The 57,671-nt window shown below is 38.2% G+C and carries 47 protein-coding genes, 2 tRNA genes and 3 rRNA genes (1 of these 52 running past the window's edge); 23 read left to right on the plus strand and 29 right to left on the minus strand.

Features of this window, described 5'->3' with window-relative positions; translation table 11 throughout:
- Positions 1-45: 45 nt before the first annotated feature.
- From rrf to LC418_RS00110, 22 genes are all read right to left on the minus strand, one after another.
- A 5S ribosomal RNA gene (rrf, locus tag LC418_RS00005) occupies positions 46-153 on the minus strand.
- Between the two features lie 169 nt (positions 154-322).
- Positions 323-3,086: ribosomal RNA gene (locus tag LC418_RS00010) — 23S ribosomal RNA — on the minus strand.
- Positions 3,087-3,243: 157 nt separating this feature from the next.
- Positions 3,244-3,317, minus strand: a tRNA-Ala gene (locus LC418_RS00015).
- Positions 3,318-3,414: 97 nt separating this feature from the next.
- Positions 3,415-3,488 (minus strand) — tRNA-Ile (locus tag LC418_RS00020).
- A 222-nt stretch (positions 3,489-3,710) separates the two neighbouring features.
- Positions 3,711-5,227 (minus strand): 16S ribosomal RNA (locus LC418_RS00025).
- Together the 16S, 23S and 5S rRNA genes with 2 tRNA genes alongside form the textbook arrangement of a ribosomal RNA operon.
- A 566-nt stretch (positions 5,228-5,793) precedes the next feature.
- On the minus strand, positions 5,794-6,477 hold the full coding sequence (locus LC418_RS00030) for a hypothetical protein (RefSeq protein WP_223557652.1): 684 nt from the start codon (positions 6,475-6,477) through the stop codon (positions 5,794-5,796).
- 1 nt (position 6,478) lies between these two features.
- Positions 6,479-7,342 (minus strand): dTDP-4-dehydrorhamnose reductase, encoded by an 864-nt coding sequence (gene rfbD / locus LC418_RS00035; RefSeq protein WP_223557653.1) that lies wholly within the window; start codon positions 7,340-7,342, stop codon positions 6,479-6,481.
- Between the two features lie 75 nt (positions 7,343-7,417).
- Positions 7,418-7,903, minus strand: a complete 486-nt coding sequence (locus LC418_RS00040) for an acyl-CoA thioesterase (RefSeq protein ID WP_111958713.1) — start codon at positions 7,901-7,903, stop codon at positions 7,418-7,420.
- 63 nt (positions 7,904-7,966) lie between these two features.
- The gene (locus LC418_RS00045; protein WP_111958711.1) at positions 7,967-8,470 is read right to left on the minus strand and encodes an OmpH/Skp family outer membrane protein; all 504 of its coding nucleotides are present in this window, start codon (positions 8,468-8,470) and stop codon (positions 7,967-7,969) included.
- Between the two features lie 67 nt (positions 8,471-8,537).
- Positions 8,538-9,098, minus strand: a complete 561-nt coding sequence (locus LC418_RS00050) for an OmpH/Skp family outer membrane protein (protein ID WP_111958729.1) — start codon at positions 9,096-9,098, stop codon at positions 8,538-8,540.
- Positions 9,099-9,106: 8 nt separating this feature from the next.
- Complete coding sequence (bamA, locus tag LC418_RS00055) at positions 9,107-11,644, minus strand: outer membrane protein assembly factor BamA (protein WP_223557654.1); 2,538 nt, start codon at positions 11,642-11,644, stop codon at positions 9,107-9,109.
- 26 nt (positions 11,645-11,670) lie between these two features.
- Positions 11,671-12,420 (minus strand): isoprenyl transferase, encoded by a 750-nt coding sequence (locus LC418_RS00060; RefSeq protein ID WP_111958707.1) that lies wholly within the window; start codon positions 12,418-12,420, stop codon positions 11,671-11,673.
- A gap of 5 nt (positions 12,421-12,425) precedes the next feature.
- Positions 12,426-13,316, minus strand: coding sequence for a type IX secretion system protein PorG (gene porG, locus LC418_RS00065; RefSeq protein WP_111958705.1), 891 nt, complete (start codon positions 13,314-13,316; stop codon positions 12,426-12,428).
- Positions 13,317-13,529: 213 nt separating this feature from the next.
- A complete protein-coding gene (locus tag LC418_RS00070; protein ID WP_223557655.1) occupies positions 13,530-16,028 on the minus strand; it encodes an exopolysaccharide transport family protein in 2,499 nt (832 codons plus the stop codon).
- Between the two features lie 2 nt (positions 16,029-16,030).
- Complete coding sequence (locus LC418_RS00075; RefSeq protein WP_223557656.1) at positions 16,031-16,888, minus strand: polysaccharide biosynthesis/export family protein; 858 nt, start codon at positions 16,886-16,888, stop codon at positions 16,031-16,033.
- A gap of 28 nt (positions 16,889-16,916) precedes the next feature.
- Positions 16,917-18,044 (minus strand): glycosyltransferase family 4 protein, encoded by a 1,128-nt coding sequence (locus LC418_RS00080; protein WP_111958699.1) that lies wholly within the window; start codon positions 18,042-18,044, stop codon positions 16,917-16,919.
- 115 nt (positions 18,045-18,159) lie between these two features.
- Positions 18,160-19,146 (minus strand): glycosyltransferase family 2 protein, encoded by a 987-nt coding sequence (locus LC418_RS00085; RefSeq protein ID WP_223557657.1) that lies wholly within the window; start codon positions 19,144-19,146, stop codon positions 18,160-18,162.
- Positions 19,143-19,919: an SGNH/GDSL hydrolase family protein gene (locus tag LC418_RS00090; protein WP_223557658.1), complete on the minus strand. Its 777-nt coding sequence runs from the start codon at positions 19,917-19,919 to the stop codon at positions 19,143-19,145. Before LC418_RS00090 ends, LC418_RS00085 begins: the two co-directional genes overlap by 4 nt.
- Before the next feature lie 11 nt (positions 19,920-19,930).
- Positions 19,931-20,998 (minus strand): formimidoylglutamase, encoded by a 1,068-nt coding sequence (locus LC418_RS00095; RefSeq protein WP_223557659.1) that lies wholly within the window; start codon positions 20,996-20,998, stop codon positions 19,931-19,933.
- Between the two features lie 159 nt (positions 20,999-21,157).
- Positions 21,158-23,716, minus strand: coding sequence for a type I DNA topoisomerase (topA, locus tag LC418_RS00100; protein ID WP_223557660.1), 2,559 nt, complete (start codon positions 23,714-23,716; stop codon positions 21,158-21,160).
- A 272-nt stretch (positions 23,717-23,988) separates the two neighbouring features.
- Positions 23,989-27,339 carry a T9SS type A sorting domain-containing protein gene (locus LC418_RS00105; protein WP_223557661.1) on the minus strand — a complete coding sequence of 1,117 codons (3,351 nt, stop codon included), beginning with the start codon at positions 27,337-27,339 and terminating at the stop codon, positions 23,989-23,991.
- 362 nt (positions 27,340-27,701) lie between these two features.
- The gene (locus tag LC418_RS00110; RefSeq protein WP_223557662.1) at positions 27,702-28,841 is read right to left on the minus strand and encodes an EpsG family protein; all 1,140 of its coding nucleotides are present in this window, start codon (positions 28,839-28,841) and stop codon (positions 27,702-27,704) included.
- A 327-nt stretch (positions 28,842-29,168) separates the two neighbouring features.
- Between LC418_RS00110 and LC418_RS00115 the strand changes: the two genes are divergently transcribed.
- From LC418_RS00115 to LC418_RS00140, 6 genes are all read left to right on the plus strand, one after another.
- Entirely contained in the window at positions 29,169-32,822 is a 3,654-nt protein-coding gene (locus LC418_RS00115) for an MMPL family transporter (protein WP_223557663.1), read from the plus strand.
- Between the two features lie 43 nt (positions 32,823-32,865).
- Positions 32,866-33,780, plus strand: coding sequence for an EVE domain-containing protein (locus LC418_RS00120; protein WP_223557664.1), 915 nt, complete (start codon positions 32,866-32,868; stop codon positions 33,778-33,780).
- A 1-nt stretch (position 33,781) separates the two neighbouring features.
- On the plus strand, positions 33,782-34,921 hold the full coding sequence (darB, locus tag LC418_RS00125; protein WP_223557665.1) for a dialkylresorcinol biosynthesis protein DarB: 1,140 nt from the start codon (positions 33,782-33,784) through the stop codon (positions 34,919-34,921).
- The gene (locus LC418_RS00130; RefSeq protein WP_223557666.1) at positions 34,921-35,352 is read left to right on the plus strand and encodes a hotdog family protein; all 432 of its coding nucleotides are present in this window, start codon (positions 34,921-34,923) and stop codon (positions 35,350-35,352) included. Before darB ends, LC418_RS00130 begins: the two co-directional genes overlap by 1 nt.
- 5 nt (positions 35,353-35,357) lie before the next feature.
- On the plus strand, positions 35,358-35,801 hold the full coding sequence (locus LC418_RS00135) for a hotdog family protein (RefSeq protein WP_223557667.1): 444 nt from the start codon (positions 35,358-35,360) through the stop codon (positions 35,799-35,801).
- Between the two features lie 341 nt (positions 35,802-36,142).
- Positions 36,143-36,412, plus strand: a complete 270-nt coding sequence (locus LC418_RS00140; RefSeq protein ID WP_223557668.1) for a hypothetical protein — start codon at positions 36,143-36,145, stop codon at positions 36,410-36,412.
- Positions 36,413-36,486: 74 nt separating this feature from the next.
- Here LC418_RS00140 and LC418_RS00145 read toward each other — a convergent pair whose 3' ends face one another.
- On the minus strand, positions 36,487-39,399 hold the full coding sequence (locus LC418_RS00145) for a M16 family metallopeptidase (RefSeq protein WP_223557669.1): 2,913 nt from the start codon (positions 39,397-39,399) through the stop codon (positions 36,487-36,489).
- 213 nt (positions 39,400-39,612) lie between these two features.
- Here LC418_RS00145 and DarG point away from each other — a divergent pair, with 213 nt between their 5' ends.
- The 17 genes from DarG (at position 39,613) to LC418_RS00230 (ending at position 52,590) form a co-directional block, all read left to right on the plus strand.
- Complete coding sequence (gene DarG, locus LC418_RS00150; protein WP_111958727.1) at positions 39,613-40,017, plus strand: flexirubin biosynthesis protein DarG; 405 nt, start codon at positions 39,613-39,615, stop codon at positions 40,015-40,017.
- 65 nt (positions 40,018-40,082) lie between these two features.
- The gene (gene darH / locus LC418_RS00155) at positions 40,083-41,078 is read left to right on the plus strand and encodes a BtrH-related acyltransferase DarH (RefSeq protein ID WP_223557670.1); all 996 of its coding nucleotides are present in this window, start codon (positions 40,083-40,085) and stop codon (positions 41,076-41,078) included.
- Between the two features lies 1 nt (position 41,079).
- Positions 41,080-41,838: an ABC transporter ATP-binding protein gene (locus LC418_RS00160; RefSeq protein WP_111958669.1), complete on the plus strand. Its 759-nt coding sequence runs from the start codon at positions 41,080-41,082 to the stop codon at positions 41,836-41,838.
- Positions 41,825-43,093, plus strand: coding sequence for an ABC transporter permease (locus LC418_RS00165; RefSeq protein WP_223557671.1), 1,269 nt, complete (start codon positions 41,825-41,827; stop codon positions 43,091-43,093). Before LC418_RS00160 ends, LC418_RS00165 begins: the two co-directional genes overlap by 14 nt.
- On the plus strand, positions 43,083-43,508 hold the full coding sequence (locus tag LC418_RS00170; protein WP_111958665.1) for an acyl-CoA thioesterase: 426 nt from the start codon (positions 43,083-43,085) through the stop codon (positions 43,506-43,508). Before LC418_RS00165 ends, LC418_RS00170 begins: the two co-directional genes overlap by 11 nt.
- Positions 43,508-44,641, plus strand: a complete 1,134-nt coding sequence (locus tag LC418_RS00175) for a beta-ketoacyl synthase N-terminal-like domain-containing protein (protein ID WP_223557672.1) — start codon at positions 43,508-43,510, stop codon at positions 44,639-44,641. Before LC418_RS00170 ends, LC418_RS00175 begins: the two co-directional genes overlap by 1 nt.
- 10 nt (positions 44,642-44,651) lie before the next feature.
- Entirely contained in the window at positions 44,652-45,191 is a 540-nt protein-coding gene (locus LC418_RS00180; protein WP_111958725.1) for a 3-oxoacyl-ACP synthase, read from the plus strand.
- Between the two features lie 114 nt (positions 45,192-45,305).
- Complete coding sequence (locus LC418_RS00185) at positions 45,306-45,563, plus strand: phosphopantetheine-binding protein (protein WP_111958661.1); 258 nt, start codon at positions 45,306-45,308, stop codon at positions 45,561-45,563.
- 87 nt (positions 45,564-45,650) lie between these two features.
- Positions 45,651-46,850, plus strand: a complete 1,200-nt coding sequence (locus tag LC418_RS00190) for a beta-ketoacyl-[acyl-carrier-protein] synthase family protein (RefSeq protein WP_223557673.1) — start codon at positions 45,651-45,653, stop codon at positions 46,848-46,850.
- A complete protein-coding gene (locus tag LC418_RS00195) occupies positions 46,847-47,908 on the plus strand; it encodes a beta-ketoacyl synthase N-terminal-like domain-containing protein (RefSeq protein ID WP_223557674.1) in 1,062 nt (353 codons plus the stop codon). Before LC418_RS00190 ends, LC418_RS00195 begins: the two co-directional genes overlap by 4 nt.
- A 61-nt stretch (positions 47,909-47,969) precedes the next feature.
- Complete coding sequence (locus LC418_RS00200) at positions 47,970-48,725, plus strand: polysaccharide deacetylase family protein (RefSeq protein WP_223557675.1); 756 nt, start codon at positions 47,970-47,972, stop codon at positions 48,723-48,725.
- Complete coding sequence (lolA2, locus tag LC418_RS00205; RefSeq protein ID WP_223557676.1) at positions 48,718-49,344, plus strand: flexirubin biosynthesis/transport protein LolA2; 627 nt, start codon at positions 48,718-48,720, stop codon at positions 49,342-49,344. The genes LC418_RS00200 and lolA2 overlap by 8 nt, the downstream gene beginning before the upstream one ends.
- Positions 49,310-49,951 carry a flexirubin biosynthesis protein LolB2 gene (gene lolB2, locus LC418_RS00210; RefSeq protein WP_223557677.1) on the plus strand — a complete coding sequence of 214 codons (642 nt, stop codon included), beginning with the start codon at positions 49,310-49,312 and terminating at the stop codon, positions 49,949-49,951. Before lolA2 ends, lolB2 begins: the two co-directional genes overlap by 35 nt.
- Before the next feature lies 1 nt (position 49,952).
- On the plus strand, positions 49,953-50,555 hold the full coding sequence (locus LC418_RS00215; protein ID WP_223557678.1) for a porin family protein: 603 nt from the start codon (positions 49,953-49,955) through the stop codon (positions 50,553-50,555).
- A 4-nt stretch (positions 50,556-50,559) separates the two neighbouring features.
- Positions 50,560-50,940 (plus strand): ApeI family dehydratase, encoded by a 381-nt coding sequence (locus LC418_RS00220; RefSeq protein ID WP_223557679.1) that lies wholly within the window; start codon positions 50,560-50,562, stop codon positions 50,938-50,940.
- The gene (locus LC418_RS00225; RefSeq protein WP_223557680.1) at positions 50,937-51,413 is read left to right on the plus strand and encodes a restriction endonuclease subunit S domain-containing protein; all 477 of its coding nucleotides are present in this window, start codon (positions 50,937-50,939) and stop codon (positions 51,411-51,413) included. Before LC418_RS00220 ends, LC418_RS00225 begins: the two co-directional genes overlap by 4 nt.
- A gap of 4 nt (positions 51,414-51,417) precedes the next feature.
- Complete coding sequence (locus LC418_RS00230) at positions 51,418-52,590, plus strand: DUF2062 domain-containing protein (RefSeq protein ID WP_223557681.1); 1,173 nt, start codon at positions 51,418-51,420, stop codon at positions 52,588-52,590.
- Between the two features lie 26 nt (positions 52,591-52,616).
- Here the strand turns inward: LC418_RS00230 and LC418_RS00235 are convergent, their stop codons facing one another.
- From LC418_RS00235 to LC418_RS00260, 6 genes are all read right to left on the minus strand, one after another.
- Positions 52,617-52,982: a DUF1648 domain-containing protein gene (locus tag LC418_RS00235; RefSeq protein ID WP_223557682.1), complete on the minus strand. Its 366-nt coding sequence runs from the start codon at positions 52,980-52,982 to the stop codon at positions 52,617-52,619.
- Complete coding sequence (locus LC418_RS00240; RefSeq protein WP_223557683.1) at positions 52,979-54,661, minus strand: C45 family autoproteolytic acyltransferase/hydrolase; 1,683 nt, start codon at positions 54,659-54,661, stop codon at positions 52,979-52,981. Before LC418_RS00240 ends, LC418_RS00235 begins: the two co-directional genes overlap by 4 nt.
- Positions 54,648-56,183 (minus strand): phytoene desaturase family protein, encoded by a 1,536-nt coding sequence (locus LC418_RS00245; RefSeq protein WP_223557684.1) that lies wholly within the window; start codon positions 56,181-56,183, stop codon positions 54,648-54,650. Before LC418_RS00245 ends, LC418_RS00240 begins: the two co-directional genes overlap by 14 nt.
- Positions 56,184-56,337: 154 nt before the next feature.
- On the minus strand, positions 56,338-57,222 hold the full coding sequence (locus tag LC418_RS00250; RefSeq protein WP_223557685.1) for an LpxL/LpxP family acyltransferase: 885 nt from the start codon (positions 57,220-57,222) through the stop codon (positions 56,338-56,340).
- A gap of 124 nt (positions 57,223-57,346) precedes the next feature.
- A complete protein-coding gene (locus LC418_RS00255; protein ID WP_034727052.1) occupies positions 57,347-57,601 on the minus strand; it encodes an acyl carrier protein in 255 nt (84 codons plus the stop codon).
- Positions 57,602-57,605: 4 nt separating this feature from the next.
- On the minus strand, positions 57,606-57,671 hold the 3' end of the coding sequence (locus LC418_RS00260; RefSeq protein ID WP_223557686.1) for a beta-ketoacyl-[acyl-carrier-protein] synthase family protein. Its footprint extends 1,155 nt past the window's final position; the window shows 66 of its 1,221 coding nt (coding positions 1,156-1,221); its start codon lies off the right edge, out of view — the gene reads right to left on this strand; the stop codon is at positions 57,606-57,608.

Raw genomic sequence — 57,671 nt, forward strand, 5'->3', positions numbered from 1 at the left:
AAAAAAAGTCTCATACAAACTGTGTTGTATGAGACTTTTAATAAAAACTGGCGGCGGCCTACTCTCCCGCTTTCGCAGTACCATCGGCGCTGGTGGGCTTAACTTCTGTGTTCGGAATGGGAACAGGTGAGCCCCACCGCTAAAACCACCCTAAAGGCTTTATATAAGAGGTTAGGGGTTAGAAGATTAGAGATTAGTAAAAACTAACTTCTAATATCTAGTATCTAACTTCTATTTTATCGATAAAAACGTTCACAAAGACAAAACCTTGACTGCGCATAAAAGGCTTGTATAATTTTATTATATTGATATAGCAACCATAGGCTATAAATCTACGGGTAATTAGTACTACTCGGCTATGACATTACTGCCTTTACACCTGTAGCCTATCAACGTCGTCATCTCCAACGACCCTTAAAAGATGTCTCATCTTGAGGCGAGTTTCGCACTTATATGCTTTCAGTGCTTATCTCTTCCAAACGTAGCTACTCAGCGGTGCACCTGGCGGTACAACTGATACACCAGAGGTTTGTTCAATTCGGTCCTCTCGTACTAGAATCAAGCCCTCTCAAACATCTAACGCCCGCAATAGATAGAGACCGAACTGTCTCACGACGTTCTGAACCCAGCTCGCGTGCCACTTTAATGGGCGAACAGCCCAACCCTTGGGACCTTCTCCAGCCCCAGGATGTGACGAGCCGACATCGAGGTGCCGAACCTCCCCGTCGATGTGAGCTCTTGGGGGAGACTAGCCTGTTATCCCCGGAGTACCTTTTATCCTATGAGCGATGGCCCTTCCATACGGAACCACCGGATCACTATGTCCTGCTTTCGCACCTGATCGACTTGTTGGTCTCACAGTCAAGCACCCTTATGCCATTACACTCTACGCACGGTTACCAAGCGTGCTGAGGGTACCTTTGAAAGCCTCCGTTACTCTTTTGGAGGCGACCACCCCAGTCAAACTACCCACCACGCAATGTCCTTCTAAAAGAAGTTAGGCTCCAAGTAAGTAAAGGGTGGTATTTCAACGTTGGCTCCACCAACACTAGCGTGCCGGCTTCAAAGCCTCCCACCTATCCTACACATTACTTACTCAAAGTCAATACGAAGTTATAGTAAAGGTTCACAGGGTCTTTTCGTCCCATTGCGGGTAATCGGCATCTTCACCGATACTACAATTTCACCGAGCTCGTGGCTGAGACAGTGCCCAGATCGTTACACCATTCGTGCAGGTCGGAACTTACCCGACAAGGAATTTCGCTACCTTAGGACCGTTATAGTTACGGCCGCCGTTTACTGGGGCTTCAGTCAAACGCTTCGCTTACGCTAACGCCCTTCCTTAACCTTCCAGCACCGGGCAGGTGTCAGACCCTATACAGCATCTTTCGATTTAGCAGAGTCCTGTGTTTTTGATAAACAGTCGCCTGGGCCTCTTCACTGCGGCCACCATTGCTGATGGCGTCTCTTCTTCCGAAGTTACGAGACTATTTTGCCTAGTTCCTTAGCCACGACTCACTCGAGCACCTTAGGATTCTCTCCTCGACTACCTGTGTCGGTTTTGGTACGGGTTGCTTCACTTCGGCTTTTCTTGGAAGCACTTTCCCTGCAGCAGCTTCGCCCGAAGGCTAGGCCTTGACTATTCCGTCAGTCTCCAGCAGGTACGGCACTCCGTCCCCTTTTTAGTGTGAGCAAGTATGGGAATATTAACCCATTGTCCATCCACTACCCCTTTCGGGTTCGCGTTAGGTCCCGACTAACCCTCAGCTGATTAGCATGGCTGAGGAAACCTTAGTCTTTCGGTGAGGGGGTTTCTCGCCCCCTTTATCGTTACTTATGCCTACATTTTCTTTTCTGTCCGCTCCACAATACCTCACGATACTGCTTCGGCGCAAACAGAATGCTCTCCTACCAGATATACCCAGAAGGTATAAATCCATAGCTTCGGTAATATGTTTATGCCCGATTATTATCCATGCCGGACCGCTCGACTAGTGAGCTGTTACGCACTCTTTAAATGAATGGCTGCTTCCAAGCCAACATCCTAGCTGTCAATGCAGTCCAACCGCGTTGCTTCAACTTAACATATATTTGGGGACCTTAGCTGTTGGTCTGGGTTCTTTCCCTCTCGGACATGGACCTTAGCACCCATGCCCTCACTGCCGACGAACATTTATTAGCATTCGGAGTTTGTCAGGAATTGGTAGGTGGTGAAACCCCCGCATCCAATCAGTAGCTCTACCTCTAATAAACTTAACATCGACGCTGCACCTAAATGCATTTCGGAGAGTACGAGCTATCTCCCAGTTTGATTGGCCTTTCACCCCTACCCACAGGTCATCCGAAGACTTTTCAACGTCAACCGGTTCGGTCCTCCACTCTGTGTTACCAGAGCTTCAACCTGCCCATGGGTAGATCACAAGGTTTCGCGTCTAATCCTACTAACTAAGCGCCCTATTCAGACTCGCTTTCGCTCCGGCTCCGGACCTGAAGTCCTTAACCTCGCTAGTAAAATTAACTCGTAGGCTCATTATGCAAAAGGCACGCCGTCACCCAACTTGTGGGCTCCGACCGCTTGTAGGCGTACGGTTTCAGGTTCTATTTCACCCTTCTATTCGAAGTGCTTTTCACCTTTCCTTCACAGTACTTGTTCACTATCGGTCTTTCAGGAGTATTTAGCCTTGGAGGATGGTCCCCCCATATTCAGACAGGATTTCACGTGTCCCGCCCTACTCATTTATCATCAAAATATGCCTTTCAAATACGGGGCTATCACCCTCTATGGCTGTTCTTTCCAGAACATTCTTTTAAACATATAAAGACTTTTGGGCTAATCCGCTTTCGCTCGCCGCTACTTACGGAATCTCTTCGATTTCTTTTCCTCCGGGTACTTAGATGTTTCAGTTCTCCGGGTTTGCTCTCTAAATAAATTTAGAGTAATACATCTTCAATGTATTGGGTTGCCCCATTCGGACATCTGCGGATCAATTCGTGTGTGCCGATCCCCGCAGCTTTTCGCAGCTTACCGCGTCCTTCTTCGCCTCTGAAAGCCTAGGCATCCGCCATACGCCCTTAACGATTTCTTTCCTATTTTTGGTTACTCAAGCGCTTTTATGCGCTCGGTTTTCTCTTTGTGATGTCTTTACCGTTAATGTCAATGATCTTAATGTCTTTCTTTCAGCTTGATGAACAGATGTTGTTTTTGGCTCCATCCGTAACTTTTAAATCAAGCTTCCAAAACTGTGGAGAATAAGGGAGTCGAACCCTTGACCTCCTGCGTGCAAGGCAGGCGCTCTAGCCAGCTGAGCTAATTCCCCCTCTAGTTAGACTAAGAGACTCAAGATGCTAGATTCAAGACTTTTTATTGATTAGTCTTGGCTCTTGGCTCTCTCATCTTCCCGTCTTTTTAATTAGTAGTCTCGGGCAGGCTCGAACTGCCGACCTCTACATTATCAGTGTAGCGCTCTAACCAGCTGAGCTACGAGACTTCATTAGACTTAAAGATAAAAGAACCAAGAACCAAGACGCTAACGTCTTTATCTTTCTTCTTTTCTCTATCCTCTTGTCTCTCTCTCCCTCTGATACTAATTTCTAGTGGGTTTTGTATTTTTATATTATATAGCAACCAAATAAAAAACTAAAGCTTTACTTTAAGCAGAATCAATGGTACCGAAGTACCTAATTTTGTTTATCGTCTAAAAGACGCTCTAAAATGAGATGTTCCAGCCGCACCTTCCGGTACGGCTACCTTGTTACGACTTAGCCCTAGTTACCTGTTTTACCCTAGGCAGCTCCTGTTACGGTCACCGACTTCAGGTACCCCAGACTTCCATGGCTTGACGGGCGGTGTGTACAAGGCCCGGGAACGTATTCACCGCGCCATGGCTGATGCGCGATTACTAGCGATTCCAGCTTCATAGAGTCGAGTTGCAGACTCCAATCCGAACTGAGACCGGCTTTCGAGATTTGCATCACATCGCTGTGTAGCTGCCCTCTGTACCGGCCATTGTATTACGTGTGTGGCCCAAGGCGTAAGGGCCGTGATGATTTGACGTCATCCCCACCTTCCTCTCTACTTGCGTAGGCAGTCTCACTAGAGTCCCCAACTGAATGATGGCAACTAGTGACAGGGGTTGCGCTCGTTGCAGGACTTAACCTAACACCTCACGGCACGAGCTGACGACAACCATGCAGCACCTTGAAAATTGCCCGAAGGACGGTCTATTTCTAAACCAATCAATTCCCATTTAAGCCTTGGTAAGGTTCCTCGCGTATCATCGAATTAAACCACATAATCCACCGCTTGTGCGGGCCCCCGTCAATTCCTTTGAGTTTCATTCTTGCGAACGTACTCCCCAGGTGGCTAACTTATCACTTTCGCTTAGTCTCTGATTCCGAAAAACCAAAAACGAGTTAGCATCGTTTACGGCGTGGACTACCAGGGTATCTAATCCTGTTCGCTCCCCACGCTTTCGTCCATCAGCGTCAGTTGTTGCTTAGTAACCTGCCTTCGCAATTGGTGTTCTAAGTAATATCTATGCATTTCACCGCTACACTACTTATTCCAGCTACTTCAACAACACTCAAGACCCGCAGTATCAATGGCAGTTTCACAGTTAAGCTGTGAGATTTCACCACTGACTTACGAGTCCGCCTACGGACCCTTTAAACCCAATAAATCCGGATAACGCTTGCACCCTCCGTATTACCGCGGCTGCTGGCACGGAGTTAGCCGGTGCTTATTCGTACAGTACCTTCAGCTTCCCACACGTGGAAAGGTTTATCCCTGTACAAAAGAAGTTTACAACCCATAGGGCCGTCGTCCTTCACGCGGGATGGCTGGATCAGGCTCTCACCCATTGTCCAATATTCCTCACTGCTGCCTCCCGTAGGAGTCTGGTCCGTGTCTCAGTACCAGTGTGGGGGATCACCCTCTCAGGCCCCCTAAGGATCGTTGACTTGGTAGGCCGTTACCCTACCAACTATCTAATCCTGCGCGTGCCCATCTTTATCCACCGGAGTTTTCAATATCAAATGATGCCATTTAATATATTATGGGGCATTAATCTTCCTTTCGAAAGGCTATTCCCCTGATAAAGGCAGGTTGCACACGTGTTCCGCACCCGTGCGCCGCTCTCAAGATTCCGAAGAATCTCTACCGCTCGGCTTGCATGTGTTAGGCCTCCCGCTAGCGTTCATCCTGAGCCAGGATCAAACTCTCCATTGTATGTTTTTCCTGACCCACTCAAAGTTTTTTTACGCTTTAGTTTTTTTCTTACTTGGTTGTATATTGTATGTCAATGATCTTTTTTCTTTCCGCAATATATAAAGAAGCTTTTCTGTCGTTCTGTTCCTTATTTGCGGTTGCAAAAGTAATTATTTATTTCTAACCGACCAAATGTTTCAAAGGAAAATTTTAAAGTTTTTTAAGTAACCTTAACCCCTTCTAACACTCCAATCTGTACTCACTCCTGCGCCCCGTTTAACCGGACTGCAAAGATACAAAAAAAATTAAAACCCACAACTTTTATTTATTAAAATATTGCTAAGCTTTTTCTCCTGATTCCTGTAAGCTTTTTTAAATACCTATCGCTTATCTAAAAGCTCTTCTGCGCTACTGACACACTCTCGTTTTTCAGTGCGGCAAAGATAACAACTTATTCAAACGCAAAACAAACTTATTTAACATAAAATTTATAATTATGTAATATAAATTCATAAGCTACTGGTAAGCAGGTAGAAAAAATTTAAACTTATGTTTAATTTTCACTTACTTTGATTATCAATATTATCTTATTGCTTATTTTGAACGTATATAACGCTTAAAAATTCTGCATAGGATTTTTCTAAACCTATAATATCGCCGGACTTCAAATTTAAACCGCCTGTTCCGGAAGTATCTGATTTTACTTTTAACGAGGAAGCCTGAAAGTATAGATTTTCATCACTTCCTTTGGGCTGAACTTTAATAGTAGAGCCTAAAAGCTTCTTTGTTGATATGGTATACACTTCTCCTGGTATGATATCCAGAGTAATATAAGATCTGGGGGTAAGCAGGTAATCTTTCTTATTGATATTAATCTTCTGATCTTTATCTGAGGAAGCAAAGACATAAAGCTTTCCATTCTGATCTCTCAATTTTTCTTTGGGAGTATAATATAGAGTCATCCTATAGTTAGCTGGATTGAGGAGCTGAAGAGTGCCATCTATATTTTCAAATGGTTTCAACGAAAAGGTATTGGCACCTATTTCTTTTGCTTTTTTATATATTAAGGAAAAAACAGCTGCATCATCTCTTGAGAATCCCTGGACTTCAATTTCTCCCAAATATTCAGCGTCAACTGTAGTTTCCGCTTTTTTATACAGGAATTTATCTGTATTGTCGTTGGTTTTCTCAACTTTTGAAAGATATACACTTTGGGCATGACACAAATGGACACAGAATATGGAAATGGCAACTGCCAGGTTTTTGATCATACTATTGTTGTGTTAATATTTTGACAGATTCTTCAAGGCTGTTTTCCCAATGCTTGAGTTCTATTTTATATATTTCTTCTATCTTATCTAATGACATTGTACTTCTTGCCGGTCTTTTGGCAGGAGTAGGATACTGTTCTGTTGTAAGAGGATTCAGTTTTACTGAAGAGTTTGAAAATTCAGCAATTTTTTTAGCGAAATCAAACCAAGTGGTTTCAGGATAGTTTGAAAAATGAAAAATACCAAAGGTTTTGTTTGGAGTTTCTATAATCCTCATGATTGCTTCTGCGAGATCATTTGCATTGGTAGGCTGTCCAAACTGATCCGCTACAATCCCAAGTTCTTCTTTCTGAGAAAAGAGATTCAACATTGTTTTAACGAAATTCTTATTGAACTCCGAATACAGCCAAGAAGTTCTCAGAATAATAGTTTTTGGATTGATTTCGAGAGCTAACTCTTCACCCTTTCTTTTTGACTCACCATATATTCCGGTTGGATTGGTAAAATCATCTTCTGAGTAGGAAAGGTTTGTATCTCCGTCAAACACATAATCTGTAGAAACATGGATCAGGATACACTTATAATCTGCACAGGCCTGAGCAAGATAGGCTACTCCATCAGCATTTACAGCAAATGCTTTATCTTTTTCCTTTTCGGCTAAGTCCACTGCGGTATATGCCGAAGCGTTAATACAGTAGTCTGGTTTATTATCGTAGAAGAAATCATTAACCTGATCTTCGTTCGTGATATTCAGAGTCTGGGAATCTGTAAATAGGAACTCGTAGGTATTTTCAAAATCAGGGGCAATTTTTCTGATACAGTTCCCCAACTGCCCATTGCTTCCTATTACTGCTATTTTTTTCATCTGTAATTTATTATTTTATTAAGGTGTACTATAATATCTGGCTTACAAAACAGGATATTATCCAGCACCAACTGATTACGAATTTTTTGCGTTCTGGGATCTTAAGAATTTTACTCTAGGCTGGAAATCTTTCTGTTCAAGATCTACAAAGAACTTTCCAAAGGTTTCTCTTATGTCCTGGGGATGAATTTCTGATCTTCTTGTTTTAAGATTGAAATAGATCACCGTAACCCATAGTACAGCATGAACTGTTTTTTCATCCAGGCTTTTCATGAGTATTTCCACTTTAGCCGTTCTGTCCTGCACTTCTATGGTTTTGCTGCTGATCACAACCTGGGTATTATATCTCACTTCTTTTAAATAAGCAATCTCATTTTGAATAGCAATCCATGTACAGCCGGTCTTTTTGGTATATTCTTCGTATGTGAATCCATAAAATGTTTCTACATGATCTTCTCTGGCATTGAACATATAGTCTAAATATTTTACATTATTCAAATGTCCTATCGGATCACAATCGCTGAACCTTACTTTTACGGTCGTTGATACTTCTTTTTCCATAGCGCAAAAATAAAAAAACCGCCTTTAAAAGAGGCGGTTAATTTATAAAACTTTGTTAATTTATTAGTTGATTCCTAATTCTTTCTTAACAGCAGCTGTAGCATCTGCACCAGATTTGTATACTAATGCTGAAGAGTTTGCATCCATGATAAATTCATATCCACCAGCTTTAGCCACTTTCTCGATTGCATCATTCAGTTTTTTCTCGATTGGTCCGAAAGCAACATCCTGTTTAGCCTGAAGATCTTTTTGAGCCTTCTCTTGCATTTGAGCAATTTCTTCCTGAATCTTTTGTAATTCTGTTTCTCTAGCTTTGTTTTCTTCAGCAGTTTTCTTAGGAGCTTCCTCACTGTACTGCTTTAATTTAGCCTGTCCAGCATCTGCTTTTTTCTTGATTTCAGCTTGTTTTGCATCTAAGAAAGCTTTTATGTCGGTATCTGCTTTTTTCTTTTCAGGCATTGCATTAAGAACTCCCATTAAATCTACAGTAGCTAATTTCTGAGCTTTTGCCATACTTACCGATACAACCATTATTACCGCGGCAAATAATACACTTAATTTTTTCATAATTGGTAAAATAAATAATTTAATTTGTTTTTAGATTTTAAATTTAAGTAAAAGTTAATTTAAAAATTTACTTTTTACTTTTGCTGCTTGTTTTTTCTTTCTTATCAGATGCAGCGGATCCTTTTAATAAGATGTTTAATACTTTTTCTGTGTAATCATATCTTGGCAGAAGAAAAAGGACATTGTTATCCGATTTATCAAGAACCGTGCCCAATCCATTTTTCTCAGCCATTGTTTTGACAGCTGTCCAGATCTGATCCTGAAACGGTACTACCAAGTTTGTTCTCAGCTTTGTAATTTCACCATTGGCTCCAAAACGTAAGCTGGTAGTTGTTTTGATATTTTTCTCGAGATCCATTACTTCTTTTTCTCTAAGCTTCAGCTGATCCCCGATCAACAATACTTTTTCACTTTCAAATGCTGATTTTTTTCTTTCGTACTCCGACTGCAGATTTTGAAGTTCAGACTGCCATGTATCGATCTGTGAATTCAATCTTGCTTCTGCTTCTTTGTATTGAGGTAGTTTATCTAAAATATAGCCTGTATCTACAATTCCAACTTTCTGGGCGTTTGAAAGTCCGAAAAGCAGGAACAATACAGATGTGAAAATGATTTTAAAGTTTTTCATATGTGTGATTATAATGATTGGTTCATCAGGAAGTGTGTTTTCCATCCAGATGGCTCTGTTCCGGAAACAGTTTTATCAAATCCGTAAGCAAAGTCAAATCCGATCAAACCAAAAGCTCCCATATAAACTCTCACACCAACTCCCACAGATCTTTTCAGCTGGAATGGGTTGTATGTACTCCAGGAGTTCCATACGTTACCCCCTTCTGCAAAGGTAAGTGCATAGATTTTGGCCGTCTGGTTCATTGAGATCGGGTATCTTAATTCTAATGTAAATCTATTATAGATTGTACCTCCCCCTCTTTGGGTAATATCATCTACTTCTCCTCCGTATGTTGAAGCATTTTCATAACCTCTCAATGGAATCAATTCACGTCCGTCATATCTACCTCCAAATAAACCTGTACCTCCTACATAGAATCTTTCAAATGGCGGAGCACCAAGTTTTTTATTATAACCATCCATGAATCCCATTTCAGCGGAAGATCTCAATACAAGTTTACCTGCAACCTCATTATATACATCAGCCTTGAACTTGATCTTGTAGAATTCCATCCACTTGTATTTGTCAACCGGTGACATGGTAGAGTAATCTTTATTGCTGAACAATGAGTAAGGTGCAGTCAGTTTCGCGGAAACTTCAATATTTGAACCCATTGTCGGGAAAATAGGATCAATACCTGCAGAGTTTCTGCTTAAACCTAAGTTAAGGCTTAAGTTATTGGCATCACCGTAGTATTCTGTAGCATCTCCGAACTGGAAAGGATAGTTATTGAAGGTATATTTTTGGAACTGAAGCCCAGTGTATAACGAGAAATAGTCATCCGGCCAGTTCAGCAATCTGTTCAGACCTACTGAAGCGGAGAAGATATTAAGCTTTTGATCAAGCCCATTACTGTCATTATATTTTACTCTGGAAGTGTTCAAACTTACTGAAAGGGCAGTTGGTCTTGTTCCGAATAACCATGGCTCTGTAAATGAAATACCATAGTTTTGGAAATACTGTCCTGCCTGAGCCTGAATAGACAAAGTCTGTCCGTCTCCCTGAGGTACCGGTTTAAAATCTTTGAATTTAAGGAAGTTCTTTAAAGAGAAGTTATTGAACGTAAGTCCTAATGTCCCGATAAAGCTGTTACCTCCATATCCTGCCTGTAACTGTACCTGAGAAGAACCCTTCTCTACCAGTTTCCAGTTGATATCTACAGTATTATCCTGCTGATTTGGCTGAATATCCTGCCCCACCTGCTGTGGATCGAAGAAGGACATCCCGGCTAAATCGAAGTAGGTTCTTTTAATCTCTGTCTTTTTGAAAAGCTCCCCCGGTTTTGTTCTTAGAGCTCTAAGCACAACATGGTCATGGGTAGTTGTATTCCCCTGCCATGTTACTTTATTCCACGTAGCCTGTTCTCCTTCATTAATTCTGATCTCCAGGTTTACAGTGTCTCCTGATACGGATTTTTCTACCGGTGTTACGCTAGAGAAAAGGTAACCGTTATTCATGTACACAGATTTGATATCCGAGTCGTCCTCTTTACCTCCGTCTTCTCCTACTTTTTTATTGAAACCTACGGCATCGTAGATATCTCCTTTTTTGTATCCTAATAATCTCTGTAAATATTCTGTAGAGTAAACGGTATTTCCGGTGAATGTAACATCCCCGATATAATACTTTTTACCTTCGTTAAGCTTTACATTGATTTCGTAATTATTTCTCTTGTTTCTCCATACGGAATCTGAAACAATCTTAGCATCTCTATATCCTAAAGAGTTATAATAGCTAATAAGGCTTTGTTTATCTTCCTGATATTTTTCTTCAATAAATTTTGAAGATTTCAGGATTCCTCCGATACCAAATCTTCTCTGTTTAGTTTCTTTGAATGCCTTTTTTCTAAGTTTTGCATCTGTAACGCTTGGGTTGCCTTCAAATTCGATATGGTCAATTTTTATTCTTTTGCCCTTCTCTACATTGATGGTCCAGTCTACCATAGACGGATCGTTTGCATTCACTTTATCCTGGATGGTAATTTTAGCATCAGCAAAGCCTTTTTTCACGTAATCCTTAGGAACCTTAGTCTTAAGACTGGAAATCAGGTTTTGTGTGATTTTTGTTCCAGGCTTTAGATTATTGTCCTTTATTAGTTTTTCGTTTTTAGATTTACCTATCCCTTTACCTGTGAATTTTACTTCTCCAAGTTCTTTAAGATCTTCAAGGTAGAATCTCAAAATTACGGTCTGCCCTTCAATACTCTGAACATAAACTTCAACTTCTGAAAAAGACTGGGTATCCCAAAGTTTTTTAACAGCGTTGCTGATTTTTTGTCCCGGAATATCTACAGCTTCTCCTTTAGTTAAGCCAGTAAATCTTAAGATTTGTGCCGGCGTATATTTTTTTACCCCATCTACAACAATGTCTTTAAGAGTGTAAGTTCCTGCTTCATTTTCTGCGTGTACAGCATTATTAACTTTAGTGCTGTCCTGAGGAGTTACTTGTCCATAAAAATGCGCCGAAGCAGCAAACATTATGATGGGTAATAGTCTAAACTTCATTTTATCGAGTCTTTCTTTTCTTTAATTTATTGGGCATTTATCTGATCGCCGGTTAAGCCGTATCTTCTTTCTTTATTCTGGTAATCAACAATACACTGGAAGAAGATATCTTTTGTAAAATCCGGCCATAGAACATCTAAAAACTGTAGTTCCGCATAAGCGATCTGCCAAAGAAGGAAGTTGCTTATTCTTATTTCTCCGCTGGTTCTGATCAGCAGGTCTACAGGAGGAAAGTCTTTTGTATAAAGGTAATTTTCGAATAGTTTTTCATCAATATTCTCAATATCAACTTTTCCTTCTTTCACATCGGAACTGATGTTTTTTACGGCATCTAATATTTCGTTCTGTGAGCCGTAGCTTATTGCCAGTACTAAATTGCCTTTTGTGTTTTCTTTTGTGAGTTCTACCACACGTTCAAGCTGTTCTCTCACGAGAGAAGGAAGCTTTTGCAGGTTTCCTATAACATGCATTCTGAGTCCTTTACTAAAGATCTCTTCGGCCTCCAGCAATAAGGTTTCTACCAGCAGATTCATCAGTGTACTTACTTCATCTGCAGGACGGCTCCAGTTTTCAGAAGAAAATGTATACAGTGTTAAATAAGGTATATCAATCTCATTACAGGCATTAATGGCATTCCTTACTGCATTAATGGCATTCTTGTGGCCGAAAGTTCTTTCTTCGCCACGCGTTTTTGCCCATCTTCCATTGCCATCCATTATGATGGCGACGTGTTTCGGTAAATTCTGAGAATTTATTTTATCTTTAATCAACGACATATTAATTAATCACAATAGCATGGAGGTCTTCCGAATGAATAGGTAAGCCCTAAACTAAAAGTATTCATCCAGTCCTTAGACCTTTCATCCCCTATATTTCTTTTATTAAGAAGTTCTTGTTCTCTTTCTTTAGAGACCGCATAATAGTTTCCTGACTGTAGCAGCGAACCGCCGGTAGCAGGATCTAAAATATCTGCATTAAAGCTGGACGTTAGATCTTTTGAAAGCAAACGGCTATGATCAAGCTGATCCGTCAGTGTATATCTAAACGTGGCTTCTGCAAATATAGCCCAATTATGGTTAAACTTATATTTTAAACCTACCCCGAAAGGGATATGCATTGTTACTTTTTTTCCTAATGTATATTCCGGAGTACTTTTAAAATCTTGTTCATTAAGAGGAGCCTGTGCTACTCCATCTGCATCTCTTCTAAAATCGTTTACAAGATTGGCTTTAGGGGCATCAAACATCAAAGCACCAATACCTCCAAAGATATAAGGGCTCACCATACTTACCTGTTCATTATTGACAGGGAAAAGGTTGTATTCGAACATTAAGCTTGCTTCGTATACGTTATTTTTTCCGTATGAATTTCTATTCACTCTATATTCTTCTTTCGCAGCTTTATCACTAAACTGGATCTGGTTGTATCCTAAATCCAATCTAACGGTCTGGTGCGGGTTAAAATTAAATCTATATAATAAACCACCATAGAAAGGGAAACCCCAATCTGACATTCTGTCTAAATCCAACGGCTTTTGTAAAATATAATTGGTCCTTCCTATGTCCCCAACTAGGTTACTCATACCCAGACGAACTCCCAATTCGTTTCTTTGTGCTTTAACACTTACCACTCCAAGGAAGGCAAGAAAGCTAAACAATAATTTTTTATTCATAAAAGAATATGGATTTATGGTTATTTTAAAATTTAATTTTTGCAAATATAAAACATTTTTATATTAATGATATTCTTAATGTATAGTTAAAAATAAACAAAAAAACATAATTTGTTATAAAGTAAACGGCAAAGTGCCAAAAATATTCTTTTTTCCTTAGATTACCAATACTGAACATATAAAAAAACCCCCATTTGCTGAGGGTTTAAAACGCTATTTTTTATTAAATATTGTTTGGACCTTATTTCGGATTTTTATTAATAACGGTTCCTTATAATTTTTATCTTCATCAAAATAGCCGTAGCCATATCCGTAACCATATCCATAACCATATCCGTAACCTTGTTTCTTATTGTAATCATTATATATAAGTCCTAAATGACTAATTTCTCCGTTATGGTACTTTTCAGTGATCATCTTCAGCATATATTTCTCGGTGTATTCGTGACGGACTATATAAATGTTAGCATCGGAATATTTCATCAGCTCATAAGAGTCAGCTACTAAACCTACCGGTGGAGAATCGATGATAATGAAATCATATTTCTCCTTCAGCTGTTCTAAGAATTTGATATTTCTGCTGCTCATTAAGAGCTCTGACGGATTTGGAGGAATTGGTCCGGAAGTTACTACATCCAGGTTCGGAATCTTAGTTTTATTGATGACCTGCTCCATTTCTACTTCTCCTGTTAGGTAATTTGAGATTCCATATTTATTATCAATTTTAAAATCTCCAAATATCTTAGGTTTTCTAAGGTCCATCCCAAGCAGGATTGTTTTTTTATCACTTAGCCCTACTACTGAAGCCAGATTGATGGAAATATATGTTTTTCCTTCTCCACCAATAGAAGAAGTAATTAAAATAATTTTTCCTTTACCATCTTCGTTATTGTTCTCCATTAAGAATCTCATGCTTGCCCTGATTCCTCTGAACGCCTCTGATACCGATGATTTAGGCTGCTCCAAAACGGTAAGCATATTTTCGTTGCTGTTGTTGCCGATAACGCCAAGAAGCGGAATCTTTGTTGCGCTTAACAGTTCTTTAATGTTTCGGATCTTGTTGTCCAGTACCGCACCGATTAGAATGAGCAGTAATGGAATCAGCAATAAACCAAATATGATTGCTGATTTTATTGCTTTTACATTGGGGCCAATTGGAGCCTGTCCTAAGTTTTTCGCAGGGTCTATTACTGTAATATCAGACTGGTTGGTAGCCACTTTCATCTGCGCCTCGTTCTGTCTGTTCAAAAGACTGTTATAGGTAGCTTCGATCATATTGTATCCTCTTTCCGCATCCAGATATTTTCTTTCTTTTTCAGGATATGAAGTGAGATCTGAATTGGCTTCTGCTACCTGACGGTCTATCTTATTGATTTCATCATAATATTTCGTATAATAATTTCGTAAAGAACCAGATGAACCCATTCTTGCTTCATTAATCAGCCTGTCTATTTCTTTCATAGGCTCAGAGTTTGGCTTATAGATGGTCGCCATTTCTCTTTTCTTCATATATAAAGCCTTGAGTTCTGTTACAGACGCCGAAAAGAAGCCATCTTCAAAACCTGCAGCATTGGTGCTGATCATTTTATCAAAATCACGGGCCTGCAATGTATTTTTAATATTATTCAGTGAGCTGATTTTACTTACAATATCTGCTTTCTTGGCTTCAAGATTTTTTATTTCCTCTAAGGATTTTTCGTCTCTGTCTTTGATATTATAAAGCTTTTCAGAAGTTTTCAGATAATTCAGCACTGCTGCACTTGAATCCAGTTTTTTGCGGATATCATCTATATTATTCTGAAGATAAACGTCTGTATTCTTATTGACGATATTTTTGTCTGCCAGTCTTTTCTTCTGAAGTTCGGCTACAGATTTGTTTAAGAAATTTACAGTACTGTTAAGATTAAACCCTTTTTTGGTGATAATCATAATGGTTCCGATTTCTTTGTCAAATTCCACTCCTATTGTAGACACAATACCATTAACACTCTGATTGACAGAACTAAGCTTTATGATAATGTTTTCAACTTTTATTTTAGGAGTCTCTGTATTCTTAAGCAGCCTGAATCTTAGATTCGGGGAGTTGTACCATTCGTTGATCTTTACAATCTTGTTGGCAGGCCTGCTATATCCATTTACGGATTGAAATCCTTCTAATTCGTAATTATATAAATTGGTAGACTGTCCCTCTTCCGGAAGAACCACTTCATAAGAATCTCCACCTTTTGGAATAAGCGTAATAGGATAATCAATCTGCTGAAGATGCTTTTTGTCAATCTGCAGAAACACCGGAGAGTCTGTTTTGTCAATGTAGGTTGATTTGATCAATCCTTTGGTGGAATAATTCACAAAAAGATCTAATTCCTTTACCAGAAACTCATTATGAGATCTGGATAACAACATTTTTTTCAGATAAACTCCGTCCTGATTCCCGCTCTGTCCCCAGATAAAGTTGATGGACTGGCTTGGGGTAAAGTAACTGGAGGTATTATTGGATATGCTCAGAGAGAGGTCTGATGCATAAATGTTCTGTGCATAATATTTACTGTATACCCATGAGACTAAGTAGCCGATAAACAGCATAAATACAAACCAGTACCAGTTTTTCACTATTCTTCTCAGAAAGTGCTCGATATCAAATAACGCAAACGATCCGTACTTTTCCTTCTGGGGTTCGTTCTTCCCTATTTTGGTGTCTTTGTCTGGAATCATGGTTAAAGGTTTTTAAGAAGCAGATAAATTGATAATGCTGTAGTAATCACCGATACCCCAGTTGTTAAAGTCTGTACAGGATCTTTACCAAATCCGTTCAAGCTTTTTCCTCTTGTATTCAGATAGATCTCATCACCGTTCTGTACGTAATAGTACGGGGAATTCATAATATCTTCACGGGTAAGGTCTATTTTTGCCACTTTTATTCCTTCCGGCAATTTTCTGTGAATAACAATATTTGTACGGTCAATCGTTCTGTTCAAGCCTCCATTAATAGCTAAAGCTTCTGTAATAGTCAGCGTATTTTTGTGTGCTACTTTTTCTCCGGAAAGACCTGTCGTTTCTACGTCTCCCAAAATATAATACGTGATTCCGTTTGTGTTCAGTCTTACTTCAGATTTTCCTTCCTGAAAGTTTTCATTTACTTTTTCCTGAAGCTCCTGGGTAATATCTTCCAATGTTCTTCCTTCTGCTTTCACATATCCTATTCCAAAAACATTGATATCTCCTTTAGAATCCACTTTCAGACCGTTAAAGTAAAAGTTCACATTTCCGCCAACACCAGAGCCCCCAACGCCTCCAACACCTGCTATTGCAGAATTATTGGCACCTCCTGTTCCTCCGGAAGAATTCAGGGATGAATAAAATTGTGCAGCATCTCCCTTGGGAGTGGTTACAATATTGAGATTAAGAATGTCATTCTTTGTAATTCTGTAAGTAGGAATATTGTAGGGAATAAGTCCTTCTTCATTGATTACAAGACTCTCGCTGGGCTGCATATACCTTACATCTTTTTTGGTGATGCAGGATGTAATCAAAAAGGGTAATAATAAAAATAAATATTTCAAGTTCTTCATCATATTGGGATGTTATTTGCAAAAGTAAAAATTAAATTCTTATTTTCTTATTATTTCGTAAATGATAGATAAGATCTGGAAGATAAGCTCCAAAAAAGCCTAATAAAATAATGATAAGTAAAAGGAAATTTATATTGATGTGTCTTAAGTAATAAGCTACAGCTACAATCATCAAATAGTAAACAATAATATAAAATGTGGAACGTCTATGGGTAAGGTCTAATTTAAGCAGTTTGTGATGAATGTGGTTTTTATCTGCATCGAAAGGAGATTTTTTATTGCAGAGTCTTACAATAATTACATTTAGGGTATCCACAATCGGCAGAATAAGAATAGCAACCGCCACTGCCGGTGCAGACTGCAGATGATATCTTGGCACATTGGGAAGTTCTCTGTCTATGAAAATATCAATAAAACAGATCGAAGTAAATGCCAGAAGGAAACCCAGAAGCATGGATCCCGTATCTCCCATAAATATTTTATTGGTCCTGTAATTAGATAAATTATAATATAAAAATGCCAGTACGGTACCTATAATTATAACTGATAAAACCACCAAAGGAAAATTATATTCTCCTAACCTGTAGTAGCTTATTCCGAAAAGAGCACTGCAGATCACAGAATATCCTCCGGCAAGCCCGTCTATTCCGTCAATAAGATTGAAAGCATTGATGAGAATAATAAAAGTAACAATACTGAACAATACACTTATGAAATAGCTCAATTCATAGATTCCAAATATTCCGAACAGGCTTCTGATTCTGATATCGGATCCTATTACAGCTAATGCAGACACCATAATCTGGGCAACAAGCTTCTTATAGGCTCTCATTACAACAATATCATCCATTACTCCTATATACAGAAGGATAATTAATGAGGCAAACAAAAATTTGTACAGATCAAAAAGCTCATACGCAAAGATGGATGCGCAGATTCCTATTGAATAAAAAATAGCTATCCCGCCAAGATTGGGAATTTTTCTGAGATGGGAACTTCTTATCCCTGGCTCATCCATAAGATTCTTTCTTCTGGAAATCTTAATGATGGTGGGAATAGAGAAAAAGGTAATTAAAAAAGAGAATAGAAAACCTAACCCTATTTTCACGTAAAAAATAGAAATTCCTGATTCGCTTAAGAACAATTCAAAATTCTTCATTTTTTTTTATCAAGCACATCATCAATATCTTAATAAAACTTACTAAAAAACTCCATAAAGAGCTACCTTTCAATGTTTTATGTAATGATCAAAATAATTGTACTTATCATTTGTGTTATAACAATTTTCTTATCAGCTTCTTTTGTCCTGCAAAAAACAACAGATAAAATATCTTTTTTTTCAACGGCAAAGATAAAAGATAATTCTTACCAAAACGATTATAGTTTAATATATCTCGAATTTTTATTTTCCTTTCATTCATAAAAATCGCCAGTTCAGCATCCATTTTATAAAATGTTTCATTGTCTTTTACAAAAGCGAGATAAGCTAAAAAAGAATATACCCCTTCAAAAATTTGGAAGTTTTTAAGCTCTTTTCTTTTGTGGGAATATCCGGATCCTTCAAATACCTGTTCCACCTCTCTTACGGCTTTCAGGATATCAAGCCCTTTTTCTGTGTGGGTTTTTGTAATAGAATCTGTCCGCTCCAGATACTGATAATGAAAATTCTGTGTCTGCGCCAAAGTTTTGCACTCCAGAAGCAGCTGCGGTATCAGCTGAATATCTTCAAAATGGATTCCTTTTTTAAATCTTTTATGATCAAACAGCTCTTTTTTAAACAGCTTGTTACAGGCAAAATAACTGAGGTCTGAAAAAACAGAAAAATGATCTTCAAGCTCTATTTTTTCAGACATATTAGGAATCTGAGTGAGTTTCTGAGTCACTTTTCCGTCCTGATCTACTTTCTGAATATTGCAGATGACCATTTTAGCCTGATGTTTTTCTGCCAGCTGCTGCATTTCTTCAAACATCGTTTCCATGACATAATCGTCACTGTCTACAAAACCTATATATTCTCCCGAAGCCCTTTCAATACCAAAGTTTCTGGCATCACTCAGGCCTCCGTTCTCTTTGGCGAAAGCTTTTATTTTATCCGGGAATTTTCGTGCGTATTCATCAATGACAAGTCCTGAGTGGTCTTTGCTGCCATCATTAATGACTAGAATCTCAATATCCTGCAGAGTCTGACTAACGAGGGAATCCAGGCATTTTGCCAGATAATTCTCTACATTATATACGGGAACTATAATTGAAACCTTCATTTTATGTTTTCTAAATTAATAATTCCTTTTGCTAAAAATTCACTGAATTTTTGATAACCCTGCTTGTTTAAATGGAGCGGATCTGCATACAGACTTCTGTCCTTATCATAATCAGAGCTTACTTCATCAAAATTCAAAATGGCCACTTTTTTATCCAGCCCGTCATGCTTTAATTCTGTCAGCAAAGCATTCCTGTAATCCGGGATTTTAAATTGGTCGCCCCCATTTAAAACCAATTCAGCACTTCTGTTACTGAGGCTGCTTAGTATATTTTTATTTTTAAAATTTTCTTCGGCTCCAAATTCCGGAAGGGAAACAACAACCGGCTTGATATTATAATGCAGGAGTGTTGTAATGATCATCAACATGTGATGGGTATAAAAATCCGGCCCTACATATGTTGCTGCATCATTAACTCCGGCAATTATGATACAGTAATCAGGCTTTTTCTCAATCACTTTTTTAGAAGAAAACTCTTCACTCTCTTCTTTAAAAAGGTTCTCATAGATTCGTTTGGTTTTGGCACCCGGATTTCCCGATGAATAAATTTCTGAATGGATTCCTTGATCCAAAAGCTTTTTCTGTAAAAGTGAATCCAGGTTTTGCCTTACCACCCAGCTATCTCCAATAATGCCGATCTGAAGTCCGTTTTCCGGTTTTGTATTGGAAGAAAAATAGTTTTCCTCACCCGCATAAGCGTATTTATTCCAAAAATAAATGAAACTGACGAGTCCGGTTAACAGAACAATGCTTGCTACTAATTTTTTTTTCATCTTGTGTATACTTAAAAAGTCAGCCTGGGATTAAGCGTTCCTCTTTTTGCTTCTTCAAAATCTTTTTTGGAACATGGAATACAGTTTTCAATATTTTCATCTTCTCCGAAATACCATAGATTGCTGAAAGTATCCCGTTTGAAAGCATATTGGTTATCGTCAATCAAAACATAGAACAGTTCATAATGCCTTTCTTTGGGATGAGACCTCTGAATATTGATTCCCTCGATCAGGTACCAGATCATCTGTGCCAGGAGCTGGTGATTCAGCTGACTTTCAGAATAAATATTATAATTAAAAATTCCTACAGATTTTAAATTCTCACTCAAACCTATTTCTTTCATGTAGGCACAGATCTCTCTTCGGTTCAACCCGTTTACCTGAGGGTTCATAGAAAACGGTTCGCTGAAGCTTTCAACAGCATCGCAGTTTAAGGTTACCAAATCGGTTTTCCTGAAGAAAGGCTCAGTTTTTTCGGTGGAATTCATCATTTCAGCAAGGCGGATGATATCAAACTCAACGTCTTTGATCAGTCTTACTGAATCTGCTTCGTTCAGATGCTTCTGATAACCCAGATGATGATAGTTTTTGATGGAGAAATTCTTGGAACCTAAAATTTTTCCTAAAAAAGTATGCTCATTAATTGTTTCCCCTTGTTGTAGAGAAATAATATTGCTGATTTGGGTGTAGTTTATGTTTTTCTTGTGAAAATTCAATGTCGAAAAGAGTGAGAAAGCAAAATCATTGGATCCGCCGATAATCACCGGAAGGGCTCTTTTGTAATGACATGCCGATAAAACCTCCTGCAGAATATAATGGGAATCCTGAACCGTTTTTCCGGAAACCAGATCTCCAAGATCCACGACAGGAACCTCAAAATCCAGCTGCGAAAGTTTATAAAACTCTTTTCTTACCGCTGTAAAGTCCTGTACCTCTGCATCACCGCCCGCTCCTCTGTAATCTGAAACAAAGAGAAGAACAATGCTGTCTTCTTTTATATCTTTTGTAATTCTGCTGCCGATCTGCCAGCTTTCTGTTTTGAAATTTCTTGGTGAAATGATAAAATCTTCAAAATCCATATTTTTAATCTGAAAACTTGGGAATGGGTTAATTGACTAATTGCTTTCCTGAACAAACATACAAAAAACCAGAGCAAGTTCATATGCTGTGGCAACTTTTGTTAATAAAAAAAAGCCGTCAACACATATTGTTAACGGCTTTGTATACTTATTTTAATATTACTTCTTCTTAGCTGCTGTCTTTTTTACTGCAGTTGTTTTCTTTGCTGTAGGTTTCTTAGCTGCCGGCTTCTTTTTCTCTGCAAAGGCATTTTTATCCTGGTCTGTGATCCATTTTTTCACCTCATCCAGAGATACATCCTTCAGCTCTTCAGCCTCATATTTGGTGTCATCTTTTTTCTTAGGAATCTTGAACATGGCTTTCCCGAATTTAACGAACGGCCCCCATCTTCCATTTTCAATAGAAATTTTTTCTTTTTCCCATTGCTGGATGTATCGGTTGGCTTCTTTTTCCAGCTTGGCATCAATTAACTCATTGATGTCACTCTGTGAAAGATTATCGAAGTTATATTTCTTAGGAACATTCACAAAAATATCTTTGTATTTGATGAACGGTCCGAATCTTCCTGTTCCTTTGGTTACCGGATCTCCTTTATAAGTAGCAATTGGCGCATCAGCTTTTTTCTTTTCGTTGATGATCTCTTCTGCGCGCGCCTGGCTTACAGAAAGAGGATCTTCACCTTTCGGAATGCTGATAAATGTCTCTCCCCACTTCACATAAGGTCCGAACCTTCCTACTCCTACAGAAACTGCCTGACCCTCAAATTCATTAAGTTCGAATGGCAGTTTGAAAAGCTCCAGTGCCTCAGCTAAAGAGATGGTTGCAATATTCTGTCCCGTCATTAGTGAAGCGAAGATTGGCTTTTCTTCATCTTCCGTTTCACCGATCTGAATCATCGCTCCGAATCTTCCGATTCTTGCATGAACATTTTTACCGGTCTTAGGATCTACTCCAAGAAGTCTGTCGCCATTCGCTCTGTCTGCATTTTCTTCTACATCTTCAATTCTCGGGTGGAATTTTGAATAGAAATTGGTCATCATTTCTTTCCACTTCTGATCTCCGTTGGCAATTTCGTCAAAGCTTTCTTCTACTCTTGCTGTGAAGCCATAGTCCAGGATTTCTTTGAAATTATCTGTCAGGAAATCATTAACAACCTCACCAATATCTGTAGGTACAAATTTATTTTTGTCGCCCCCGAATTTTTCTTCAAGAACTTCTTTTTTGATCTTATCTTTTGTAAGAGACATCTTAACCACTTCACGGGTTTGAGGATCTATCTCTCTTTTGTCTACATATTCTCTGTTCTGAATGGTCTGGATCGTCGGCGCATAAGTAGACGGACGTCCAATTCCTAATTCTTCCAGCTTTTTCACCAATCCGGCTTCCGTATATCTTGCACTTGGTCTTGTGAACTTTTCTGAAGCGGTTATTTTTTTATAACTTAAAACTTCCCCTACATTTACTTTAGGAAGCAGTTTTTCATTGTTTTCCTCATCATCGTCTTCTGTCTTTACAATTCCGTAAGCTTTCAGGAAACCATCAAAAATAATCACCTCCCCCTGTGCTTCAAAATGCTGGGGCAGCGATGCGTTTCCTATTTCAATCACCGTCTTCTCAATTTTAGCGTTTGCCATTTGGGAAGCCAGTGTTCTTCTGTATATTAATTGGTATAATCTGTTCAATTGGGCATCACCGATACTTTTCACCGCAAAATCAGTCGGACGGATCGCTTCGTGAGCTTCCTGTGCAGAGGCTGATTTTGTAGTATAGTTTCTTGGTGAAGAATATTCAGCTCCATATTCTGAAGTGATCTGCTTTTTTGCGCCTTCGATCGCTTCCTGGGAAAGGTTCACGGAGTCGGTTCTCATATAGGTAATGTACCCTTCTTCATATAGCCTTTGTGCAAGACGCATGGTATTGGTTACGTTATATCCTAATCTTGAAGAGGCTTCCTGCTGCAGGGTAGAAGTGGTAAATGGTGCAGATGCAGAACGTGTTCCCGGTTTTGTTTCAACATTCAGGACTTTAAATTCTGTAGTTTTTGCTTTTTCAAGGAATTTTTCTGCGTCTTCTTCTTTTTCGAAGTCTTTTTTAAGCTTTGCAGCAATTTCCTGCTCAGCTTTATTTAAGAAAATTGCATCCAGCTTGAAGCTTGCTTTCGGAACAAACTCACGGATCTCTTTTTCTCTTTCTACAATTAATCTTACAGCCACAGACTGTACTCTTCCTGCAGAAAGGCCTGGTTTTACTTTTTTCCAGAGAACCGGAGACATTTCAAAACCTACGATCCTGTCCAAAACTCTTCTTGCCTGCTGGGCATTCACAAGATTCTGATCAATATCTCTGGGATTTTCAATGGCTTTTAGAATGGCATTTTTAGTAATCTCGTGGAAAACAATTCTTTTTCTGTTTTCGGGTTTCAGTTTCAATTCGTCCGCCAGGTGCCATGCAATAGCTTCTCCCTCGCGGTCTTCATCGGAAGCCAGCCATACCATTTCGGCTTTCTTTACGGCAGCCTTTAATTCTGTTACCAGTTTCTTTTTGTCAGCCGAAACTTCGTAATCAGGACTGAAGGTGGCAAGATCTATTCCCATACCTTTTTTCGGAAGGTCACGGATGTGTCCGAAACTCGATTTCACTTCGAAATCCTTCCCTAAATATTTCTGAATAGTTTTTGCTTTTGCCGGGGACTCTACGATTACTAAATTTTTCGACATTCTAAAAAAATTTTTTGCAAAAGTAAAGCTTTTTTATTATATACATTTTGTTAAAACGGTTTAATTTAATATTTAGATGTGTTTAACATGCGTTCCTGAGGGCATTTTTAAAGATATCAAGTCCTTTAGAGCGTAGGGTTTAGCTCGAAATTTAACTTTAATAAAATAGATGATATAGAATTTTTCATCAACAGTGATAGATGCAAGCATATGCCGTTATAAAAAAGCAGAACAGGAAATTCTGTTCTGCTTTTTATGGCTTTTTAAAGTTTCTACTGTTTAATAATTTTCACAATTTCTTCAGAATTGTTAATTCTTACTAAATATACTCCTGAACTTAGAGCTGACAAGTCTGTTCTTCCGTTTTCAAACTTTCCGGATTTAACAAACTGTCCAGCAACATTATAAATCTGATAATAATAGCCTGTTTTATCTGAAGCATTAATATACAGTATATCCTTTACTGGATTTGGAAATAATGATATTTTTGTCTCATTTATCTTTTCCTTCATCTCTGTCGTGCTCAAGACAGCCGCTTCTTTTCCTGCAGCCATAGCCGTAACCTGTAATCTCGGAATGGGACCAGCTTCATTTCCCTGAGCGTCGTACTTCACTCTTACACATCGGCAGCTTATTCCTAAATAGGGATCATTATTATCATTAAATGCAATAAACCGGTTGGCCGCAGAAGCTGCATCAAACAAGACATTAACAGATCGCCCCAGATAGTTTGCAGCCAAAGCTGCTGTCCAGACACCAGGATACTGAAAGTTGACTGTATTGAATGTTCCCTGTGGAGACTGATTAGCTATAACATTTCTGAATCCGCGCGAACCCGAATCCGGGAAATTACCAAGTATATAAGATGGACCTATAAACATATACCCTATAGTAGAGGTTGTGGAAGGATTTCTGACTCTATATCCTGCGTAATCTGTACTGACACTATAAAAGGTCGCTATATTTTTATCTTTTTTATACCAGGGCGACTGCCCGAAATCCTGATTCGAAATTAATGCCACATTGGTGACATCCGGGATCCTCCAACCCTCCGGACAAGGATCAAAAGGTGATTTTTTTCCTCCTCTGCCCCATCGGTCAGCAGCAAGATTGGGTTCATTGGCCAACCAGTCCGTCCCATTGGTATAATTAGGCATTGCACTGTTATAAGGAGCAAAAACACTTGGGATCATATATACCAAAGGATTCTTCACAGAGTAAGACAGTACTTTTGCAATTTTATCCGCTGGTTTATCGGCACTCTGCACAATTGGGGCTGCATAAGTATTATAAGGAACAATATAGTTTCCTGACATATTATTATAGGTAGCAGGAGTTAGTGTAGTATAAGCTATAGTTCCGTTACTCGATGCTGTTCCTAAAAACACATTAAATGATGCTCTGTTGTCTGCATACTGAAAGGTAGGAATCGGGTCTTTTCTTCCCCATTGATAATGTAGTCCTGTAGAAGCCCTTATTTTTGTAAGTTCTGCAGCTGTTGGTGTCATCGCATTGGCAACTATCGGAAATGCATCTATCGCTCCCAGGTTCCTGTCCATAAATTCTGTCTGAAGCACAACATCTGCCTTATTTACATAATTCACATAGTTGGCCGCTTCAGCCATCGGAAGTTCTGTCCTGTAGTTATAAGACCCTAAAGAGGAATCGGTTATCCAGATATGCCAGCTCCAATACACCGGTGAAGAAATGCTTCCGTTATGAAGCGTCACTACAGCATTCCCACTCTGGTTCGGATTAATCTCCACCGAAATTTTTGAGCTGCTGAGACTTTCAAGTGAGGCCGGGGAAGGATTAACGACCAACACTTTATTAATCAGAGCCGTATTAGTTGTCCAAAGCACATTTACTTTTAAATTATTGAAGTTGGGGGCATCTAAGATCTCCTGATTATTCAAAAGCTGACTTTGCACTGAAAAGGCTTTGCTTACCGGGATTTCCACAATAAAGGGCGTTGAATTTTTAACAGCCTGATAGGTATTAGGATTATTGATTCCTTCTCTGTATTCTGTTTTCGGAGCGAGATATTCAGAAGGAAAATTATAATCATTTACGATATAAAGAGGGTCTTTGATGCATCGACATCCATTGGCATCGGAAGTATACATTCCTGACATAGGCATATAAAAATATCTTCCTTTAATATTGGGATAATTAGGATCCGGAATATCGGACTGTCCTTTATCAGGGATCATAAAAAGCCCTCTGGTGATAACCGCCGGGGAAGTATCAAAATGCCTGGCCATTGTTGCCGTCCATAAGGCAACGTGATGCTGGTCGGTATACTGCCCCTGGTGGGCACTCCTAATCAACTGTCCTGTTCCCGGAAAAACTCCCATATTATTCCCACCGGCATTGGAAAGATCAAAACCAAAGTTAGGGTAGACCTTAAATCCTGTCATGAATGATGGTACTCCTGTATCTGTAGGTTTAATAATATGATACTTGTTTGCTTCGAAAACATTTTTAGCCATATTGCTTCTGACTCCGAAAGGGGAAAAATCCAGTCTGATATCATCTATATAAGACTGTGAAGCTAAATTTGCTACCAGCATTGACGGTATTCTCCATCCGTTGGGACATGGATCATAGGGAGATTTATCCCAGTAAGGTTTTGCACTTGCATTATTGTTATATCCCGTACTGATGAGTCCCCGGGAATTATCAGACCAAAGGTTAAGTTCTGAAAGCCTGCTATCCGGAATTCCGGCAGCATTTCCAAACCAGTTAACCGGAAGATTGGGGTTGTTGTTGTAATAAGCCTGACCGCTGTTATCGTCTTTGTTCACATAGATCAGACTTAATGGATTTTTCACAGAAAGCCTGATATTATTGGTTATCTCTGCATTTGCAAGCGGAACATATTTTGTGAGGTTATCAATATTTAAAGCACCGGTAAAGTTTTTCGCGCCTCTATGCCTGATCCTCCCTATGGATCCTGACACTTCGTAGAAGTCGTTTCCCCTTGTTACCAAAGGCGGAATCGGATCTTTTCTTCCCCATTGGTAGAGCAATCCCATACTTTTGCTCCAGTCCGAAGAAGTAATGGAGCTGCTTAAAGCTCCGAGATTACGGTCCATCCATCCCCAATCTGAATCAGGAATCCGCTCAACCGTTCCATCTCCCCTAACTCTTGTGATACTATCAAAACTTTTGTAAGTGGATCCGTTAGTAGGATCATCGGTCACCCAAATATGCCAGCTCCAATAGATTTCACTGTTTACTCTTAGGGCAACCACAGCATTTCCTTTTTTTGCTTTGTTGATGGGAACTTTTATTTTGGCATTTTCATCGGACCCTAAAATTTCCAGCGAGTATCTCTCCCCTGATTTTATCAGACCATGAGAATCTTCCCACAATACCTCAGCTGTCTGGTTGCCGGAAGGGATTCCGTCCCCTTTAATGTATCCGTCCCCCTGCCACATAGCATAAGCTTTTCTTACCGGAATCAGCAAACCTTCGCTGTTTTGGCCGGGATCAAAAATATAACTGTTGGGAGCTTTTGTCCAGTCCGAAACGACTGCCCTTCTGTCAGCAGGCTTTGTTAAAGTATCTTTTGCAGATACTGATTTTTCTGTATATCCATACGGAAGATTTTCTTTCAATCCTCTACTATTCCTAGAATAGGTACAAATCGACACTAAGCAAAAAATTGCCGCAAAACTTTTAACTAAATTTTTCATATCCTTAGACTTGTGTGTCATTTACATGAAATACAACTTTTAAGCCTTTATCAACAATAAACAATTAAAAATATGAATAGAAAAACAATATATTAATTGTATTAATAATAAATCATCATTAAAAGATTATAAATACGAAAACGGCACTTTGTAAAATACAAAAGTAGAGTTTTCAATTGATAAATTTTTATGAGGATAATCACCGTTTAAAAAAAGAGGAATAAGGAATAAAAAAAAAGACAGCATTGGAGCTGTCTTTATAAAATATAGTCAATAAAATAATTCTAAGGGAGAATGTGATTTTTATAAAGCTCAATGGTAAATCTACCTACTTTAATATTTAAGAAGGAGGAGAAAACAACAAAGTTAAAAATAACAAGTGCAATGATAAAAGCGTAAATCATTTTTTTCATGCCACTCGATACTACATACATTGTATTGGGGATCAGCACGTAAGAAAACCCGATAAATGCACCTACAAGTCTGGATGAGAATACCGGATTGTTCCTGAAAATAAAATAAAAGCATATTCCCACAACGGCATAGCTTCTATGGTATTCATAATAGGGATACAGTTCTTTCATCTTGGTATCAAATGCAAAAAGAAAGAACGTCAAAATCATCATCATGGCTTCGGGAATTCCAAAACCTCCATTCAGTCTTTCTGAATATTCATCCATATATCCATTTAATCCATTCACCAAAATATTATCTGAGGCCATACTGTCTAAAAAGCTTCCAAAAGCCCGGTATATCTCGAATGGCGAAAGAAATATGGAGATGATGATCAGGACCAGCATGACGGTTTTACTCAGTGGAATACGGGCCAGCCAGTACATTGGGAGAAACAGGTAGCAAACGGTATGTATACCCGATCCCAGGAATATAAAAAAGAGATAATGCCATAATTTCCGTTCTTTAATGTAGCGTACGGCAAAATAAACAATAAATGTCCCCAGATTTTGCCTGATCTGCCCGCTTTCCCCCACAAAAAAGTAAGGAATAAACATGAACAGGGTAAATGTAAAGGGGTAAAAAGTATTATCCTCCGTATATTCTATCTTGAAAAAAACCGCACAGATAGCAATAACCAGGGTAAGCACATAAAAGGGTGCATTAAAGACATTCAGCAATATCTTATTAATGAGTGTATATAGCCATTCCACTTCCAGATGATCCGGACCCTCCATGTGGAGCATCTTCATAAAAATACTGTAATAGCTCTTTGTATCAGAATAAATGTAAATTGCCTTGTAACTTCCATAATCCGGGCCTACATTATCCCTGAAGCCAGCCAGTAAAATAAGATAGATCCCCAGGAACCACAACCATTTTTTTTCTACTCTTTTACCAAAAACTTCCTGTACACTAAAGAAAAGCATGTATACAATCGCAACGATGAAATATGGATGTAATAAACTCATGCTAATTTAGTGTTTTTTGTAACCGGTGCAGTACACACAAGGAAGATGCAATTCTGTAATAAGAGAATGCAGGCAGCAGAAAAGAGAATGCTCCTGCCATTAGAAATCCGTTAATTTTTTCATCATTTTTTTTCAACATATCTAAAACAGATTCTTATTTAGTAATAATATTGGTTTAAAATATATTTTAAGAGGGAACTTTTGCAAAAGTAGAATATTTTTTTATTCTGCCTAGAATATTTTATTGATTTTCAGATAAACTTATAGCTGAAATGTTTTGAACTAATACTGAAAAAATTAAATTTGCAGACTTGATTTCATAATGTAATGCATCGTTTCTTTATATTTTTATATTATCTGATTTCTAAAAACAAGCTTCTTTCAGCAATTCTTGCTTTAGGAATAGCTGTAATATGTGGTGTTTTTGCTTCAAAAATTAACTTTGAAGAGGATATCAACCAGATAATTCCTAAAAATGAAAAGTCCGATCTTACCGCAAAAGTCCTTAAACAGCTCAATTTTTCAGATAAGATCATTGTGATTATAGAGAACAAATCCAATGAAGACAGCTTTCAGCTTTCTGAAACGGCCGATAATTTTCTGCAAAAGATGGAACCTCTGAAAAAATATATAGGTTCTGTTCAGGGAAAGGTGAACGACAGTGAAATCTCGGAAACATTTGATTTTGTCAACCAAAATCTGCCTCTTTTCCTTGATGAAAATGATTACAGGGAAATTGAAAGGAAACTTCAAAAAGACAGTATATCCAAGCAGGTAGAGAATAATTATGTTTCTCTGGTCTCACCGACAAGTCTTGTAACAAAGGAATTCATCAAAAAAGATCCTTTGGGAATTACTTACTTAGGAATCAAAAAACTGAATGCTTTAAACATCAGCAAAGATTTCAAGCTTGAAGACAATTATATAGTCACAAAAGACGGAAAAAACCTTTTGCTTTTCATAGATCCTAAAAATGAAAGCAATAACACCAAAAGCAATGAAGCTTTCATCAATCAGCTCAACCAGATAAAAGACAGCATCAATAAACAGTTTAAAGGAAAAACAGAGCTTAGTTATTTCGGCTCTCCGGTAATTGCCGTAGCCAATGCCCAGCAGATAAAAAAAGATATTCAAAATACGGTCATGATCTCCATGGCGGTACTTCTGATCCTCCTCATCTATTATTTCAGGAATTTCTTTACTCCGATTATCGTATTTCTCCCAACTGTATTTTCGGTATTGCTGGCCCTGCTAATCCTTTATTTTATAAAAGACAGAATTTCAGCTATTTCCTTGAGTGTAGGTGCCATCCTTATCGGAATCACCATAGATTATGCACTCCATATTCTTACCCATTACAAGCACAACAATAATATAGAAGAGCTGTACAAAGAGATTACACAACCGATTATACTGAGCAGTGCCACAACTGCTGTCTCTTTTTTATGTCTGGTATTTGTACGTTCTGAAGCACTGAAAGATCTTGGTCTCTTTGCCGCGATTACAGTTATTTTCTCTTCCGTTACTGCACTGATCATTGTACCTCAGCTTTATAAGCCCAAGCAGGAAAAGGGTAAGCACAGCATTAATTTTATCGACAGGATAGGTTCTTATCCATATGAAAAGAACAAACCTCTGATCATAGGCTGCTCTATCATTATTATTGCCTGTCTGTTCGGTTTCCGGCATGTAGGCTTCAATGAGGATATTGGTGACCTCAATTATATTCCGAAAGACTTAAAAATAAGCGAGGCCAAACTTCAGAAACTTTCTGATATCACTTCAAAATCCATTTACACTATTTCTTATGGGGACTCGGAGGAAGAGGCACTGGCAAGAAATTCGCGGCTGAGCAACTTTCTTGAGAAGGAAAAACAGCAAGGAAAAATCCTGAGCTATAATTCACTGGGAAATATTGTCCTTTCTGAAAAAGATCAGAAACAAAGGATCGAAATATGGAATAAATTCTGGGATGGAAATAAAAAGGAACATACTGTTTCTGAACTGGTAAACAGCGGAAATCAATTTGGATTCAACAGCAATGCTTTTGATAATTTCAATGAAATTTTAAATAAGAACTATACAACATTAAGCCTCAAAGATTATGAGAAAGTAAAAGCATTACAGATCTCGGAATTCCTGAGCAATGAAAACGGATTTTATACGGTCTCCAATGTTGTAAAAGTAGATGAGAAGAAAAGAGATACCTTCATAAAAGACGTTGAGAAGAACCACGATGCTCTCGCCATTGACCGCCAGCAAATGAATGAGAACTTTTTGGGTCTGTTGAAAAGAGATTTCAGTACGCTGATCAACTATTCTCTTCTGGCCATTATCCTGACCATTATTGTTTTCTTCAGAAATTTTGAGCTTACTGTTCTCACCATGTTCCCTATTGTATTAACAGGAATTGTAACGGCGGGGATTCTTTATTTCTTAGGATTAGAACTAAATATTTTCAGTACGGTAGTCTGTACACTGGTTTTTGGAGTTGGGGATGATTTCAGCATTTTCCTGACCCAGGCCATGCAAAAGGAGCATACAACCGGTAAAAATGAGCTTCCAACTTACAGAACGTCTATTATTCTTGCCGTTTTCACGACCATTCTATCAATCGGTTCTTTGATCTTTGCAAAACATCCGGCATTACATTCACTGGCATTGGTTGCCCTTATCGGGATGTTCTCTGTGATTATCATTACCTCCACGCTGTATCCGTTCTGGTTCAGATCATTAATCACAAACAGAGCAAAAAAAGGACTTTCTCCTATTACTTTCAGACTGTTCTTACGATGCATCATATCATTCTTTTATTATGGTTTGGGAGGATTCGTTTTTTCACTGATCGGAAGTGTATTTATCAAAAGATCAAAAGGAAAAACTTTAGATATTATTAAATTAATTTTAGCTAAATTTTTAACATCTGTATTGTATATTACTCCCTTTGTAAAGAAAAGAGTTATTGGAAACCCTGCGGAAGATTTCAGCAGACCGGCAGTGATTATCGCCAATCACACTTCTTTCCTGGATACACTTGCTATTGCAATGGCGACGCATAAAATCATCTATCTGGTCAATGACTGGGTATATGACTCTCCTGTTTTCGGAAGATTGGTAAGAGCACTTGGCTTTTATCCGGTTTCTAAGGGAATAGAGAACGGGATGGAAAAACTGAAAGAAAAAATTGAACAGGGCTATTCCCTCGTTGTTTTCCCCGAAGCAGAACGATCTTATACGAACGATGTGAAAAGGTTCCACAAAGGAGCATTTTATCTTGCAGAACAGTTCGGACTTGATATTCTCCCTCTGTACATTCACGGAAACTCCGAAGTGCTGCCAAAAGGAGACTTCATTATCTATGACGGAAGCATTACCGTAAAAGTAGGGGAAAGAATCAGCAAAGATGATCTGAGTTTCGGAAAAAACTATTCTGAAAGAACAAAAAAAATCAATGCGTACTTCAGACAGGAATTTGCAAAACTGCGACACGAGCTGGAAGACGAAAATTATTTCAGGAAAAAATTATTCTTAAGCTACCTCTATAAAGACAGTGAAGTGGTAAAAGAAGTAAAAGATGATTTTAATGCCCATAAATCTGTTTATTTTGAATTGAACAAACATATTCCGAAGGATGCATCCATCCTGCATATCGCAGATGATTTCGGACAGAAGGATATTCTGCTTACCCTTTATCAGGCAGAAAGAAGAATTTTCTCTTTCATTGAAAATGATGAAAGAAGACAAACGGCAAGACAGACTTATTTGGTTAAAAGAAGAAAGCTGAATTATATTAATAATCTTTCGGAAATCAATAAAAATATTGATGTACTGCTGGTTTCAGATCATAATTTTGATATCAGTACACTGAATGAACTTCCTGAGAGAATTATATTCCTGAACACAGCATCCAAAGAGCTAAACAATCCAGATTATTCACAGGAGTTTAATTCACAGGCAATAAAAATATTCAAAAAACAGTAAATAAATATGAAAAGCATATTTTTGTAACCGCTAAAGAATATTAATGAAAAAAAACATACTCATCATTTATTATTCGCAAACCGGCCAGCTGGAGGATATTGTGAAGAACATGGCCCAACCTTTTGAAGCTAAAAAGGAGGAATATGACGTTACGTATTATAATATACAGCTGAAGGAAGACTTTCCTTTTCCTTGGCCGGGCGATGTTTTTTTCAATACATTTCCTGAATCTTACCTTCAGATTCCGAAAGAGATCTTCCCGCCTTCTGATGAGGTCCTGAATAAAAAGTACGACCTTATTTTATTCGGATATCAGGTTTGGTATCTTACGCCATCTATTCCCATCATTTCATTCCTAAAGAGTGGTTTTGCAGAAAAGATCATGAAAGATACAGATGTAGTTACAATTTCAGGAACCAGAAATATGTGGATGCTTTCTCAGGAAAAGCTTAAGGTATATTTAAAAAATCTTGGCGCAAAACTGGTAGGAAATATCGCTTTAGTGGATAGGCATGACAATTACACAAGTGTACTGACGATCTTACGCTGGCTGACTACAGGGCAGAAAGAAAAATCAGGAATACTTCCTGCCGCCGGGATTTCGGATGAAGAAATTTCGGGCTCTGTAAAGTACGGAAACATTATAGAAAAGCATTTCAGCAGCGGAAACTTATCCGGCCTTCAGCCTGATCTGGTAAAGAATGGCGCTGTAGAGATCCGTCCTTTTTTAGTAAGAGTAGAAAAAGTAGGCAACAAGATCTTCACCGTATGGTCTAATCTCATTATTAAGAAAAAAGAGAAACGTCCATTGCTGATAAAATTCTTTAAGGTATATTTGATGGCTGCGATATGGATTATTTCACCTGTCGTCTTAGTTTTACACTTACTGACAACCCCTATATTTTGGTCTAAAAGACAAAAACAAAAAACATATTTACAAGGAATTAATTTAAAATAGAATGTACGACGTATTTATAACAAAAGCATCAACATACTTACCTAATAACCCGGTATCAAATGATGAAATGGAGACTTATCTTGGTCTGATAAATGGCGCTCCCTCTAAAGCAAAATCATTGATTTTAAGAAATAACAAGATCACAACAAGATACTATGCTTTGGATAAAGAAGGAAATCCTACCCATACCAATGCACAGATCACAGCCAAAGCTGTTGAAGGATTGTTCGATGAAAACTTCAAAAAAGAAGATATGAAGCTATTGTCCGTTGGAACCACTTCTCCGGATCAGATGCAGCCTTCACATGCTTCTATGGTTCATGGTGAGCTGAATATTGGAAAATCTATTGAAATTAATACCGCTACAGGTCTCTGCAACTCAGGAATGAACGCCCTGAACTACGGATTCCTTTCCGTAAAGGCTGGTGTACAGAATAACGCTATTTGTGCAGGCTCAGAAAGAATGTCTGCATGGATGACTGCAGATAAATTCAATCATGAAGCAGAAAACTTAAAATTACTGGAAGAAAGACCAATTGTTGCCTTCAAAAGAGAATTCCTGAGATGGATGCTTTCTGACGGCGCCGGTGCATTCCTTCTCGAAAATAAGCCCCGAGAAAACGGAATTAATTTAAAAATAGAATTCATTGATTTTTATTCTTACGCTCATGAAATTGAAGCTTGTATGTATGCCGGATGCGATAAGCAGGAAGACGGAAGCCTTAAGTCATGGGCAGATTACCCTTCTGATGAATGGCTGAAAGAATCAATCTTTGCTATTAAGCAGGACACCAAAATCCTGGACAAATATATTCTTGTAAAAGGAGCAGAAAGCTTAAGATCTTCTTTTGATAAGCATAACCTGGATCCTGAAAAAATAGACCATGTTCTGGCACATATTTCTTCAGGCTATTTTAAAGATGGCTTAAAAGACGAATTCGCTAAAAAAGGTATGGATTTCCCTACAGAGAAATGGTTCTATAACCTTTCTGAAGTAGGAAACATCGGTGCAGGTTCTATTTTCATCGCACTGGAAGAATTAATGAATTCCGGAACGTTGAAAAAAGGAGAAAAAGTATTGTTATGTGTTCCTGAAAGTGGAAGATTTGCCTACTCTTGTGCCCTATTAACAGTTTGCTAATGAAACACCAACTGCCGACATCTGACCAGGATTTTGTGGGAAGCCTTATCCCACAGCGTTTTCCGTTTGTCATGGTTCATGAGCTTACGGAATACTCTGATGATCATCTTGTTTCAGGCTTTGAAATAAAAGAAGATAATATTTTTATCCAAGACGGGACATTCCAGGCTTCCGGTCTTATCGAGCATCAGGCACAGAGTGTTGCTTTACACACAGGTTATAAATATTACCTGTTAGGAAAAGACGCCCCTACCGGATATATCGGAGCTATTAAATCTTTTGAAGCTGAAACCCTGCCAAAAACAGGTGATCGGCTGATCTCGGAAGTATCGATCCTTAATGAAGTGATGGGGGTAACACTGGTGGATATTGTCACGAAACTGAATGGCTCGATCATTGCAAAATCCCAAATGAAAACTGCTGTAAAATAAATGTAATGGAAATCAAGGAAGAGCACCTTATCAATATACATAACTTTCTGCCGCACCGGGAACCGATGCTGATGGCAGATTATATCCTGGAATTGACCAAAGAAAAGGTTGTGACTTCCTTTGAAATAAAAGAAGATAATATCTTTGTCCACAACAACGAGTTGGCAGAAGCCGGCCTGATTGAAAACCTTGCCCAGACCTGCTCATCCATTCTCGGACAAAGTTTCTTTGAAAACCCTGAGGCAGATACGAAAGTGATAGGCTTTATCACCAACATCAAAAAAATTGAGCTGTTTGCGCTTCCAAAAACGGGAGATAAGATTATTTCCAAAGCTTCACTGATCTCCCAGTATGAAAATATTTGTAATATCTTCTGTGAGACTTTTAATAATGATGAATTATTGATCAGGGCGGAGATCAATCTGTTTATTCAGGAAGTGAAATCTTAAGAATACATTTTCAGTGAAAATATATAACCGTACGATTACCGTGCGGTTTTTCTTTTTTAGCCCCGATTCGTGAAAAAGCTGTCTTGTTTATGTTTTTTAACCACGGATTGCACAGATGATTATGAAGGAGGGAAGCTGGAGGCTGGGAGAGAGAAGTTATTGAAGTCGCAGAATAACTCTAAGCCTGTTTTATTGTTCTTTTAACCTATCTATCAATTTGTATAATAAACTATCAGACATTTGAAATCCTGCCAGTAACTGCCAGTAACTTCCAGCCCCCATCTTCCCTCCCAAATATTTAATAACCCTTTATTTTCGATATATTTGATAAAAATAATATTATGAGTGTAAAAGTAAGGTTCTATTCGTATGACATTGAATTCGATTTTGAAAATTCCGTTGAATTTCCGGTTGCTCCACAGGTTGGTGATGAAGTGAATCTTATTTCATTTTTTAAATACCGGACTTCCGAAAGACTGGAATATGTTAATAATATGGAAGATCTTTATCTCTACGAAAATGCTGTCGTTTCAGAACGCACATGGTGTAATGATCTTGAGAAAACAGAAATATATTTGCTGGTGAAGCTGAATTACACCAAGAGGAAATAAAGCTGCCTTTCAGATTAGTTTAAACAAAAAAGCAGAGCATCACTGCCCTGCTTTAAAATTAGTATCAAAAATGGTTAGTACCCGAAGATCTCTTCAAGAGATACCTCCTGGAATGTTCCCATTTTATTGATGGATTCCATATTCAGGTTTTCTTTCTTGCCTATGATCGCTGTATTGTATTTTACAGGCTTGATATCAGCATCGTAGAAGCTTGTAAGCTGTGGCAGCGTCAGCCCCTGAATTTCAGAATAAATATCTTTTCTGATATCATAATCAACACCAAGCTTTTTCAGTGCCATCTGATTAAAGAATATATTCGTTCTGTTGATTCTGTTGGATGCAATCTGCTTCAATGCAGAACCTTTTGAATTCTCAAACTGTGCAGGAATCTGTGGCAGGGATGCCATAAGATCATTCATTGCATTTACAGCCAGAGGAAGCTTATTCGCCTGAGTTCCGATATAATTCGTGATATAGTTCGCATGCCCTTTCTCTGTTGCGTTCGCATAAGAAACATACGCAGAATAAGCCAGTGACTTACTTTCTCGGATTTCCTGGAAGACGATAGAAGACAGTCCTCTTCCGAAATATTCGTTGAAAACATTCGCTTTTCCGAAATTACTCAAGTTCACATTCCCTCCTTTGGCTACTTTAGACATTTCCATCTGAACCATGTCATAGTTTGTAAAATATACTTTTCCTTCTGCAGCAGGCTCCGGATATTCCTTAGCTTTTGCCGGCTGAACAGTGGTTTCTGCGATATATGGTTTAACCGCCTTTTCTAAACCTGACTGATCCTGTCCGTAAAGGAATATCTCATATGGAGACTGGTTCAGGACCTTAATTTTCTTAGTCAGTTCCGTTGCATCAATGCTCTCAAGACGTTCTTTGGAAACAATATCCGTCATTCTGGAATTCTTACCGTATTTAGCATAGTTCGTAAGAGCAGCCATGATTCTTGTTTTATCTTTTTTACCGGCTTCTCTTGCCTCCAATATGGTTTTTACGGTCTTTGCGTAGGTCTCTTTGTCTGCTTTTACATTCGTAAGCCAGTGGTTCATCAGTTCAGTACCTTTCTTCATATTGGCCTCAAGACCACTCAGTGTAATGATCACCTGATCGTTGGACGTTCTGAAGCTGTAAGAGATTCCCAGTTTGTAGAATTCGCCTTTCAGCTGCTCAGGAGTATATTTATCCGTTCCAAGATATTCGAAAAGGGTTACCGCGATTGGAAGCTCCTTATCATTATCCGTTCCGAAAGGGAATATATAGCTGATCTGTGCTACATCATTATATTTATTCTTTACAAAGCTTACTTTCTTATCTTTAATCTGAGAAGTCTGGATCGCAGTTTTATAATCGATAAATTCCGGCTTGATCTCAGATACTTTACTGCTTAAGATCTCTTTAAGGAAAGGTGACTGCGCTTCTCTGTTCAGCTTGATCGGGGTAATACCCGGATTCTGTACGCGAACCAGCTTATCATTCACTCCTTTTTCTTTGTAAACAACTACATAGTTATCTTTGAAAAACTCGTTTGCAAACTTAACAACATCTGCCTTTGATATTTTTTCATACTGATTAATATCGTCTAATTCCTCCTGCCATGTTTTCTCATTGATATAAGTACCATATAGGGTCGTTGCCAGTCCGTCAGCAGTTTCCCACGACTTCATACGCTGTACTTTCTTGTCATTGACGATTGCTTTCAGCATCCAATCCGGAAACAGCCCTTTTTTCACTAAATCCAACTGATCTAACAATAGTTTTTTAGCATCATCAAAGCTCTGTCCGTCTTTCGGAGTTACCGACATCGTAAAAGCACCATAAGTTTTAAAGGCCGATTCGTAAGCTCCCGCACCTAATACCTTTTGCGTTTGGTTCATATTAAGGTCGATAAGACCGGCATCACCTCTGTTACTTAAAATTTCTGCAACCACATCTGCTAATCTTGCATTCTGAGTTCCATTGGAATCTGATCTCCATGCCAGCGTCATTCTCGGTGTACTCGGGCTTTTTACCGTTCTCGCCACAATGCTTTCCATCGGCTGTTCAGATACCATTTTTTTCATCGGCAGCTCTTTGTACTTGAAAGCTCCAAAATACTGATCTACCAGTTTAATGGTTTTATCAAAATCCAGGTCTCCTACCAAAACAACAGCCATATTATTAGGCACGTAATATGTATCAAAATACTTATGAATAGCAACCATTGACGGGCTTTTCAGGTGTTCTGAAGTACCAATCGTAGTCTGTTGTCCGTTCGGATGCTTTGGAAAAAGAGCCTCCATCATGGCATAGTTCACAAGACGGCCGTCGTTATCCTGGGCTCTGTTATATTCTTCATACACAGCTTCCAGTTCGGTATGGAAAAGGCGCAATACCAGTTCTGAAAAACGTTCTTTTTCCACTTTCAGCCATTTTTCAAGCTCGTTGGATGGAATATTATTTTTATAAACCGTTTCATCTAACCATGTATGGGCATTCGTTCCCGTTGCTCCTAATGAAGAGATCGCTTTATCATATTCATTGGCAATTGCATACTTGGAAGCTTCCTGAGAAACCTCATCTATTTTCTTATAGAGCAGTTTTTTCTTTTCAGGATCCTTTTCAGCTTTATGCTGCTCGTAAAGGTCAGAGATCTGTTGAAGCAATACTTTCTCCTTTGCCCAGTCCTGAGTTCCCAGGTGAGAAGTTCCTTTAAAAACCATATGCTCAAGGTAATGCGCCAGACCTGTATTGTCGCTAGGGTCGTTATTAGATCCCGTTCTTACCGGAATATAAGTCTGAATTCTCGGGGCATCATCATTCTTCGCCAGATAAACCTTCAGTCCGTTTTTCAAAGTATACACTCTCACACCGGACTGGTCATTCTTAACGGTTTCGTAAGTATATCCCTGGCTGTCCGTCACCTTTTGAGTATCAAATTTCTGCGCCATTGCATGCAGCATGCAGAAAAGTGAAACAGAAATAAAAAATTTCTTCATAAGTCTTATTTATTTAAATCAAATTTCATAGAATCCTATAAGTCTACTTTCATCATGCACTTGTTACAGCAAACGGCAGATTATGACTTTTTATGTTAAAATTTGAATTTATCTTTAAATAAAGCCTGTTTCGGCATTATAATTTAATATGATTTACATATAATGTATTTTCACTATTTTAGCCAACTGATTAAAAAGAATAATACGGTTTACATGAAAAAACAAGACCTGCCCCAGGATGAGAGCAATCTGAAGTCAGCAAACATGACCGAAGTCTTGTATGTGACGGACGAAAATGATAATTATACAACGGCCAACAGCATTGGATGGGAAGCTAAAAAAGCAGCCCTCGAAGAATCCATGGAGCTTATTCATGAAAGAATTGAAGAGGCCAGACACAATGTGGCCAATAATTTAGTAAGTCCTATTATTTATTTCATGGAACTGAATAAGATGGATCTGGGTGTTCTCGCTTCCTATGTCGGAATGTGGCAGTGGAGAGTGAAAAGACATGCAAAACCAAAAGTATTTAAAACACTAAACCAATCCGTACTGAAAAAATATGCAGATGCATTTGGAATTTCAGTGGATGAATTAAAAAACTTTGACGGAAAATAATAAAGAAATGAAGCATAAATATATGCAGAATTTCATTTCGCCAATGAAAAAGATAAAAGCAGCAAATGAAACTTAACTTCGAACACCATCAGACCGCGCATTGCGAAAACGGTGTCGCCTCCAATCTGTTACTTAATAAAGGCTTAAAACTCAGCGAACCTATGATCTTTGGGATTGGTTCCGGACTGTTTTTTGTCTATCTGCCGTTTTTGAAAGTGAATTTCGCTCCGGGCTTCAGCTACAGACCGATGCCGGGTGCTATTTTCAGCAAAGCAGCAAAAAGATTGGGCATTAAAATCAAAAGAGAAAAATTTTCCAATCCTAAAGAAGCACAGTCCGCTTTAGAAAGAAACTTAAATCAGAATATCCCTACAGGACTTCAGGTAGGCGTTTTTAACCTTACCTATTTCCCTGAAGAATATAAATTCCACTTCAATGCCCACAATCTTGTGGTATATGGAAAAGAGGACGGAAAATTCCTGATCAGCGATCCGGTAATGGATTATACCACTACCCTATCAGAAGCTGAGCTGGAAAAGGTAAGATATGCCAAAGGCGCACTGCCTCCAAAAGGACATATGTACTACCCGACCTACATTCCAGAAAATGTGAATATTGAAGAAGCTATAAAAAAAGGAATAAAAGATACCTGCAAAAATATGCTGGCTCCGGTTCCTCTTATTGGCGTAAAAGCCATGAGATGGGTAGCCAGAAGCATCCCGAAATGGGCTGAAAAGAAAGGAACTAAGGTCACCAACCACTATCTGGGCCAACTGATCAGAATGCAGGAAGAGATTGGCACCGGCGGAGGCGGATTCCGGTTTATTTATGGCGCATTTCTTCAGGAAGCATCAGTAATTCTTAAAAATGATGAATTAAAAGAACTTTCAAAAGAAATTACCGCCATCGGAGATTTATGGAGAGATTTTGCCGTGGATATTGCCCGTGTTTACAAAAACAGGAACTCGAAAAGCGATATTTACAACAACCTTTCAAAATCCATGCTTCATATTGCTGATCTGGAAGAGGCTTTTTATAAAAAACTGAGAAAAGCGATCTGATATGGCAGAGAATATGATTGAGATTAAAAATCTCTATAAAAAATATAAAAACTCCGAAGAGTTTTCTGTCAACGACATCTCGCTGAATATAGAAAAAAACGAGATCTATGGAATTCTTGGGCCAAATGGAGCAGGAAAAACCACCTTGATCTCTATGCTTTCCGGATTGATCAAACCTACTTCAGGACAATTTACGATCAATGGATTATCTCCTCAGAAGGACAGCTTTAAGATCAAACAGATCATTGGTATTGTGCCTCAGGAATATGCCCTCTATCCGACTCTTACTGCTAAAGAAAACTTAATGTTTTATGGAAGCCTGTATGGCTTAAAGCACAAAGAGCTTAAGAAAGTGATCGATGAATCCCTAGAGATTATGGGACTTTCAAAATTCGCAGATAAACAGGTAGAACAGTTTTCCGGAGGAATGAAACGCCGCTGCAACCTTATCGCGGGAACACTTCACAATCCAAAAGTTTTGTTTCTGGATGAGCCGACTGTAGGTGTTGATGTTCAGTCGAAAAAGGTGATCATCGATTTCCTGCAGGAACTGAATAAAAATGGAACGTGCATTATATACACCTCCCACCATCTTTCCGAAGCGGAAGAATTCTGTACCAAGATCGCTATTATCGACAGAGGAAGAATCCATGCCATAGGAACACCGGAAGAATTGGTGTCACAAATCGCAAACGCTGAAAACCTGGAAGACGTTTTCATATCATTAACAGGAAAAGAACTAAGAGATGTTGTTGTATAAACTTTGGAGAAGCTTCGTGAAGGAAATCCTTCTTCTGAAGAGAGATATCGGTGGAATTGTCATTATTTTCGTCATGCCGTTGCTGTTAATTGTAACGATTACTTTAATTCAGGATTCTACTTTCAAAAATCTGGAAGGTTCAAAAATCCCGATCATTTTCATTGACAATGACAAATCTGAAGTCTCAAAAAGTATAAAACAGGAACTGGAAACCAGTAAAACATTCCAGCTGCTGACAAATTACACCGAAAAGTCAGCACAGGACGCCGTCTTTTCCGGAGATTACCAGATGGCTATCGTCATTCCTGAAAATTTAACGAAAGATTTAAATTCAAACATAGATTCCAAGGTGCAGACGATCGTAAGCTCTTTTGGCCTGGAAGGAGATTCTGTAGCTGTGAAAAAAACAGCTGTGAAAGCAAAAGAAATTCATCTGTACTTTGACCCGGCCACCAACGCCGGATTCAAAAATTCAGTCATGAATTCTGTGAATAAAATGGTCTTTGAGATCGAAAATAAAAAGATCTATAAAGCATTTCAGGATCAGCTGGGAACTGAAGAGAACCTTGAAGAAAACAAAAACCTCATCAGCTTCAAAGAGATCACCCCGAAAAAAGGAGCCATGGACATAATGCCGAATTCTGTTCAGCACAATGTTCCGGCATGGACTCTTTTTGCCATCTTTTTTATTGTAGTACCACTTTCTATCAATTTAGTCAAGGAAAAAAGTCAGGGCACCAGCGTAAGAGCAAGGATTAGCCCAACCCCTTATTTTGTTCATATTTTAGGAAAAACATTCACCTACCTTATCATCTGTATCATCCAGTTTTTACTGATGGTAGCCGTAGGAATTTATCTTTTCCCATACATGGATCTTCCGGCATTTGATGTCTCTGGAAAGATGTTCCATCTTCTTATTGTAACTTTATTTTCGGGATTGGCAGCCATCGGTTTTGGTGTTTTATTGGGAACCATTGCAGATACTCAGGAACAGTCGGCTCCTTTTGGGGCTACTTCAGTCGTAGTTCTGGCCGCGATCGGAGGAATATGGGTTCCCGTATTTTTAATGCCTGAATTTATGCAGACCGTGGCGAAATTTTCCCCGATGAACTGGGGATTGAACGCCTACTACGATATTATTTTAAGAAACAGCGGTATCGCAGGAATTGCCAAAGAACTCGCATTACTGTTTGCCTTCTACATTGCCATGGTAGCTATTTCTATTTTTTACGAAAGAAAACAAAATGCAGTCTAAAGAAAACATATTAACCTGTACGGAAGAAGTAAGGGTAAGATTCAATGAGACAGATCCGCTGGGCATTGTCTGGCATGGGCATTACATCGTATATTTTGAAGACGGAAGAGAAGCTTTCGGAAGAGAACATGGCCTGACCTATCTTGATATTCAGAGAGAAGGCTATGTAACACCTATCGTAAAAAGTACATGTGAGCACTTTCTTCCTCTAAAATATGGGGAAACATTCAGGATCGTGACCACTTTTGTCAATTCAGTATCTGCAAAACTGATCTATACCTACGAAATTTTCAACCAGAATGATCAATTGGTGTGCAGTGGAGAAACCATCCAGGTATTCTTAGACAGCAACGGAAGTTTATGTTTGTATAATCCTGAGTTTTTTCAGGCATGGAAAGATAAAATGGGATTATAATGAAGAAAGAAATTTATATTACAGACTACAACTGTATCACTCCTATAGGCTTTGATGTTTCTTCCAACTGGAACCATCTTGTGGAAGGAAAATCAGGCGTAGCATTACATAAAGTCATAGAAAACCAGGAGGCTTTTTACACCTCAATTATAAATACTGAAAAGCTGGAGGAAGAATTTAAAAGCAATTTCGACAGCCCTGATTTTACAAGGCTGGAAAAAATGTTTCTTCTAAGCTTAAAACCTCTGGTTGAAAAACATGAAATTACAGAAGAAACCGCTTTTATTTTATCAACAACCAAAGGAAATATCAGTTTATTAAAAAACCAATCGGAAGTACCGGAAGGCGCTTATCTTTCAAAATTAGCACAAAAAATTGCTGATTATTTCGGATTTAAGACAAAACCTATCGTCGTTTCCAATGCCTGCGTTTCAGGAGTAATGGCTATTGCCGTTGCCAAAAATATGATCCAGGCAGGGAAATATAAAAATGCTTTTGTGATTGCCGGCGATGAGGTTTCGGAGTTTGTCATTTCGGGATTCAATTCTTTCCAGGCCATTGGACCAGAGCCCTGCAAGCCTTATGATAAAAACAGAAACGGAATCAATATCGGAGAAGCTACCGCTGCTGCATATATAACCTCTGTTCCGAACGAAAACGAAAAGTTTAGGTTTAAAATACTGGGAGATTCTTCAGTTAATGATGCCAACCATATTTCCGGACCTTCCAGAACAGGGGACGGGCTGTATGCAAGCATCAAGAATGCAATGACAGAAGCCAATGTTACCCCGGAACAGATTGATTTTATTTCTGCCCACGGAACCGCTACCATTTATAATGACGAAATGGAAGCCATAGCTTTCAACAGAATGGAACTTCAAACTGTTCCCTTGAACAGTATGAAAGGTTATTACGGACACTGTCTGGGTGCATCCGGGCTGTTGGAAAGTATTATATCCATGGAAAGTGCCCGGCATGGACTGCTGATTCCTTCTAAAAACTTTAAAGAAATGGGAGTTTCCCAACCTTTGAATATCATTAAAGAAAACCAGTCTGCAACTATTCAGTATATTTTAAAAACAGCTTCAGGATTCGGAGGATGTAATGCGGCAATAGTTCTAGAAAAATGTTAAAATGAAAGGGATGAAGAAAACTGAAAGCTGTATCATAGAACATTCAAAAATAACCGTCAACGGGAATGCTGTTTTTGAAAGCCGGAGCGAAACATTTCATGACTTTGCCAAAGATGCCTATAAAAGTTTAGAGCTCAATTATCCCAAGTTCCACAAGATGGATAATCTGAGTAAGCTTGCTTTTCTTGCTGCAGAAATGGTTTTAAAAAATGAAGACCATAACACAACAGCGGTAGTTCTTGCCAACCGGTCATCCAGTCTGGATACGGATTTTAAATACCAGGAAAGCATCAACTCACAGGAAAATTATTTCCCGAGTCCTGCCGTATTTGTCTACACCTTACCTAACATCTGCGTAGGCGAGATCAGCATTAAACATAAAATGCAGACAGAGAATGCCTTTTTCATTTTGGATGAATTTGACGAGACATTTTTAAATGATTATGCAGAACAGATCCTGCTGTCCGGAAAAGCGGAAAAAGTTCTCTGTGGCTGGACAGAACTTTATCAGGATAATTATAAAGCTTTTGTATATTTGCTAACCTTATAAAAAATGTAATAACATAAATGTAACAATATAACAGTCTAGCAATGTAACAATCCTTACAATCTGATCATTGTTACACTGGTAAATTGATAAATTGCTACATTAATTAAAATAATTATGGAAAACTTAAAAACAGAATTGAAGCACAAAATTATTGAAGTCCTTAACCTTGAAGATGTTTCTGTAGAAGAGATCAAAGATACAGATCCTTTATTCGGTGGTGGTTTGGGCCTTGATTCTATTGATGCTCTGGAACTTATTGTTCTGCTTGATAAAGATTACGGGATAAAATTAGCTGATCCTAAAAAAGGAAAGGAAATCTTCCAGTCTATCGATACAATGGCTGCATTCATTGAAGAGAACAGAACAAAATAATATATTTAATCTAGCAATGTATCAATTTACCAGTATAACAATATTGGTAAACTGGTAAATTGATACATTGTTATATTATAAAATAAAATGAGTCGAAAAATTGCCATAACAGGAATGGGCATCATTTCCTCCATCGGAAACAATGTGGAGGAAAATTTTATTTCGTTGAAATCCGGAAAACACGGAATTTCAGACATTGAGATGTTTGAAACCCGTCACGCCGGATCTATAAAAACAGGTGAAATAAAATGGTCTAATGAAGAGCTTGTACAACAGCTTCAGCTGCCTGAAGATAATAATGTAACGAGAACATCTTTATTGGGTATGATTGCCGCAAGAGAAGCTGTAGAATCTGCCGGAATTTCAGACATTAATGAATACAGAACCGGACTCATCTCTTCCACCAGTGTAGCCGGAATGGATATCACTGAAAGGTATTTCTACTCTTACGAAGACTTTCCTGAAAAGCAAAAATACATCGATGCTCATGATGCAGGTAATTCCTCATTGGCAATTGCTGATTATCTGGGCTTAAAAGGCATGGTTTCTACGATTAGTACGGCATGCTCTTCGGCTGCCAATGCTATTATGATGGGAGCCAAACTGATTAAAAACGGAGTTTTAGACCGCGTGATCGTAGGTGGAACAGATTCCCTTTCGAAATTTACTTTGAACGGATTCAATACCCTGATGATTCTCACGGATTCTTACAATACACCATTTGATAATGACAGAAAAGGATTGAACCTTGGTGAAGCTGCTGCTTTTATCGTTCTTGAGTCTGATGAAGTTGTGAAAAAAGACAATAAAAAAGTCCTCGCTTATCTTTCAGGTTACGGTAATGCCAATGATGCCCATCATCAGACTGCGTCGTCAGAAAACGGGCAAGGTGCTTTTCTGGCCATGGAACAGGCATTTAAAGTATCCGGACTGGCAAAAGGAGACATCGATTATATCAATGTTCACGGAACAGCTACTCCTAATAATGATCTTTCAGAAGGAATTGCCATGATCAGAATCTTTGGTGAAAATCAGGTTCCTGAATTTAGTTCTACCAAAGCTTTTACAGGACATACTTTGGCAGCAGCGGCAGGAATTGAAGCTGTATTTTCCATTCTGGCCATGCAGCACGGACTTATTTTCCCCAACTTGAATTTCAAAACGAAAATGGCAGAATTTGATTTAACTCCGGTTACCGAATTGAAGGAGAAAAGCATCAACCATGTTCTTTCCAATTCATTTGGATTCGGAGGTAACTGTTCTACTTTAATTTTCTCAAAATCATGAGTGCCGTATACATCAACAGTGCATCCTGCATCTCCGTTCAGGACACTCTAAAAGAAAATTTCTTTCAAGATCTTAATGCTGACCAATCTGTTCAGATCTTAAAAGCTATAGATCCTAACTATAAAGAATTCATTCCGCCTGCGATGATCAGGAGAATGTCTAAAACTGTAAAAATGAGCTCTGTAGCTTCACATTACGCTTTACAGGAAGCTGGAATTGAACAACCGGATGCCATTATTGTAGGAACGGGGATGGGATGTTCGCAGGATTCTGAAAAGTTTCTGAAAAATGTGATTGATAACAATGAAGAGTTTTTAACTCCGACATTTTTTATACAGTCGACGCACAATACCGTTGCAGGGCAGATTGCTTTGGGGCTTCAATGCCATGCGTACAATTTTACCTACGTCAATACCTCTTCATCTTTGGAATTTTCATTCCTGGATGCCAAGCTTCAGATCAATGACGGAGAAGCTGAAAATATTCTTGTAGGAGCTGCAGATGAGCAGACTAACAGAACGATGGAGCTTTACTGTCTGAACAATACCATTAAAAAGAAAGAGGATCTTCCTGCTGATTATTTGCATTCTGAAACGGATGGAGTGATCTGGGGTGAAGGTGCTGCTTTTTTTGTCTTGGGAAAGAATAAGGCTGAAAACTCTTACGCCAGGCTTAGAGATATTCAGATCAGCAACAGACTGGATCTGGAAGAAGCACCGTCTTTTATAACAGATTTTTTATCCAAAAATGATTTGAAACATGAAGATATCGATGCTGTGATCTTAGGTTTCAGTGGCGATGCAACATCTGATGTTTACTATACAAAAGCAATGGACACATTTCAAAATTCAGCTTTGCTGTATTACAAACATTTGAGCGGAGAATTCAATACGGCAAGCGGCTTTTCAACATTTATGGCGTGTCATATCCTCAAGGAGCAACAGATTCCGGAAGTCATGATGATCAATTTGGAAAAGAAAACAGAAGTTAAGAATATTCTTCTCTATAATCATCTCGCAGGAAGCGATCACAGTCTTATGCTGTTGGAAAGAGCCTAAAGGTGAAAGGGTAAGAATGAATTTGTAAATTTGTTATTGCCAAAATTCAAAATAACAGAAGATGAAGCATTATCCATTCATTCTATTTTATCTTTTCTGCAATGCATTTATTTATGCGTTTCATGGAAGCTTTTGGGTTTATATAGCTTGTTTTCTGGCGTTTTCTGCAGTTGTAGTCTGGGGATCTTTTGATATAGAGCTCGGATATTTTGTCAACAGCATTACTCATAAAAGAACAAAAACCAATGAAATTGCCCTGACTTTTGACGACGGGCCAACCGAATTCACCCCGAATTTTTTAGATTTGCTTAAAGAACATCAGGTAAAAGCTACTTTTTTCTGCATCGGAAAACAGATTGAAAAATATCCTGAGACCTTTCAAAGAATTATTGCTGAAGGTCATACCATCGGAAATCATACCTTTTCCCATTCCAACAATACAGGATTTTTATCTGTTTCAAAAATGATTGAGGAGATTGAGAAATGTGATGAGATAATGGCAAAAACCAGCACTATAAAAACTGATTTATACCGGCCTCCTTTCGGCGTTACCAATCCGAGCATTGCCAAAGCCATTAAAAGAACCCGTAAAAAAAGCATCGGCTGGAATGTCCGTTCGCTGGATACCATTATAGACGATGAAAAGAAAATTTATAAAAGAATAACCAAAGGCCTGAAGAAAGGAAGTATCATTCTGCTTCATGACACTTCCGAAAAGACTTATCGTGTGTTGGCCGATTTATTGTTATTTTTGAAAGATAAAAAATATTCGACGTTTACGGTCGATTCAATTACAAAATCAAAGAAAAATGATTAAAAATATTGCTTTTGGAGCATTTTTATTAGTTTCCGGCTTCATTTCCGCACAGATGACAGCAATGTCAGGAGCAGAAGCAAAAGCATTTGTCGCCAAAGTTTCTTCTGAGACCCAGGAGATCAAAACCCTGCAGAGCGATTTTACCCAGACCAAAAAAATGGACTTTCTGGATAAAAATATTGTTACCTATGGCAAAATGTCGTTGAAAACTCCGAATATGCTGAGCTGGAAATACACAAAACCATATCAGTACAGCATTATTTTTAAAGACAATAAAATTTTCATCAACGATCAGGGCAAGAAATCATCTGTTGATGCGAAAAGCAAAACATTTGAAAAGATCAATAAGCTGATTGTAGGAAGCTCGAACGGGAAAATGTTCAGCGATCCTGAGTTTTCTGTTTCCTATTACAAAAGCGGGAACTCCAATGTAGCAAAATTTACCCCGAAATCGGCTCAGCTGTTAAAATACATCAAACAGATTGAACTGCATTTTCCTAAAAATCAGTCCACGGTTTCGCAGGTTAATATGACAGAAGCTTCGGGAGATACCACCAATATTGTTTTCAAAAACACCAAGATCAATGCAGCGATTGCAGCTTCAGAATTTAGTTTATAGTCTGATTGTTTTGCTATTTGCTTCCTGCAAAAGCTATCAACTTGCAGAGGCAAAACCGGTTCAGAGTTCTGAAAAAACCGTTGAAAATTTATATTTTTCTTCCGGTGAAGACTATGTGTATAAATGCCAGATGGATATTTATAAAAACCACGTAAGCGGAATTCTGATTATTAAAAAGCTTAATGAAACAACTCATCGGGTCGCCATGACCTCAGATTTTGGAAATAAATTAATTGATTTTGAGATCTCTGAGAATGACTTTAAACTGAATTACGTTCTTCCGGATCTGGACAAAAAGATGGTTATCAGCTTTTTAAGAAACGACTTCCGGGAGTTACTGAAAAGAAAATACCCGGTGAATGAATCTTTTGAAAATGACAATTCTAAAATTTACCTGTCAAGGAATGATCATAAAGCCTATTATCTGTTCTTCAATAAAGAAAACGGACTGTTAAAAGAAATTGTGTACACAAAAAACAATAAGGAAAAAATCGATTTTACTTTTGAGGCAAAAAAACATATCTTCGCGGATAGCTTAAACCTGCAACATAAGGATTTTAAGATCAATATAAAACTATTTCAAATAACCGAAACCGAACAGAATTAACATGAAAAAATTTCTATTTTTAGTCACAGCCTTTATTTCAGGCCTGTCTTTCGCGCAGGTCACTTTTACTCCGGGGATCAGAGCAGGAGCCAATTTTTCTCATTTCTCGAACAGTGAAGAGTTTAACTATTATTATCTGGAAGAATTTCCTAACGCTGCTGAGCCTTACCTGGACTATAAAACTAAAACAGATTTTTATATCGGCTTTATAGGAAATATCCGCCTCGCAAAATTTTATGCTTTGCAGCCGGAGATCAATTACTCCAGGCAGGGAGCTAAAATAAGCACGAATGTAAACAACTGGGACGGGAAAACGCTTTCCGTATCTTATCTGGGATTGCAGCTTATCAATAAATTCTATTTCAACCAGTTCAATATACATGTTGGGCCTACTTTGGAATTTGTGGTAGATAAAAAGAATTTTGACCCTGAAAATGAGATTGACCTGGGAATTACAGCAGGTTTAGGCTATGAAATTACTAAAAACTTTGGTATCGAAGCCAGGGTAAAAAAAGGTTTTATCCCTGTGGACAGCTATAATAGAAATCATTCTAATGTTGTTTTCCAGACAGGACTTTATTATACATTTAATCTGAAAAAATAAGATCATGCAGACCATTCTTACAGACTTTTATACTTTGGAATCTTATGAAAAGGCAGAAAACGGCAGTTTTACCGCTTATATTCATCTGAATAAAGATCATGATATTTTTAAAGGGCATTTTCCGGGTAATCCGGTAACACCAGGGGTTTGTATGATGCAGATCGTAAAAGAGCTGACAGAAAAATTCACCGGCTCTAAGCTATTTTTAAAAACAGCCTCGAATGTAAAGTTCATGGCTATTATCAATCCTTTTGAAACACCGGATCTGAAGCTTCAGATGGATATTACTGAAAATGAAGAGGATGTTAAAGTAAAAAATGCAACCTCTTTTGGCGAGACTATTGCATTAAAAATGTCTGTAAGCTATAAAAAAATACTTTCATGAAACTTTTCTTATCCCTCATAACCGCTTTTATTTTTTTCTTTCAAAGTGATTTGGAAGCCCTAAGAAGCAGCTACGCAAAAGCTAACCAGTCTAATGCCAATACAGAAGCATTCATCAATCTTGCAGAAAAACAATCCGGTTCGGATGCCGTAACCAGTGCCTATAAAGCTGCTGCAAAGATCATGGAAGCAAAGATTACCAAAAACAACAGGAAAGCTCTTGTAAAAAATGGTGCTACCAGCCTTGAAAGCATTATCAAAAATAATCCGAATAATATAGAACTTAGAGTAATCAGGCTGAGCGTTCAAGAAAATATCCCGAAAATAGTGGGGTACAGAGGCAGCATGAAAGATGATAAAGCATTCCTTATCAATAACTACAGTAAGCAGAACGCAACCCTGAAAAGTTATGTAAAAAAGTTTGCGATGCAGTCCAAGTCCTTTACAGATACTGAAAGAGCTACTATAAAATAAAACAATGACCCTTCCTGAAGTACAAAATGCAATTTCTGAAAAGAAGATCTGTATTTTAATACCTACTTACAACAATGAAAAAACTCTGAAAAGAGTGATAGACGGTGTTCTGGACTACACCGATAGCATTATTGCAGTTAATGACGGGTCTACAGATACTACTCCACAAATATTAGCCCGATATTCCCAGATAACGGTTATCTCCCTGCCTGAAAACAAAGGAAAGGGAAACGGGCTTAAAACAGGCTTCAGAAAAGCAAAAGAGCTGGGCTATCATTATGCGGTCACCATCGATTCTGACGGACAGCATTATCCCGATGATATTCCTGTATTTGTAGAAGCATTGCTTAAAGAAGATAAGGATGTACTTCTGATTGGTAACCGGAATATGGAACAGGATGGAATTCCCAAAAAAAGCAGTTTCGGGAACAGGTTTTCTAATTTCTGGTTCTGGTTTGAGACCGGAATAAAACTTGAGGATACCCAATCCGGCTATAGATTATATCCGTTGCTGAAAATTCCAAAGAAATATTTCACCCCAAAATTTGAATTTGAGATTGAAATCATTGTAAGGACAGCCTGGAGGCATGTTCCTGTAAAAAATGTCCCTATAAAAGTTTTGTATGACCCGGCAGAACGGGTTTCTCATTTCAGACCATTCAAAGATTTTACACGGATCAGTATCCTGAATACTATTTTGGTAACCATAACACTGCTTTACATTATTCCGAGAAATTTCGTGAATAATTTCAAAAAAAAAAGCTTTAAAAGATTCTTAAAAGAGGATGTTCTGGAAAGTGACGGCAGCAACCGCACAAAAGCATTTTCTATTGCTCTCGGTGTTTTTATAGGTCTTTCTCCTTTTTGGGGATTTCACACCCTTCTCGTCATCTCGCTGTCTGTACTTTTTAAACTGAACAAAGTCCTGGCTTTTATAGCCTCCAATGTCAGCCTTCCGCCATTTATTCCTTTTGTGATTGCCGCTTCTCTATTTTTAGGATCCCCTTTTGTGCATGGGGACAGTAATATTTTGAGCAGTGAACTCAATTTTGAGCTGATCAAAAATAATCTTTTACAATATGTGATCGGAAGTGCTATCCTGGCTACTTCTATGTCTGCTCTTTGCGGGGTTCTAACGTTTATTTTCCTGAACAAACTGAATCCGGAAAATAATTAATCAGCCGTTAGTCTTTTCGTGTATAATTATTTAAAGACAACATCCGAAAATGATAACGGACACATAATCAAGGTGACAAATATAGCCAGTATGATCAAAACCAGCTGGTACTGATAATAGGTCTTCTCTTTATCTTCTTCTTTCACTTCAAAAGTAAATCTGATCTTGTCCGGTTTTCTGATAGTCATCCAGATAAAGATCAAAATAACGAGGTTCAATACAATAGGTGCAAAAAGAAACAGTTTGCTTCCGAACCCGTCATTCTTGCCTCCATATCCATGAATAGGAATAACATCAGGAATAGAGCTGTACTTTGTAAGCAGGTAGACTGTGTAAACAATAATTATGATAAAGGGAATGCAGAACAGCAGTTTTATATGTTTGGGAATCATTTTAGCTTCTTTAGAGTTTTCTTCAGGTACTTTTCTACATTTTGTCTGTCCGGAACTGTGGTAATTTCTTTAGTCAGGGCTTTTTCAAATTCAGTTTTCGCTTTTGAAAATTCGTTAATACCCAAATAATATCTTCCAGCCTGATAATAGACCAGCCAATAATCCGGGTTCATAGATTGGTAATAAGGAATAAAATCATCACTTAATGCCATCTTTTTGTTGTCTGTAGCATTGCTCACTTCTGACCCTAACATCTTAGATATTTCATAATTGTTGAATTCTTCCGAATCTGCAAAAGGATCTCTGGCGATATTCAGTGCTGTTTTTGCCTTTAAGCTTTCTTCCAAATTCTTTCCGGAAAAGATCTCATTCAGGTCATAACAAACAAATTCTCCCAGCTGATAAGGGTTTGAAGAAACCCACACCAGTCTTTTTTCAGGTGAAAAAATGACCGCATGGTGAGCCAGCAGCTGATTGATCGCTTTTTCATTCCCGTAGCCAATCTTTTGGTCTTTTAAACCAGATTTATCCCTTAAAATGGCCGCCATTTTTTCAGGGTTGAGCTTTTTCTTTTCCTGAAGAAGCTCCTGAAGCTTTTCATACCGGTACTCGGAGTGGCTTTCTATAATATGCTTCTGATTTCTTTTGTCATCTTTATAAGCTTCGGACTGGAAGTGGTTGGTACAAAGCACCCTGCTTGTATTTTCCACCTTGTAAACCCCAAAATTATCAGGAGAGACCTCAATGATCACAGCATTTTTATCATGAGCACTTCCAACCAAAATGGATTCGGAAACAAAAACTTTTCTTTTTTTGGCAATAGCGATGGCCTCCTCAATATTTTTCGCATACTGCAGAATTTCCCGTGTCACAAGAGAAATTGGAGTCTTAGCAGTGAGTGGGATTCTAGATTTTCCTGCGTTAATTGTCACTGTTATCCCTTCTTTATTCATCCCGGAAACTACACCTATCATTCCCGGCCAACTTACGGACATATATGGAATTCCGGATTCCGGTTCTACAAATTCGATTAGCTTATTTTTAGCAAACTCATCTCCTACATAAAAATCGAAGTTTCTTCCGATGAGCAGCTGCCCATCTTCTGTATTTTCATTCCAGACTGCCAGGGAAGTACAGCCTACCATAGCAAGATCCTGCATGGCATGTCCGATATCGTGAGCGCCGTGAAGATAGAGGTTCCGAAGATATTTTGGGGCAATAAAATTGTATTTATCCGAAGAATACTGTGACAAACCGTACAATTCTGCCTGATAGTCTTCCCTTACATTCAGGTACATTTTCCTGTTATACCATTTTAGAAATCCCCTAAGGAGTTTTTGTTTAAATTTTGATGGAACAAAACCTTCCACTTTAGAGAAGAAAATTTCTTCCTGCTGCTGCATCAGGCTTTGGGTTAAAGCTCCGTTATTATATCCGAGCTGCAATGGATTTCCTTTAATATAAAGTTCCCAAAGCTGCTGTTTATTTTTGGTTAAATAATTCCGGTTGAAGCTGAACGTAGAATCATTGATCTTATTGATCTTTGGTATCTCCAGCGTATAGCTGCTGACCTCCGGAATATGATGAACCGATTTTGAGATTCCACAGGAAATAAGAGAAAGGATAAGGATCAATTGAATTCCCTGGAATGCCATAGTGAATCTGTTATTTTTTTTCATGGGTATTCATCATTTGTTTCAGGCGTTCATCTACAATTTCTTTTCCGAGAATTTCTGCACAGGTATTAAATGCACCGATCGTTACTCCCAGAATTCCATGCATGTTGACAGACTGTCCTGTCAGGAACAGATTATCGGTCTTGGTACGGGGTGAGACCATTGTTTCAAGCGGATTATCCGAACTTTTCATGTATCCGTACATGTTTCCTTCAAAGCTGCCGATATAGTCCCTGTAAGAGAGTGGCGATGAAGTATAGATGCTTTTGATGGAATGTCTCAGGTTCGGAATTTTCTTTTCTAATGCAGAAATCATTTTTTCTGCTTTTTCCAGCTTGAAATGTTCGTACTTTAATCCTCTTTCGTGTTTTTCGGCAACTGTATTTACTGTTTTTTCCCAATCTTTAATCTCATCAAAATCCATATAGGAGATCGCAGTAAGGCTTTCCGCATAATCGGGATAATGTTTTGAGGGTGTGGAGGAAAGCATATAGGTTTCCGGCCAGCTGTCTTTGCTGTAACGGAATGCATTCCAGACCATTTCTTCGGATGAATAATGGTATATGTTATAATTAAAATTTGGCAGTGACTGTGGTTTTAAAACCAGATAAACACTGAAACATGATGAAACAGGTTCCCAGCTCATTACCCGGTTCAGGAAAGATTTCCTCAGTTTTTCTTCTCCAATCAGCTTGATGAAGGAACGGATTTCTATGTTTGAAATAAATTTTTTCGCTGCATATTCTTTTCCAGATTTTGTTGTAACGGAAGACAGCACTCCGGCTTCATCGAAAATAAATCCGGAAACTTCAGAATGTTTATGCACTTCTGCACCGTATTGGCGAAGTTTTTTGATCAGGAGTTTGGTGATCTGGCTTCCTCCTTTAACACATTTGTAGGCACTCTGAATATAGGAGTTTACAGTCAGTGCATGAACATAGAATGGTATATTTTCCGAGTCTCCGCCATATAAAAAATTGGAACCCAGCAATACAGCCTGCAGTTTTTTATCCTGGGTCACAGACTCTATGAATCTTTTAGTATTGAGATGGAGGATCTCTTCATTATAGCTGTCTTTTCCGATCACCTGATATCTCGGAAACTGTGCACAGACATATTGGATCTCTTCGCAGTAACTTTCTAAATTCTGTTTTTCGTTGGGAAAATAGGCTGCGAGCTGTTCAATAAAATTTTCATAACCCTGTGCATGAGGATATTCGATATTTTCTTCACCAAAAGAGATCTTATCGTAGCCGTCTTCATTCATTTGATGAAGTTCCAGATCATCCATAATCTCAAGATAGGAAAAGAAATGATGGAGATTCTGTCCTTTTGAAAGGCCGCCCAGATAATGAACTCCAGTATCGAAGATGAGCTTTTCCCTTGAAAAAGTCTGCAGATTTCCTCCATACTGGTTATTTTTTTCCAGGACACAGACCTTCAGACCTTCTTTCGCCAAAATTAGAGCCGAAACAAGACCTCCCAATCCGCTGCCGATCACAAGTATGTCGTATTTTTTATTCAAAAGGAGAAAAGCTGTGTTTTTATTTCAAAAATTAAGAAATCCAGAGATTACAAAGCAATACCTGAACCTGAATGAAAGGTTCATCTATCTAATTCCTGAATTTATTTAACAATTTGAGTTTATTAATTAGTTTTCAGGGATAAAATTAGAAAAATTAATCAATATCATCCCAAAAATCGAAATAATTGAACCATTGAAGGGGATATTTTCTGATCATGGTTTCAAGATTCTGAACATAAGAATTGAGAAGTCCCTGAGAATCACGGTTTTTAATATTTTTTGCAACCCTTGCGTATAAGTGGTAATGAAGTTTTTTTTCTTTCATCACATACACATAAACCACAGGAACACCTAAACGTGAAGCAATAAGGAACGGACCGGCCGGAAATTTTGCACTTTTCCCCAGCAGATCGGCTTCGAGGTATTTCGAACCTTCGAAATAACGGTCTCCTGTAAAACAGATCAGCTCATTATTTGACAAAGCCTGATTGATCTCAAAAATATGCGACATATCGTCTTTGACATAGATAAACTTAATATTACTCTGTTTTACAGCAACGCTTTCCAGGTATTCTTTAATGACCGTCACTTCCTGGTCTGTAGTGACAAGATTGATCTGGCAATCGAAATCAATGTCAGCAAAGAAATGTTCTGCTATTTCAAAATTCCCGATATGGGCACTGATAAGGACACCTCCTTTCTTTTCAGCCAGAAGGTTGGTGAGATTTTCAACGCCATCAAATTCGTAGGTATATTTCTCTCTTAAACCGGCAGAAATTGCCGTTTTATCAATCAGTACTTTTCCGAAGGTAAAATAGCTTTTAAATACGGAAGCTTTTGATTTCCAATATCCGTAATTCAGTCTTTTCTGAAAATAGTAAAAGATGTAACTGTTGCTCTTTTTCAGGAATAAAAAATAATAGGAAGCTACGAAATAGAGCACAACATATGAACTCCGGATCCCGATATTTCTAATACACCACACGAATATTTTATATCCTAATATGGTTCCTTTAGATTTACCTTTCCACTTGTTCATAAGTCTAATTTATCAATGTAACAGTGTACCAATGTAACAATACTATTATTGCATTTATTCACCATTGGTACACTGTTATATTATTACATTGGTATATTGTTAAAGAATAAAGTTCAATCGATAGTTATGCGTTTTTTTCAGCGATTTTTTGTTCAATAGTAGTATAGAAGTCATCAAATGTGACCATTTTTTTGAAATCTGCCTCTCCTAATTTTACTCCAAAATTAGATTCGATAACCACAACCATATCAATATAGTCCAGACTGTCAAGCCCAAGCGTCTTTTTCAGATTGGCATCATTGCTGATCTCATCACCATCCACTTCGAATTCGTTTACTAAGAAATCATTAACGATGTCAACAATTTTTTCCCTTTCCATGTTTTTAATCAAATTTTTTAACTATTAATGCGGAGTTGGTTCCCCCAAATCCGAAAGAATTTGACAAAAA

Origin of the sequence: Chryseobacterium lathyri, assembly GCF_019970085.1 — a bacterium.
Taxonomy (GTDB): Bacteria; Bacteroidota; Bacteroidia; order Flavobacteriales; family Weeksellaceae; genus Chryseobacterium; species Chryseobacterium lathyri.

Excerpts from the sequence above, each read along its gene's own strand:
- LC418_RS00230 (WP_223557681.1), top strand. The coding sequence starts at position 51,418 with ATGACCCTTCCTGAAGTACAAAATGCAATTTCTGAAAAGAAGATCTGT.
- LC418_RS00085 (WP_223557657.1), bottom strand. The coding sequence starts at position 19,146 with ATGAAGGTTTCAATTATAGTTCCCGTATATAATGTAGAGAATTATCTG.
- LC418_RS00250 (WP_223557685.1), bottom strand. The coding sequence starts at position 57,222 with ATGAACAAGTGGAAAGGTAAATCTAAAGGAACCATATTAGGATATAAA.
- darH (WP_223557670.1), top strand. The coding sequence starts at position 40,083 with ATGAAACTTAACTTCGAACACCATCAGACCGCGCATTGCGAAAACGGT.
- LC418_RS00115 (WP_223557663.1), top strand. The coding sequence starts at position 29,169 with ATGCATCGTTTCTTTATATTTTTATATTATCTGATTTCTAAAAACAAG.
- LC418_RS00235 (WP_223557682.1), bottom strand. The coding sequence starts at position 52,982 with ATGATTCCCAAACATATAAAACTGCTGTTCTGCATTCCCTTTATCATA.
- LC418_RS00240 (WP_223557683.1), bottom strand. The coding sequence starts at position 54,661 with ATGAAAAAAAATAACAGATTCACTATGGCATTCCAGGGAATTCAATTG.
- LC418_RS00215 (WP_223557678.1), top strand. The coding sequence starts at position 49,953 with ATGAAAAAATTTCTATTTTTAGTCACAGCCTTTATTTCAGGCCTGTCT.
- LC418_RS00140 (WP_223557668.1), top strand. The coding sequence starts at position 36,143 with ATGAGTGTAAAAGTAAGGTTCTATTCGTATGACATTGAATTCGATTTT.
- LC418_RS00110 (WP_223557662.1), bottom strand. The coding sequence starts at position 28,841 with ATGAGTTTATTACATCCATATTTCATCGTTGCGATTGTATACATGCTT.
- LC418_RS00170 (WP_111958665.1), top strand. The coding sequence starts at position 43,083 with ATGCAGTCTAAAGAAAACATATTAACCTGTACGGAAGAAGTAAGGGTA.
- LC418_RS00120 (WP_223557664.1), top strand. The coding sequence starts at position 32,866 with ATGAAAAAAAACATACTCATCATTTATTATTCGCAAACCGGCCAGCTG.
- darB (WP_223557665.1), top strand. The coding sequence starts at position 33,782 with ATGTACGACGTATTTATAACAAAAGCATCAACATACTTACCTAATAAC.
- LC418_RS00060 (WP_111958707.1), bottom strand. The coding sequence starts at position 12,420 with ATGTCGTTGATTAAAGATAAAATAAATTCTCAGAATTTACCGAAACAC.
- LC418_RS00190 (WP_223557673.1), top strand. The coding sequence starts at position 45,651 with ATGAGTCGAAAAATTGCCATAACAGGAATGGGCATCATTTCCTCCATC.
- lolA2 (WP_223557676.1), top strand. The coding sequence starts at position 48,718 with ATGATTAAAAATATTGCTTTTGGAGCATTTTTATTAGTTTCCGGCTTC.
- LC418_RS00145 (WP_223557669.1), bottom strand. The coding sequence starts at position 39,399 with ATGAAGAAATTTTTTATTTCTGTTTCACTTTTCTGCATGCTGCATGCA.
- LC418_RS00030 (WP_223557652.1), bottom strand. The coding sequence starts at position 6,477 with ATGATCAAAAACCTGGCAGTTGCCATTTCCATATTCTGTGTCCATTTG.
- bamA (WP_223557654.1), bottom strand. The coding sequence starts at position 11,644 with ATGAAGTTTAGACTATTACCCATCATAATGTTTGCTGCTTCGGCGCAT.
- LC418_RS00080 (WP_111958699.1), bottom strand. The coding sequence starts at position 18,044 with ATGAAGAATTTTGAATTGTTCTTAAGCGAATCAGGAATTTCTATTTTT.
- LC418_RS00185 (WP_111958661.1), top strand. The coding sequence starts at position 45,306 with ATGGAAAACTTAAAAACAGAATTGAAGCACAAAATTATTGAAGTCCTT.
- LC418_RS00070 (WP_223557655.1), bottom strand. The coding sequence starts at position 16,028 with ATGATTCCAGACAAAGACACCAAAATAGGGAAGAACGAACCCCAGAAG.
- DarG (WP_111958727.1), top strand. The coding sequence starts at position 39,613 with ATGAAAAAACAAGACCTGCCCCAGGATGAGAGCAATCTGAAGTCAGCA.
- LC418_RS00220 (WP_223557679.1), top strand. The coding sequence starts at position 50,560 with ATGCAGACCATTCTTACAGACTTTTATACTTTGGAATCTTATGAAAAG.
- LC418_RS00200 (WP_223557675.1), top strand. The coding sequence starts at position 47,970 with ATGAAGCATTATCCATTCATTCTATTTTATCTTTTCTGCAATGCATTT.
- LC418_RS00090 (WP_223557658.1), bottom strand. The coding sequence starts at position 19,919 with ATGAAAAAAAAATTAGTAGCAAGCATTGTTCTGTTAACCGGACTCGTC.
- porG (WP_111958705.1), bottom strand. The coding sequence starts at position 13,316 with ATGAATAAAAAATTATTGTTTAGCTTTCTTGCCTTCCTTGGAGTGGTA.
- LC418_RS00225 (WP_223557680.1), top strand. The coding sequence starts at position 50,937 with ATGAAACTTTTCTTATCCCTCATAACCGCTTTTATTTTTTTCTTTCAA.
- LC418_RS00160 (WP_111958669.1), top strand. The coding sequence starts at position 41,080 with ATGGCAGAGAATATGATTGAGATTAAAAATCTCTATAAAAAATATAAA.
- topA (WP_223557660.1), bottom strand. The coding sequence starts at position 23,716 with ATGTCGAAAAATTTAGTAATCGTAGAGTCCCCGGCAAAAGCAAAAACT.
- LC418_RS00180 (WP_111958725.1), top strand. The coding sequence starts at position 44,652 with ATGAAGAAAACTGAAAGCTGTATCATAGAACATTCAAAAATAACCGTC.
- LC418_RS00040 (WP_111958713.1), bottom strand. The coding sequence starts at position 7,903 with ATGGAAAAAGAAGTATCAACGACCGTAAAAGTAAGGTTCAGCGATTGT.
- LC418_RS00095 (WP_223557659.1), bottom strand. The coding sequence starts at position 20,998 with ATGGATTTTGAAGATTTTATCATTTCACCAAGAAATTTCAAAACAGAA.
- LC418_RS00130 (WP_223557666.1), top strand. The coding sequence starts at position 34,921 with ATGAAACACCAACTGCCGACATCTGACCAGGATTTTGTGGGAAGCCTT.
- LC418_RS00075 (WP_223557656.1), bottom strand. The coding sequence starts at position 16,888 with ATGATGAAGAACTTGAAATATTTATTTTTATTATTACCCTTTTTGATT.
- lolB2 (WP_223557677.1), top strand. The coding sequence starts at position 49,310 with ATGCAGCGATTGCAGCTTCAGAATTTAGTTTATAGTCTGATTGTTTTG.
- LC418_RS00050 (WP_111958729.1), bottom strand. The coding sequence starts at position 9,098 with ATGAAAAACTTTAAAATCATTTTCACATCTGTATTGTTCCTGCTTTTC.
- LC418_RS00175 (WP_223557672.1), top strand. The coding sequence starts at position 43,508 with ATGAAGAAAGAAATTTATATTACAGACTACAACTGTATCACTCCTATA.
- LC418_RS00195 (WP_223557674.1), top strand. The coding sequence starts at position 46,847 with ATGAGTGCCGTATACATCAACAGTGCATCCTGCATCTCCGTTCAGGAC.
- LC418_RS00255 (WP_034727052.1), bottom strand. The coding sequence starts at position 57,601 with ATGGAAAGGGAAAAAATTGTTGACATCGTTAATGATTTCTTAGTAAAC.
- LC418_RS00045 (WP_111958711.1), bottom strand. The coding sequence starts at position 8,470 with ATGAAAAAATTAAGTGTATTATTTGCCGCGGTAATAATGGTTGTATCG.
- LC418_RS00165 (WP_223557671.1), top strand. The coding sequence starts at position 41,825 with ATGTTGTTGTATAAACTTTGGAGAAGCTTCGTGAAGGAAATCCTTCTT.
- LC418_RS00135 (WP_223557667.1), top strand. The coding sequence starts at position 35,358 with ATGGAAATCAAGGAAGAGCACCTTATCAATATACATAACTTTCTGCCG.
- rfbD (WP_223557653.1), bottom strand. The coding sequence starts at position 7,342 with ATGAAAAAAATAGCAGTAATAGGAAGCAATGGGCAGTTGGGGAACTGT.